This window comes from Granulicella rosea (assembly GCF_900188085.1).
Lineage (GTDB): Bacteria > Acidobacteriota > Terriglobia > Terriglobales > Acidobacteriaceae > Edaphobacter > Edaphobacter rosea.
Genome location: NZ_FZOU01000001.1, coordinates 967076 through 1024746, shown reverse-complemented (window position 1 = coordinate 1024746; position 57671 = coordinate 967076). Strand labels below are relative to the sequence as shown.

General features: G+C 58.0%; 27 protein-coding genes and 1 pseudogene (1 of these 28 cut by a window edge). 16 read left to right on the top strand and 12 right to left on the bottom strand.

Annotated features, from left to right (window positions below; translation table 11 throughout):
* A protein-coding gene (locus CHB87_RS04455; RefSeq protein WP_176441581.1) for an amidohydrolase crosses the window boundary here: on the bottom strand, positions 1 to 1515 show its 5' portion. 96 nt of this gene lie to the left of the window's left edge; the window shows 1515 of its 1611 coding nt (coding positions 1-1515); the start codon lies at positions 1513 to 1515; the stop codon falls past the left edge of the window.
* A 149-nt stretch (positions 1516 to 1664) separates the two neighbouring features.
* Here CHB87_RS04455 and CHB87_RS04450 point away from each other — a divergent pair, with 149 nt between their 5' ends.
* The 9 genes and pseudogenes from CHB87_RS04450 to CHB87_RS22835 all read left to right on the top strand — a co-directional run bounded on the left by CHB87_RS04450 (position 1665) and on the right by CHB87_RS22835 (position 12173).
* The gene (locus tag CHB87_RS04450) at positions 1665 to 3797 is read left to right on the top strand and encodes a winged helix-turn-helix transcriptional regulator (RefSeq protein ID WP_089407160.1); all 2133 of its coding nucleotides are present in this window, start codon (positions 1665 to 1667) and stop codon (positions 3795 to 3797) included.
* Between the two features lie 449 nt (positions 3798 to 4246).
* Entirely contained in the window at positions 4247 to 5374 is a 1128-nt protein-coding gene (locus CHB87_RS04445) for a right-handed parallel beta-helix repeat-containing protein (protein WP_089407159.1), read from the top strand.
* Positions 5371 to 8475, top strand: a complete 3105-nt coding sequence (locus CHB87_RS04440; protein ID WP_089407158.1) for a choice-of-anchor D domain-containing protein — start codon at positions 5371 to 5373, stop codon at positions 8473 to 8475. The genes CHB87_RS04445 and CHB87_RS04440 overlap by 4 nt, the downstream gene beginning before the upstream one ends.
* 155 nt (positions 8476 to 8630) lie before the next feature.
* The gene (locus tag CHB87_RS04435) at positions 8631 to 9449 is read left to right on the top strand and encodes a hypothetical protein (protein WP_089407157.1); all 819 of its coding nucleotides are present in this window, start codon (positions 8631 to 8633) and stop codon (positions 9447 to 9449) included.
* Between the two features lie 63 nt (positions 9450 to 9512).
* Positions 9513 to 9962 carry an NHL repeat-containing protein gene (locus tag CHB87_RS04430; RefSeq protein WP_089407156.1) on the top strand — a complete coding sequence of 150 codons (450 nt, stop codon included), beginning with the start codon at positions 9513 to 9515 and terminating at the stop codon, positions 9960 to 9962.
* Positions 9963 to 10565: 603 nt separating this feature from the next.
* Positions 10566 to 10739, top strand: coding sequence for a hypothetical protein (locus tag CHB87_RS22150; protein ID WP_176441580.1), 174 nt, complete (start codon positions 10566 to 10568; stop codon positions 10737 to 10739).
* Positions 10736 to 11086, top strand: coding sequence for an IS66 family insertion sequence element accessory protein TnpB (gene tnpB / locus CHB87_RS04420; RefSeq protein ID WP_089407154.1), 351 nt, complete (start codon positions 10736 to 10738; stop codon positions 11084 to 11086). Before CHB87_RS22150 ends, tnpB begins: the two co-directional genes overlap by 4 nt.
* Positions 11087 to 11143: 57 nt before the next feature.
* Positions 11144 to 11936 (top strand): annotated as a pseudogene (tnpC, locus tag CHB87_RS22530) (IS66 family transposase); the annotation flags it as partial.
* A complete protein-coding gene (locus CHB87_RS22835; RefSeq protein WP_176441578.1) occupies positions 11937 to 12173 on the top strand; it encodes a transposase domain-containing protein in 237 nt (78 codons plus the stop codon).
* Between the two features lie 337 nt (positions 12174 to 12510).
* Here CHB87_RS22835 and CHB87_RS04400 read toward each other — a convergent pair whose 3' ends face one another.
* The 4 genes from CHB87_RS04400 to CHB87_RS04385 form a co-directional block, all read right to left on the bottom strand.
* Positions 12511 to 17868 (bottom strand): beta strand repeat-containing protein, encoded by a 5358-nt coding sequence (locus CHB87_RS04400; RefSeq protein WP_142988213.1) that lies wholly within the window; start codon positions 17866 to 17868, stop codon positions 12511 to 12513.
* Between the two features lie 230 nt (positions 17869 to 18098).
* Positions 18099 to 20630, bottom strand: a complete 2532-nt coding sequence (locus CHB87_RS04395) for a beta-glucosidase (protein ID WP_089407149.1) — start codon at positions 20628 to 20630, stop codon at positions 18099 to 18101.
* A gap of 184 nt (positions 20631 to 20814) precedes the next feature.
* On the bottom strand, positions 20815 to 24291 hold the full coding sequence (locus CHB87_RS04390) for a chitobiase/beta-hexosaminidase C-terminal domain-containing protein (RefSeq protein ID WP_089407148.1): 3477 nt from the start codon (positions 24289 to 24291) through the stop codon (positions 20815 to 20817).
* A 54-nt stretch (positions 24292 to 24345) separates the two neighbouring features.
* Complete coding sequence (locus CHB87_RS04385; protein WP_142988212.1) at positions 24346 to 28347, bottom strand: outer membrane beta-barrel protein; 4002 nt, start codon at positions 28345 to 28347, stop codon at positions 24346 to 24348.
* Positions 28348 to 28993: 646 nt separating this feature from the next.
* Here CHB87_RS04385 and CHB87_RS04380 point away from each other — a divergent pair.
* The 6 genes from CHB87_RS04380 (at position 28994) to CHB87_RS04355 (ending at position 41594) form a co-directional block, all read left to right on the top strand.
* A complete protein-coding gene (locus CHB87_RS04380) occupies positions 28994 to 30430 on the top strand; it encodes a hypothetical protein (RefSeq protein ID WP_089407146.1) in 1437 nt (478 codons plus the stop codon).
* Positions 30431 to 31010: 580 nt separating this feature from the next.
* Positions 31011 to 32699: a glycoside hydrolase family 28 protein gene (locus CHB87_RS04375; protein ID WP_089407145.1), complete on the top strand. Its 1689-nt coding sequence runs from the start codon at positions 31011 to 31013 to the stop codon at positions 32697 to 32699.
* 125 nt (positions 32700 to 32824) lie between these two features.
* A complete protein-coding gene (locus CHB87_RS04370) occupies positions 32825 to 35161 on the top strand; it encodes a GH92 family glycosyl hydrolase (protein ID WP_176441577.1) in 2337 nt (778 codons plus the stop codon).
* Positions 35162 to 35315: 154 nt separating this feature from the next.
* A complete protein-coding gene (locus tag CHB87_RS04365) occupies positions 35316 to 36521 on the top strand; it encodes an SGNH/GDSL hydrolase family protein (protein WP_089407143.1) in 1206 nt (401 codons plus the stop codon).
* A gap of 110 nt (positions 36522 to 36631) precedes the next feature.
* Positions 36632 to 37984 (top strand): alpha/beta hydrolase, encoded by a 1353-nt coding sequence (locus tag CHB87_RS04360; RefSeq protein WP_142988210.1) that lies wholly within the window; start codon positions 36632 to 36634, stop codon positions 37982 to 37984.
* Positions 37985 to 38114: 130 nt separating this feature from the next.
* Positions 38115 to 41594, top strand: coding sequence for a glycoside hydrolase family 2 protein (locus tag CHB87_RS04355; RefSeq protein ID WP_176441575.1), 3480 nt, complete (start codon positions 38115 to 38117; stop codon positions 41592 to 41594).
* Between the two features lie 980 nt (positions 41595 to 42574).
* Here the strand turns inward: CHB87_RS04355 and CHB87_RS04345 are convergent.
* The 7 genes from CHB87_RS04345 to CHB87_RS04315 form a co-directional block, all read right to left on the bottom strand.
* A complete protein-coding gene (locus tag CHB87_RS04345; RefSeq protein ID WP_176441574.1) occupies positions 42575 to 43558 on the bottom strand; it encodes a LysR family transcriptional regulator in 984 nt (327 codons plus the stop codon).
* Between the two features lie 508 nt (positions 43559 to 44066).
* The gene (locus CHB87_RS04340; RefSeq protein ID WP_089407138.1) at positions 44067 to 44801 is read right to left on the bottom strand and encodes a hypothetical protein; all 735 of its coding nucleotides are present in this window, start codon (positions 44799 to 44801) and stop codon (positions 44067 to 44069) included.
* A gap of 229 nt (positions 44802 to 45030) precedes the next feature.
* Positions 45031 to 45249 carry a hypothetical protein gene (locus CHB87_RS04335; RefSeq protein WP_089407137.1) on the bottom strand — a complete coding sequence of 73 codons (219 nt, stop codon included), beginning with the start codon at positions 45247 to 45249 and terminating at the stop codon, positions 45031 to 45033.
* Between the two features lie 657 nt (positions 45250 to 45906).
* Positions 45907 to 47505 (bottom strand): hypothetical protein, encoded by a 1599-nt coding sequence (locus tag CHB87_RS04330; protein ID WP_089407136.1) that lies wholly within the window; start codon positions 47503 to 47505, stop codon positions 45907 to 45909.
* Positions 47506 to 47551: 46 nt separating this feature from the next.
* On the bottom strand, positions 47552 to 50695 hold the full coding sequence (locus tag CHB87_RS04325) for a TonB-dependent receptor (RefSeq protein WP_089407135.1): 3144 nt from the start codon (positions 50693 to 50695) through the stop codon (positions 47552 to 47554).
* A gap of 302 nt (positions 50696 to 50997) precedes the next feature.
* Positions 50998 to 51327 (bottom strand): helix-turn-helix domain-containing protein, encoded by a 330-nt coding sequence (locus tag CHB87_RS04320; RefSeq protein ID WP_089407134.1) that lies wholly within the window; start codon positions 51325 to 51327, stop codon positions 50998 to 51000.
* Positions 51328 to 51543: 216 nt separating this feature from the next.
* Entirely contained in the window at positions 51544 to 54501 is a 2958-nt protein-coding gene (locus tag CHB87_RS04315) for a chitobiase/beta-hexosaminidase C-terminal domain-containing protein (RefSeq protein WP_089407133.1), read from the bottom strand.
* A gap of 1051 nt (positions 54502 to 55552) precedes the next feature.
* On the opposite strand from CHB87_RS04315, the gene CHB87_RS04310 reads away from it, so the two are divergent.
* The gene (locus tag CHB87_RS04310; protein ID WP_089407132.1) at positions 55553 to 56998 is read left to right on the top strand and encodes a hypothetical protein; all 1446 of its coding nucleotides are present in this window, start codon (positions 55553 to 55555) and stop codon (positions 56996 to 56998) included.
* Positions 56999 to 57671 lie beyond the last annotated feature (673 nt).

The following is a 57671-nucleotide window of genomic DNA, read 5'->3' as shown; positions in this document are numbered from 1 at the left end:
CGCATCCTGCGACAGAACAGCGATGTCGGCCAGCATCCCGGGCGCGAGCACTCCTTTTTCGCCCTCCTGAAACTCGGCGAAGGCCGACCCTCTGGTAAGAATTGAAAGCGCCTCCAGTCGTGTGATCGCTTGAGGATTTCCCGGCTGCGTCATGATCCCAAGCATGAAAAACGGGCCCATACCACCGTCGGATCCATAGGCAAGCGGAACTCCCGCATCCACCAGTGCGCGGAACGGGCGCCCGGGTCGCGGCTGCGCAATCACGATTCCCAGACGATGCGCGCGCGCCATCCGCTCCGGCGTCGTAAAGCCGTTGCCATGCTCGAACCGCACCCGCAGCGGACGCCAACGCTCCGCCAGAGCGAGTTTCTCCATCTCGTCCATCACCTCGTCCGTCATGGCGTCTCCGACGATGTGCAGCATCAACTGGTCCTTGCCCAGCAGCGCGTTCCGAAGTTGAGCGTCGATAAAATCGACAGTGAAGTTCGGCCTGCCACGCCACCCAGGACGCCCCGGATAGTCCTTCGTCATGAAAGCAAGCTGCTGGTCTCCGGGCGTGCCGTCAAGCACCCATTTGATGCCCGCAACGCGGATGCGCGGCATCAAAATCTCTTCGCCCGCACCGGTGTGGTCGCCGTTCAGAGAGTCTTCGGCGGGGATAGGAAAGCGCATGATGCGCAGGCGAAGCGGCGTATCCGCCTGCACGAAGGTCATCTCCAGGTGGCTGAGACGCTGGTTGGTCGCCATCACCTGCACCGTCGTAACCCCGTCGGCAAGCCGGCGCCCGGCGTAACCCTGAAACTGTTGGACAGCTGCGGGAATGCCCGCCTCATCGGCAAGCCGCATCCAGATCGCGTCTGCTGCGTACTCCTCCAGCAGCCCGGTCAGGTGTCCATCGGAGTCATGATCATAGTGGCCGCCGGGCGGGTCCGGGGTGGCGTCGTCGACGCCGATCTTCGCTAGCCCCAGTGTGTTCAGAATCGCACCGTGTCCCACGTAGGACTGCAGAATTACCGGATGGTCGCCGCCTGCGTCGTCGATCGCCATTCTGGTCAGCTTCGGGTTGGTGATGACGGTCCGACCGATCGACCCGTGAATCCACTCGCCAGGTGCGGCCTGAGCGGCAGCGGTGCGCACGGCCTCCGCAAGCTCGGCGATGCTGGGATTCTCCTGCGGCGGATGCTTCGTGGCCGCTTCAACCCCGTAGGTCGCGCTGCCGGTGTGGTCATGCGCATCATTGATGCCCGGCATCGCCATGCGCCCGTGCAGGTCGATCACTTGTGTACGTTTGCCCGCCGTAGGCTCAATGAGAGCGTCGCTGCCGGTGGCGAGGATCTTCTCGCCTTGAATCGACACTGCCTCCACCCACGGCTTTGCCGGGTCGCCAGTGAAGATGTGGCCGTGGCGAAGGATCAGGTCCGGGCTCGCCTGTGGCGACTGAGCAAAAGCGTGGCTGAAGCACAGCAGGGTTGCGGCAAAGCGGACCGCCGCAAGTCCCGCATTTGTTGAGTTCATAGGAATCTCCATGTCGAGTCTTAGCCGTTCCCTTCCACGGCCGCACGAACAAGAGCTACATTAGAGAAACGCACGGCTAAAGTTCTCAAGTTCGCTCTCAATCTTTCTCAAATCTTTATCAAAGGGCCCACGCCTTGCAAACGCAGCGCTTGTACCGATTCGGCCAATACGAACTCGACGCAGAGCGGATGATCCTGCGCGGCGCGAATGGCATCGCCGGACTTCCGCCCAAGGCGCTGGCGACGCTTGTGGCGCTCGTGGAACGGCAGGGCGAGGTTGTCTCGAAGCAGCAGCTCATGGAGATCGTCTGGCCGGACAGCTTCGTCGAAGAGGGCAACCTGACGCAGAGCATCTTTCTGCTCCGTCGCGAGCTGGGCAAGACCGCCGATGGAGATGACTACATTCAGACGTTGCCCAAGCGTGGCTACCGCTTCAACGTTCCGGTGGGGTTAGCCTTCGACGAGCCTGTGTCGGAGACTCTGCTCGAAGAGGCAGCAGCGCCCGTTGCGCCTGGCGGCGGCGTCTCACTGCGACTATGGCTGGGCCTCGTCGCAGCCATCCTGATCGTCGCCGCCATGGCGATCCTCTGGCGCCGGGAGACATCGCGTCCACAGGTGTCCGGCTACACCCAGCTCACGCACGACCGGGCTCTGAAGCGGGGCCGCCTGCTCACCGCCGGCGGCCCGGACGCGGCGCTCTTCACCGACGGCTCGCGGGTTTTCTTCACCGAAGGCTCCATCGACTTCCTGACGCTGGCGCAGGTCTCGGCTGCGGGCGGCGAAACCGCGCGAATCGAGGTGCCCTTCGCCGGTCCGCAGCTTCTGGATGTCTCGCAAAGCCACTCAGAACTGCTGGTCGCGGGCCAGGCCCAATCCGTCGCTGCCGCCACGCTATGGGCGATACCGGTACCCGCAGGCTCGCCGCGCGCGATTCCAGGCATCGACGCCTGGGATGCTTCGTGGTCGCCAGACGGACGATCAATCGCCTACGTCAACAGCAGCAGCCTCTTCCTCGCAAAGTCCGATGGAACCGGCGCCCGCAAGCTGGAGAGCTTTCCCGGTCTGGCGTGGATGCCGCGCTGGTCGCCGGACGGTAGCCGTCTGCGCCTGACCGCATTGAACGTCCAGGGCGAAAGCAACTCACTGTGGGAGGTCCCGGTGGGCGGCGGCGAACCTCGCCCACTCCTGAAGGGGTGGGCCGCGCGCGGCGAGCCCGCGGCGCTCTGCTGCGGCAGTTGGACGCCGGATGGCCGCGAGTTCGTCTTTCAGGCGACACGCAGTGGCCGGTCCGAGATCTGGTCCGTGCCGGACAGGACTGGACCGCTATCCTGGATGACGCGTTCGGTCGAGCCGGTGCAGCTCACCGGCGGCCAGCTCAGCTCGCTGGCACCAGTGGTCAGCCCGGATGGAAAGAAGCTCTTCGTCATCGGCCAGCAACTGCGCGGAGAGCTGGAGCGCTACGACCGCGGCACCGGCGAGTTCGTCTCTTATCTTGGCGGCGAGTCGATGGACTTCGCAAATCTCTCGCGCGACGGCCAGTGGATCACCTACGTCGCCTTCCCCGAGGGCACGCTTTGGCGCAGCCGCGTGGATGGTAGCGAGCGTCTGCAACTCACCTTTCCGCCGATGTCGGTCATGTTCCCCCGCTGGTCGCCGGATGGCTCGCAGATCGTCTTCTACGGCGGAGGAGGCGGCCCGCATCGGCGAGCCGCATATCTGGTCCCGGCAACGGGCGGCGTACCGCAACCGCTGAGACAAGGCGACGGCAAAATTAAGGAGATGATGCCAAACTGGTCGCCGGACGGCAGCTCTATCCTCTATAGCGAGTTCCCCTTCTTCTCCGCTTCGCCCGCGAAAATTTTCGTCCATCTGCTGGACCTGAAGACCCACCGCGAGCAGACGCTGCCCGGGTCGGGGGGACACTTCGCTGCGCAGTGGTCTCCTGACGGCCTGTACATCGCGGCGATCTCCGTCCGCTCCCAGCAGATCGAGATCTTCGATCTTCAAACAAAGACCTGGAGCGCGGGCCCGAAGGGCTCGGGATTTTTGAACTGGTCGCGCGACAGCCAGTACCTCTACTTCCTGCGCGAAGGCCAGGCGCCGGCCGTCGTTCGTCTAAGAGTGAGCGACCGTAAGTTGGAGGAGGTCGTCAGCCTGAAAGGCATGCGAGGTGCCGGCCGCCTCGCCGGGCTGGAGTTCGGCCTGACGCCCGAGGACGACCCATTCCTCCTGCGCGATGTTGGCACGCAGGAGATCTACTCGCTCGACTGGTATCAGCGATAGCCCTGAATGATCTTTTGGGTGCCGTTAGACGCGCTCCGTCTCCCGCCGCCGCCGACTTCCGGGTGTGGGGGAGACAAAGGACGAGCTTGCTACGCCTCGTGCCAACCGGCACGGATGCGCAACTCCTTCATTCCAAAGCCTCGAAAAGCTCTTGAGAAATCGTGAGAACTCTTTGATCTCGATTGAAGACTTTTTGCGGTCGCATTTGTCACAGTGTCTCAAGGTCTGCATCGTTCTTTTCCTTGCAGACACCGAAGAGGCTCGATGTTCATTCGCCGCCGCAAAATCCGAATCGAATTGAAGCAGACGACGCTTGGTCTCAAGATGCGACTCTCCGTCGGGCCGGCGTCTTCGCCTGCTCCCGCGATGGCCTCGCCGTTCCTCCCTCATGCTCTCCCCCGGAAAACTGAAACTACGTCCACACCTACCTCCATCAAGGGAGACCTCCTGTGAACGCCTCTGCCGTGCTCCGCGCGATCGGACTCATACTGCTTACCTTTGCCCTCTCCTGCATCGCCACCTTCGGCCAGACGACGGCGATCAAATTCAATGTCAACAGCACCGCCGACAAGCTCGACGCCACCCCCGGCGACGGCATCTGCTCGACCGGCGCTTACATCGACAGCGTAACTCCGGAGTGCACCCTTCGCGCCGCCATCAACGAGGCAAGCGCCCTTGCGAAAACCTCCCCGGCCCAGTCCTTTACCATCACAGTGCAGCCTGGCGTTTATAACCTCACGGCATCGGACGCTTCGTGTCTCTACACCGGTATTCCGCTTTGCCCTGCTGGAAATGTAAACATCGTCGGCGCAGACCCCGCTACCACCATCGTGGACGGCGGCGGCAACGACCGTGTCTTTCTTATCGACTCGGGCGCGACGATCGCCATCAGCAACCTCACCATTCAAGGTGGCAGCGGCCCGGGCGGATACTCCAGGGCAGGCGGCGGCGGGGTCTTTACCTACAGCAATCTCACCCTGACGAACGATATCTTCACCAAGAACATCTCCTCGGTCAACCAGGGAAGCGCCGTCGAAAACGCTGGCGGTAACACGGTGATCAAGGGCTGCACCTTCATCTTCAATACCGGAAACGCGATCTTTGCAAGCCAGGGGGCGAGCAACACCTCCATCGACCAGTCGTACTTCACGCAGAACACGGCGGACGGCTCAACAGCCATCGACAGCTTTTACGCAGTCGGTATGCAGATCAGCAATAGCACCTTCACCTACAACCACGCCAACGGAAACACGATTATCGGGGGTGCCGGGACTCCGACCAGCGTCGTCAACTCCACCATTAGCTACAACACCGTGGGCAACTCCGGCGTCCTCAACATCGACAACCTCGTGATGAACAACGACACGCTCTACGGAAATACCGCGGGCAACAGTAATAGCGGGATCGGCTCCAGCAACCTGAAGATGGCGAACACCATCATCGCCGGCGACCCGGCCTTCGCGACCAACCGCAACGAAGGCGACCTTTGCTCGGGCACTTACGCCGACCTCGGCCACAATATCTCCAGCAGGGCAATGGCTGCAACCACGGCGCGGCCCCCGATGCAACCACCTTGATCGGGGTCGATCCCATGCTCGGCTCGCTCGCGCTCAACGGCGGTACGATCCCCACCATGTCGCCGCTACCCGGCAGTCCGGCCATCGGCGGCGGTAGCAGCGCCTCGAACAGCACAGCCTTCGACGGCAGTTGCAGCGCCCTCGATGAGCGGCTCTTCGTCCGTGGAGGAAGCGGACCCTGTACGATCGGCGCCATCGAGCCTCTCGGCGTCTTCGCGACCTCCTATCTCATCCCTGCCGCCGGTGGCGCAGGAGGTACGGTTACACCCGTCATCCACGGCGCAGCGTTCCTGCCCGGTTCGACGGTAGTCCTGCGCCAGTCCGGCCAGGCGGACGTGGTTCCCACGTCTACCACCGTTGCACCTGACACCCACTCCATTGCCGTCGGCCTGGACCTCACCAATGCAGCCGCCGGCCCCTACGATGTGATCGTAACCCCGCCGACAGGCGCACCGTCGACTCTCACGGCAGGCTTTACGGTTCAGTCTGCGGCCGTGCCGGTCATCAACACCGATATCATCGGCAACAGCGGCATACGCCCCGGCCGCACCGCCATTTTCTCCCTCATCTATGGCAACAGCGGCAACGCCGATGCCTATCTCGTCCCGGTCGTCCTCTCGCTTCCCGGCACCATGAGCTACACCCTCAACGGCAAAGTTCTTCCACCGCCGCCGACCACCGGCCAAGCTATCAAGGACTTCTCCACCGTACCGATGCTAATCACACCCTTGCCCACCGCGACAAGCGGAGTCAACAATGTCTCCATCCTTATCCCGGTCATTCCTGCCGGCAGCAGCGCGGAACTACAGTTTTCACTCTATCTGGCCCCCAACTCCAGTCATGGCGATACCTTTTCGTTAATTGCAAACCCCGGCTCACCCTACGCGACCGGCGCAAACGGCACGATCGATCCGGTGGCGCTTTCAAACCTCGTTGCCGCTGCTAGGTCCTATGCCGAAACCAACCTCGGCGTCGCCATCTCCGCGCAGACGCTGGCGAAGATGACCACCTACGCCGGCACACAGTTCGCACAGGAGATCGCCCTGGGCAAGCAGGCCCTCGGCGCAACCGCCCTCGGACAACCCGTCTTCTTCAGCGACGCTCAACTCCAGATCGACGTCGCCGCATACGGAGCGAAGCTGCAGAGCACGGCGTCTGCGACTGTTCCCCCTCTGCGGCCGCAACCCAACCCGGAGCTCCTCACCTCCGTCGATCTGGAGCGCGGACTCATGAAATTTACTGGCTACAAGCACGGATTCGGACCTCATCCTCCTTCGTGGGAAGGATACGCATACTTCGGTCAGGGCGGAGGCACCAGCAACAACTCCTGGACAGTGTCGGAATGCCGGGAGGCTGCGGGCTACTCCGTCAGCGGCAACGAGTGTGTTCCCGACGGCCGAACTTGCACATACGGGGATTGCAAGGTTCATCCCATCAGCTTCCCGGTCTCAATCGACCCCAACGAGAAGGATGGCCCCAGCGGCGTAGGTTCCGCCAACTACACGCTCGCCACCACCACCTTTCCTTACCAGGTGGAGTTTGAAAACGAGGCCACCGCCACCGGCGCGGCCCAGACCGTCACCGTCACCGACCCGATCGACACCTCGAAGTTCGATCTCTCCACCTTCTCTCTCGGCGCGATCACCTTCGGGGCCTACTCGCTGAACCCGCCCGTCGGGCTGACCAGCTATGCCGGCGCGGTCGACCTGCGCCCAACGCAGAACGTCCTCGTTGCAGTCACCGCAAACCTCGACAAGAGCTCCGGCATCGCTACCTGGACCTTCACCTCGCTCGACCCTAACACCATGCAGCTCACTGGCGATCCCAACGCCGGCTTCCTGCCGCCCGACACCAATCCACCCGTCGGCATCGGACGCGTCGCCTTCAACGTCAAGCCGCTTGCCGCTGCACCCGACGGCCAGATCTGCAACACCGCCAACATCGTCTTCGACCTCAACGCCGCAATCGCCACCAAGCCCTATTGCAACAACAAGGACACTACACCGCCCAACAGCCAGGTCGCCGCGCTTTCCGCCACCCAGCCAAGCCCAACCTTCACCGTCTTCTGGTCTGGCACGGACACAGGCTCTGGCGTCGCCCGGTACACCATCTACGTTGCCCAGGACGGCGGCCCCTTCACTGCATGGATGACCGCCACCACTGCAACCAGCGGCGCCTACACCGGCATCTCCGGACACAGCTACAGCTTCTACTCCATCGCCACCGACCTGCTGGGCAACATCGAGGCAGCCAAGACCCACGCCGAAGCCACCACCCTGATCGCCACGCCGGTCGCTACCCTCTCGCCATCCAGCGTGGCCTTCGGCTCGGTCGCGCCGGGCTCGCATGCCAGCGCAACCGTCACCCTCACCTCCACCGGGCTCGCGCCACTGATTGTCTCAGGCTTCGTCCTCTCCGACACCGCCAACTTTACCCTGTCCAGCGCCTGCCCCGCAGCCCTCAACCAAGGACAAAGCTGCGCCGCCACCGTAACCTTTGCACCGTCCGCCAGCGCCTCGCTGACCACGGCCACGACCGCAACCCTGTCGCTCGCAAGCAACGCAGGAAACGCGCCCGCCCCCGTCTTGTTCAGCGGCTTCGCAGGCACGCAGAGCGCTGCGAACGTCTGGGTCGTCAACGGTAACCAGACCCTCTCGCAACTCGCAGGATCGACCCTCAACACCTTCAGCGGAGGCGGATCCGGTATCGCCATCGACCACGCGGGCAACGTCTGGTCCGGCAACCTCGGCGGCTCCGCCGTCACCGAGTTCAGCAGCACCGGAACCGTTTTGGGCAGCTTCATCGGAGGCGGCATCTCCTCGCCCGTCGCAATCGCCATCGACGGCCTGGGCGTGGTCTGGATCGCCAACGCCAACGGCACGGTCTCCACCTTGACCAACACCGGAGCACCCGCCAACGCCACGCCGGTCGCGACAGCAGGCAACCTCGCCCCGGCCAGCCTCACCATCGACGCGGCCGGCAGCCTCTGGATCGCGAACACCGCCAACAACACCGTCACCGAGGTCGTCGGAGAGGCCGCCCCCATCGTCGCACCTACTGTCACCGCAGTAACGAACAACACCCTCGGCACCGAGCCCTAGCGAGCTGCCGCTCAGAGCGTACTACCTATTGGCCTCCAGCACTGGCTCGAAATGCTTGTCATCCCGAGCATGGCGAAATACCTGCTTCTTGCTTTCGCAGTTGCTTGTTCTTGATCGGCAGCCGCCGTAATACGCTTCAACCCGGAGAATAAAGAATGCACACACGTTTTGTCAGGACAATCTCGATTGTAGGCGCGCCCTCCCTGGCGCTCCTCCTCGCCGGCTGCGCGGGCATCACCTCCATATTGAAGGTAAGCCCCGTTCCGGTTGCCGGCGCCGCGGTTCATGGCGCGGTCCACGGCGGCCAGCAGCCCATCTCCGGTGCAACGATCCAGCTCTTTATCGCCGGAACCGGTGGCTATGCGCAGACCAACAAGAATATCCTCACCTCCGTCGTCACCACCGGACTCGACGGCTCCTTCACCCTCAGCGGCAACTACCCCTGCACACCAGGCCAGCGGATGTACCTCGTAGCCACAGGAGGCTACCCAGCCCAGCCCGCCAGCCAAGGCGGCGCGCCCAATCCCAACGCCGCCGTCATGGCCGCGCTCGGCGACTGCGGTAGCCTGACCACCAGCACCTTCATCAATATGAACGAAGTCACCACCGTAGGCAGCGTCTTCGCCCTTGCGCCCTTCATGTCCGGCTACACGAACCTGGGCGCGAACTCCGGCAATGTCGCAGGCCTCAACCGCGCCTTCGCGTCGGTCAACAAGCTGGTCGACATCGGCGCGGGCAGTTCCACCGGTTCCGCTCTGCCCGCCGGAGCCACCGGTCCATCCAGCGAGATCAACACCCTCGCCGATGCCATGGCCGTCTGCATCAACTCCGCCGGTGGCACGGCAGGCGACTCTACCGGGTGCGGCATGTTCTTCTCCTACGCCACCCCACCCGGCGGCGCCGCGCCGACCGACACCATCGCGGCTCTGCTCAACCTCGCCCACAATCCCTTCCTGCACCCCGCTGACCTGTAGGCCATACCCACCGCAACCAGCCCCTTCCAACCCACGCTCCGCAAGGCCCCCACCGACTGGACCATGTCCGTCGTCTACAGCGGAGCCGGCCTGAACCAGCCCGTGACGACCACAATCGACGCCAACGGCCAAGTCTGGGTCGCCAACTCCGGCAACAGCTCGGTGACCATTCTGGCCCAGACCGGAACTCCCGCCCCGATCTCCCCCCTCACGGGAAACGGTCTGAGCGCACCGTCCTCCATCGCGATCGACACCAGCGGCAATGCGTGGGTGACCAACAAAGCTGGTAACTCGCTCTCGGCATTTTCGGGCAGTGGCGCAGCACTCTCCGGCTCACCCTTCTCCGGCGGCGGTCTCAATAGTCCGTCGGCCTTGGCGATCGACCCGGCCGGCAACCTATGGATCACCAATCCAAGCAACAGCAGCCTCTCGGAGTTCAATCGATCGGGCGCTTCGCTAGGACAGACGAGCGGACTCGCCGGCCCCGCGTCAATAGCCATCCATCCCAACTAGCGCGGAGACACAATCACTCGTCCATCCGATCAACAATCGAGTTGTCAGGTTTAGTCCCGACATTGATCGATCGGCTTGAGAGTAAATCGATCTGCCATTGGATCTGGGTCTGCAGGGGTTCTGGGTATCGCCGAATTTGTACGTAGTCTATCTCGGCAAAGTACAGGTCGCGCGTACCCATGGGGTTGCGGATGGCTCGGTCGTGAGCAAGCAATCCTGTCATCGGCGATCAGGAGAATCGTTTTTGGGGCTGCTCCGTTCACGGCGACGCTCCAGCAATACTGATGCTCCAACCCCTCTGACACCCGCTGCCAGCTTTCGCCGTCGTTGATGCTTTCGAAGTAGCCGTCGGCTGCAGCCGAGTGCAGCCTGGAAGGTTGGCCGTTGAGGATGTTGTACGTCTGAGGCGAGGTTGATGTCTGAGGTGGTCTTGCGTCGTCGTCGGAGTTCCGAAGAGCGTCGTCGGATTGTAGAGGAGACGCTGGAAGCTGGTTCTTCGGTTGCGGCAGTGGCGCGGCGTTATATGGGATCAACGCGAACCAGCTCTTTCAGTGGCATCGGCTGTATCGCGATGGGCATCTGAGTGGACAGCCGCAGCGTGAGATGAAGTTGCTTTCCGTTACGGTCACCGAAGATCAAGTATCCGCGAAGGTGGGAGATCTTATACTGGGATCGGGGTTGATCCAGATCGATCTTGTTGGAGGAGTGTCGATCCGGCTGGAAGCCAAGGTCGATCCAGTAGCGCTCCGCGCGGTGGTCGAGGCGTTGCGACCGTGATCGATCTCCTCACTGGCACACGGATCTGGATCGCAGTTGGCGTGACCGATATGGGCCGTGGCTTCCAGGGACTCAGCGCCCAGGTCCAGACGGTGCTGGAGCAACAGCCGTTCTCCGGCCATGTCTTCGTCTTCCGAGGCCGTCGCGGCGATATCGTGAAGCTGCTCTGGTTCGACGGCGATGGGTTGCGTCTGCTCTTCAAGCGGCCGGAGCGTGGCCGCTTCGTCTGGCCGCATGCGACGAGCGGTATGGTCTGCCTCAGCCGTGCTCAGTTATCGATGCTTCTTGAGGGCATCGACTGGCGCGCCCCGATCCGAACGGCGGATCGAACGATGTTGAGCGTGTAGGCCTTTTCTCCAGCGTTTTTGCTATTAATCGGTCTCCTCGAATGGCATACTTCGCTCATGCTCGCCGCGTTGCTGCCGGATCTTGAGAGCCTCGATCTTGCAGCGATGTGCGCAGATCATCAGCCCCTCTACCGGCAGTCCGAGATTTATGCGCGTGAGGGCGTCGACCTGGATCGTTCCACGCTGGCCGGATGGGTCGGCGCGACCAGTGAAGTGTTGGCACCCCTGGTGGGTGCCGTACGCGGTCATGTCCTCGCGACCAGCAAGCTGCCCGCCGAGGCCGCCCCGGTTCCCGTGCTTGCACCCGGCAAGGGCAGGACCAAGACCGGACGGCTCTGGACTTACGTCAGGGACGACCGATCCCCCAGCGATCTAACAGGTCCAGCGGTGTAGTAGCGTACTCGCCCGACGTCAAGGGCGAGCAACGGAGGCAACCTGAAGCGCTATAAGGGCGCACTCCAGGCCGATGCCTATGCTGGCTTCCACCATCTCTACGGAGATGGCACGAGCTACGAAATCGCCTGTTGGGATCATGCGCGGCGCAAGTTCTACGAGATCCACCTCGCACATCCATCGCCCACGACGACCGAGGCGATCAAACGCATCGCCGCTCTGTATGCCATCGAAAAAGAGATACGAGGCAGCACGTCGAAGATCCGTGGATCGGTGAGGCAAGCCCGGGCAAAGCCTCTGTTGGACGGCATGCATGCCTGGCTCGAAGTCGCGCTCAAGACGCTCTCGTCGAAGTCCGACACCGCTGCCGCGATCCGCTCCCGCGCGGTAGAACGCTCTGACGCGCTATGCCGACGAGGGTACGCTTGAAATTGACAACAACGCCGCCGAACGCGCGTTGCGTGCCGTAGCGCTGGGCCGCCAGAACTATCTCTTCGCCGGCTCAGACGCGGGTGGATGCCGTGCCGCAGCGATCTACTCGCTGCTCGGATCAGCCAAGCTCAACGGGATCGGCTCCGAACTCTATCTCCATCATGTCCTCGAACGCATCGCAGCCCACCCCATCAACAATATTGAAGACCTGTTCCCTTGGAGGGTAACACTCACACTAACCCGCGCACCCACTCCAAAATAAGTGTCCACATAAAACACGTGGACACTTAGCCCAAATACCCTCGACAACTCAAACCAACATAGTCCACGGTACACGCTACTCGCTTATGCTCCACGACTACAATTTCCATAGGCCGCACGCCAGCCTAGGACAAACATCCCAGCTTCCAGAGCTAGACTGAATCGGAACAACCTCTTGAGCGCACACATCTAACCGCAACCCCAGCACGTCCAGAAAGCGGTCGAAGGTTTCGTCGCGTTCACAGCGGCGGAACCGGTCATGGACCGACCGCCAGGGACCATATCGGCTTATCCTGTTAGAGACAAATTTGCCCTCCCCCCGCCCATCAGTATGTTCGCTACGGCCCTTCCGAAAGTTTGGTAACGATAAAGCCGGATTCTGTATTTGCGTAGGTGGCAGTTCGGCTAATGGCAGGATAAGGAGGATAAGAAGAGTTGGTCGTGTTGCCGGCGCCTGCCACGCAATTGGTGCCGGTACCGTTATTATCCAAGGCGAAATAAAAAGGATAGCTCGAGGTCTCTACGGTCTTGCCGTTGGACGGGGTGACTTCTTCGATGAAGGAAGCTTCGAGCCTCGCTCCCGGAGCGAGGAGAAATGTGGGAGATGTGGCGGTGGTAGAACTCTTCAAGATCGAGGGTTCTTCGGTGCAGGTTGTGCCTGGAACGGTCGGAGGCCGGCTTGGTGTCGAGGGGTAAAAGAACCCGCCGATAATTTCATTCGTCGCAAAAGGCGGCGTCGTGTTAGTGCTATTCAAGAGAAGCGCCGTGCCTTCTGTCTTGTAGCCGAGGATCCAGAGGGGAGCACCCTGATTGGTGATGAAAGGAGGAAAGCCGACGCCTCCTTCCGTATTGTATTGGCGAGACATAACCCAGTTGGGACCGTTGATCGTGATGGGGTTTCCGGAGTTCTCCAGATAGACCTCGCCCGCATTCCACTGCTGGTTGAGCACTTGGAAGTGGCCGTTGACGTCCCGGAGTACAACGGTTTCCGGAGATGCGCCCATGGGTGGAGCATCGGCCTGCACGACCGAACCTACCGACGGAGCCCCATAATTGTCCGGACTAATACGTTCGATCGTCAGGGTATTTGCAGAATATTCGCAGGGGCTATCGGTAGGAAGGATGGTGCTGAGCACTTCGAATATTGGACCTCCCGAAGAGAACGTACTTACGTTCATGACCCGGATCGTCGAATCCATGCCCACGATTCGATCGATATAGGAAGGAATTTTTATCGTCGAATCGATGTAATAGACTCCGTGCGGAAAATAAAGCGTCGATGTACCCGTATTGCAGTAGGCATGCGCCGCCGCGATTGCGGCATTGATACTGGCGGTTGCATCGACAGTAGAGGTGGCGACCGCGCCGCTCTGGGTGAATACTTGCTCTGTATTTTGCGGATTGATCCATACTCCCGTCATGCCGGAGACCGATTGCCATTGGTGGACCGTATCCGTATCGTAAGCCGGGGTCGGTGTATCGTAGAGGAGCGGGAGCATGAAGTTCTTGCCGACCGTCCAAGGCTGAGCTGAGTTCGACACGAGTGTGCCGCTGACCACTCCCGACAAACTTCCAAGGTTGGTCTGCGACGAGGCAAAGCTCGTGTTGACGATAGAAACTGCCCCGCCCGTGTTGGCGATGAGGGCCGACCCCGTCGAGCCGAATCCTGTGTTTCCGATGCTGCTGTTCGCGAGAACAACATAGCCATCGCCGGTGGCTCCCGCCGTTGTGGTTGTGGTGGCATTGGTCACCGCGACTGCGCCGGCCTGGCCGCTCGGTATCGAGATGGAACTAGCTGTGATGAGGTTGTCGGTATTGAAGATGGCACTGCCGATCTGATTCTGCAGGGTGACGTGTTCGACGGTGATACCCACCCCGGTATTGGCGACATCCATACCGCGATTGAAGCCTGAGATGAGGACATTCTCGATCAGAGCTGGGCCGATCTCCTGCCTGGTCATGTCGATGCCAACCCCGAAGGAGCCAGCAGTGTCTCCGTTGACGGTTACATTGCGAACAGCACCGAAGTTATTCGCAAGATAGCTGATGCCGATCGATCCAGGATTTCCGGTAAGATTGAAGGTCATATTTTCAATCGTGTTGTGATAAGCCTCGTTGCCGTTTTGCACATTGACGCCGTTGGAACTCGTAAGAGTCGACTGTGTACGAACGATGGGCGTGAGGGCAACGAACGAAGCGTTGCTGATGGTTGTGCTTGCATTGCCGGCGAGCGTGATCGTTCCATTGCTTCCGCTCGTGCTCGGTTTTATGGCGGCGATGGTTGTGTCTGGGCCCAAATACGCTCCCAGAGCCGTTCCGCTGTATAGCTTGACTTGCTGGTTCACCCGCAAACCTAAACCTGTGGTGTTCACGCCAGTAATGGTATTGCTGCTTCGAGTGACATTTCCCGTGAACTTGATGGCGGGCAGGGTTCCCTGCGCAACCTGGAATATCACGTCGCCCTGATTCTCTCCGAGAAGGACCATGCCGTCCGCCGGAGTGTTGTCGCTGAAGTTTTTCGTGAGGGGGAGGCAGCCTGCATCGGAGAGCAGGTAGGTTCCGGTTGGAAAGTAGAAGATCGGATCCTGCCAGGGAGCGGCGTTCTCGTTTGGAATAGGATCGACGTTCTGGCCCACATACAGGCTGGTGCTATTGAGCAACGCCTGGATCGCACAGGCCTGGTCCCCATGCAGGCCATCGGCGTAAATGCCCTGAGTGACGACATTGATGACCCCAGGATCCGCCAGGCTGGAGTAATTCGCGAAGTTCGGGAACTCTTCGGGGTAGGTCACCTGTCCGGGGACGCTGGCTACGTCCGATGCGGTGGGGATGTTAACGGTCGCGGAGGCAAGAGCGCTCGTGCTATAGCCGGACTCTGCGGCGATGGCGTTGACGACGGTTGTCGACGTCACGGCAATGGGCGATCCTGCCGGGTTGTAGATCGAAGAAGACGTGGTGGGTATCGCTCCCGTGGTGGTGTAATAGATTGTCGCGCCCGGCGTGGTATCGCTGATGGTGACCGAGGCAGAGGTGCTGCTCCCGCCGACCGTGATGACCGGGGTGGCCGCTTGCGGCAGGGTTGGTGCTGTGCTTATGGGTTCAGTGGCTAGCGTGCCGTTCGCCGCTGCAACGGAGAGAGGCGCGACCGTTGGAACTGCCGCTCCGACGATCTCGGTGATGCTGGTGCCTCCGCCGGGATTCCCGCCCACGATGCCGGTATTCATGACCCAGACGTTGCCCGATGAATCGATCTTGATATCCATGGCAAAACCGCCGAGATCGGCCTTTTGGAAACCGCCGCCACCGGGACAGCCCACCGTCGAGTTGCAGGTCGACGGCGCCGATCCGGACGGCGACAAGGCGGTGAAGGCAGCGACGCTTCCCCCGTCGGAGGTGTAGGCTTCGCCGACGCTCCAGGTGCCCGTGTACTTGTTCGTCCCTCTTGACGGAACCCCATTCGAAAACCACACATTGTCTGCCCCGTCCAGCGCAACGGCTTTGGCTCCGTTGTTGCCGCCGAGGAACGATGAGCTGAAGTTGTACAACGTACCGGTGTTGCCATTGCCGAGGGCAACGCCGGCCGGGCTGATCGTGGCCTGCAACAGTTCATCAAAGGGAGGGCTGCTGCTACCGTAAAACGTGCTGGCATAGAGGGAGTTATTGTTGTCGATGGCGGCCCCGTAGAGGCTGGTCGTAAATTCGTTGACGATCGTCGAGTACGAGGCTGGTCCCGAGGGGACAACGACGGCAATCCCCTCATCCGTCACACCTGAGGTCGCCGCCACGGTCGTACTTGCCGAGAAGCCGGAGGACGAGACCGCCGTCACCGTCAACTGTTTGCGGTCCATCAGCAGGCCTGCAGGCGACTCAAGACCTGAGATTAGAACTGACTGTCCCACCGTGAAGGCGGGGCTATTGGTCGTCGTGAAGGTGATCGTGCTCCCACTGACCGAATATCCGCTAATGCCGGCCGAGGGAGGTGTCGCCTCCACCGTCTCTCCGGCATTGGAACTCGTCACAAAGTAGACGCGGCCCACGGAATCGGCCGCCACTGAAAAAACAGGGATACTGGAGGTGGTGATGGTGTTGGTCGCCGCGCCAACCTGGTAGGAGGCCATCGTGCTCGAACTTGTCGTTCCGGAGGGGATCTCGTACACGCTTGCTCCCGTGCTGTTCACGGCTGCATAAAAGACGTTCCCATAGCCGTCCGCTACGATGCCGAGGGGCGCCGCCGAACCCGACCCAAGCTGCCCGCTGGTAAACGAATTCATCGTCGTTGCGGCAGGAACCGCGCCCGGTGCCGGGATCTCATAGATCTCCCCCGAAGTTCCCGTGGAATCGTTCGAGACCCAGATATTGCCTGCCGTATCGATCGTGATTCCGTTGAAGTAAGGCGATGCCCCGGACGCCAACGGTGCGCAAAACAAAGGCACACCGATTGAACTAAGGGCAGACACGTTGAGCGAACTGGCATAACCACCAACCGACCAGACGTTCCCATACGCGTCGACGGCCGAGCGAAATGGAGCCAAGATAAATTTGCCGCCACTGGCGCACGTCGACGTAGACGTGGTGCCGTAGGAGACGCCGATCGTCCAGTCCGTAGGCTGCGCGGTCAGGCCGGTCTGGAAAGGGGCAGAGGGCGTAGGAAGGCCAAACAAGCAGCCGATAGTGGTCGTCGCGCTGCTGGTGCCACAGCCAGGGCTGGCATAGGTGGCCGGGGCGACCGCATTCGTCGGATTGACAGCCATGTAATACGCTGCCTGGATGGTGTCTTGTGCGGCACCAAAGGACGCCGACGGCTGGCTCGTCACTGAAGCGGCAGGCGGCGGAGGCGCGTTATCAAACAGATCCCTACATTGCGTGCTGCTGGAAGATGGAGTGTTGATGCACGCCGCGAGAATGTTGGCAATCGTGATCAGCTTGGCCGTCTCCGGGGTTGCCGTTACGGTAACTTTTGTCGTGTTTGCGTTAGCCCCGGTGTAACTATTGGAAGCGACTGCGCTGCCTGTCGAGATACTTGCAAGGTTGGAGATGCCGGCGATCGCATTCTTCAGCCCCAACGCCCCCAGCGGGGTGCTGGACGAGGTATTCGCGCCACTGGTTCCGATCGCCTCCGTGCCCGGACTTGTGCCTGGATTCATATATTGAGCCAGCGCGAAGACCGTCGCAACCGTCGTGACCTCATTGAGTGAGACAGGTGTGGAAGAGTTGAGGCTGCTGCAGGGGCCGATAGCCGCAATAAGAGCAGCCGCCGTATTGTTGGTCGTCGTCACCCCGGTGCCTTGGGTATTACCCCCCACGGCGGTGATATAGATCTGAGGATCGGGATTCGGGTCGGACGCCGGACAGGACCAGCTTGCGCCACTGTTCGTCGAGCCATTGGCCAGTTTGGTGAACTGAAACTTACCACTCGCATTGGTGATCGTCGTGGCCAGTAGTGTCGAGCCGTTGCCGTAGCCAGTTGTGCCGGCGGCATATAAATTCACCGTGGCGTTATAAACGGGAAACTGCCCGCCGTGAACCGTGCCCGACATCGTTCCGACAGACAGCGGGCCTGGAGTGGGAGCTGAAACCACGGACGATGTGGAGGAGCCGGATATCCCGCAACCGCTGAGTGTGAATAAGCCGAGGGCAGTGAACAGAACAGTGGCAACAAGCGGTTTGATCAAGCGGAAATCGTTCAGATTTTTCAAGGTCCATCCTTTATCCGGTAGCGGCTAAGTGCAGCATTCGATTTGTCTGGGCGAAATTCAAAGGGAATGCAAGAACCGCCTCTGCAGTTTGGGCTACCTCGGATACGCAGACGTACTCTTTCAACCGTGCTATTCCAATCGCCAGGCTTTTATTGCGAGGAGCGGCCTTTCCTTCGTGCAGCGTGGTCTGACCTAAGCTGTATATTCTTAATAAGTGAGCCGAGATGGAATTACTTCCGAACCTCAAACGTTGCCGCTAAGGGGAGATTCTCCGACGACTCGCCTACCTTCACCACGAACTTTCCCGGATCGATCTTCCATGCCTTCGCCGCGACATCGTAGAACGACATCGCTCGGGCATTGAGTGTCACGCTTATGTCTCTCGATTCGCCCGGTGCCAGAACCATGCGCGCAAAGTCCTTCAACTCTCGGATAGGCCGCTTTACCTTCGCCGAGGGATCTTCCACATAGACCTGCGCGATTGCGGTCCCCGCGCGTGTGCCCGTATTGGTCACGCGGAACTTAGCCGTCACCGGCTCGCCGGACTGCACGTTTCCGCTGCTCAGCTTCAAGTCCGAGAACGTAAACGCGGTGTAGGAAAGCCCGAATCCGAAGGGAAATAACGGCTGCTTTCCGGCCGAGGTGTAGTAACGGTAGCCGTTGAACAAGCCTTCCCGGTAGACGACGCGCTTGTCTTTGTCCGCATAGTAACTATCGTGAACGGGGCTTTCTTCCCAGCTTCTTTCGAAGGTGAACGGAAGCCGACCGCTGAAGTTAGCATCGCCGAAGAGCAGCTTGGCAAGCGCCTCTCCTCCCTCCTGGCCCGGATAAAAATCGTCGATAAGGCCACGCACCTGGTTCAACCATGGCTGCGCATCCGCCGCACCGCCCGCGTTCAGCACCACCACGGTGCGTGGGTTCGCAGCCGCCATCGTGCGGATCAGCTCGGCCTGGCCGAACGGCAGCTCGAAGGGACGATCCATCCCTTCGTGCTCGGTCCTCTGGTCGAACCCTACCGCAACGACCACTGCATCGGCTTTGGCCGCAAGTAACTTCGCCCGCTCGCTGGGCAACGACTCCACCGGCGCGAGACCTACCGAGACCGTCGCGGTCAAGCCGACCGACTCGCCCTTGTCCATTTGGTAGATGTGGGACTCCGTATACTCGACCCGCACCGACGCCGGCTTACTGGCGGTAAGCTCCACATAGGAGTCCTTGGGGGCCTGGTACTCGCGCGGCTCGGTTGCTATGGTCTCGTGGCCGTCCACCGTTACTCGATAGCTGTCCGTGCCCAGTGCAGCCGTGAGCAGAAGATACTTGCCCGAGGCCTTAGGTGTGTAAATGGCGCTGTAGCAGACGCTCTTCGCCTGCCTGGGTACGGTCTGCTTCGCGGTTGCCGCGTCCAGGTTTGCAATCACATTTTTTTCGAGCAAAGTCCCCTTGCAACCCAGCTCCGCAAACGCCTCGCTGGTTACTCCAGTCTTGCCTTCGGGAGTCGTCCATTTAGTCTCGTGGAAGACCGCTGAGGCTTCGGGCAAGCCGCGGTCGTAGAGCATCTCGACCGCGTTGCCGCCGCGCGCGACAAGCCCCTCGAGCAACGACTTAGCCGAGAATGGAATCGCCATTGCGCTTCCTCCGCCGGTGACATACGGATACGCGTTCGGCCCGATCACCGCGATGCGCTTCACGCCGGGACCGAAGGGCAGCGCGCCTTCCTCATTCTTCAAGAGCACTGGAGCTTCGAGCGCTCCACGCTGGGCCACCGCAAGCGATGCAACGCTGTCACTACCGATCGAGAGGTCGGTCTGATCGCGCCCGGTGAATTGAAAGCGCATCTCGAGCCGTAAGATGCGCCGTACCTTCTCGTCGATCTCGGCCAGGGTGACGGTGCCGATCTTCACGGCAGGCATGAGCACGGCGCGGGTCATGGCCTTGGCGTAGGGCATCTCCACATCGAGACAGCCCTTCGCGGCTGCCACGCCATCGTAGGTCGCCTCCCAATCCGACATGACGATGCCATCGAAACCCCATTCGTGCTTGGCTATTTCGCAGTTCAAGTGCCTGCTCTGGGTGGTGTGTTCGCCGTTCAGCAGGTTGTACGAGTCCATGATGGCCCCCACTTTGCCGTCCTTCACGGCCATCTCGAATGCGGGCAGATATAACTCACGCAGTGTGCGTTCATCGACTACCGAATCAACATCGTGGCGGTCGTACTCTTCGTTATTGGCGGCGAAATGTTTGATGGTCGCCACCACGCCTTGCGACTGCACTCCGCGAATGTAACCCACGGCCAGCCTGCCCGCGAGGATCGGATCTTCGCCCGCGTACTCGAAGCTTCGGCCGGCCATGGGCGCGCGATACATGTTCACGCCAGGCGCCAGAAGGATGTGCACGCCGCGCGACCGTGCATCGCGGCCCAGTGCGATGCCCACCTGCTCGGCGAGGTCGGTGTCCCACGTGGCGGCCAAGGCGACGCCGTTGGTGTAGGCGGTCGTGGGGCCGGCTCCCCTCACGCCCATGGGGCCGTCGCTCATGCGGATTCTCGGCGCGCCAGCCTCCGGCACCGCAAGGAGATAGAAGCCGTCCGAGCCGCCGAGCAGGTCGATCTTCGACTCGAGGCTCATCTTCGAGATCGCCTCATTCAGCTTTTGCTCGATGGCCGCAGAGTCGGGCACAGGAGCTTGAGCCACGCAGGTACGCGGTGCCGCGATGCATATTGCTATCGCGGCGATCGCGTGGGTGTAGTGGCTAAGACGCGTCATCGTTGACTCCTTTGTGTCAGTGAGACCTTGTTGTCGCATTCATTTCCTTGAACCGAGATGTGGAAGAAATTGGGCAAGGTCTTGAGAAGTACAACGTCTGCCGGATGGGCCAGCGAACATACCGTCTTGCCGTCGCGGCTGATTGATAAATACTCTCCACAGGCAAGCTTCGTGCATGCCGACTCTACGGGAGAGCGGCCAGCGTTCCCTTCTGGATGGCATAGCCGAGTGGCTGGACCGTCGGCACTGCTGCGCCAAGGATCACCGTCAGGGTGCCCGGCACTGAAGCGCTTGCATATCCGCCCGAATTGGCCACCCACACATTGCCGGATAAGTCGATCGCGATGCTGCTGATGCCAGGACTGTTGTAGCTGTGAGCAAAGCCGACGGAAGGCGAGAGCGCCGTAATCACCCCGCTGATCGAGGCCAACTCGCTAACCGTCTGGCTTGCAACCCATACGTTGCTCGCACCATCGATGGCTACTGCCGTAGGGGCATTGATTCCCCCATCGCCTGCGATGGTATCTGCATTGATCTTCCCTCCGGCCGTTATTTCGGCGATATAGCCAGTCGAGGGTGTCCCCCCGGCAGAGTTGATCACCCACGCATTGTTGGCGTGGTCGATGGCGATACCGGTAGGTGCGTAGAGGCCAGTCGTGTATGCCGTGGGAGTCGCTCCGGCGGTAATGGCTTGGGAATTGGCAGCAGGCATGGAGTAAACCGAATTGCCCCCAGGTGCGGTCACCCAAACCTTGGACACCTGATCGACCTTCACGTCCGTCGCGGCGGTGAAACCGGTGATGGCACTGCCGTTGTTGAGGGCCGTCAGAACGGTCACAGCGGAAGGGGAGGCGATGTAAGGAGACTTTGCCGTCGCCGATCCAGAAGTTTGAAATGCATTCGGTACGCCATAAACGTATCCGTTGCCGGAGACAGGAAAATAAATGCTTGTGGCGTCGGCTGCGTATTGGGTTCCGTTAAGAGGAACCGTTTGGGCGTTCGTGTCGACGAAATAGGCACCAATGCCGCCTCCGAGCGCAAACGTTCCACCACCATTGACTTCGTAGTTTTCTCTGCCCTTATTACCGGTACCTGTATCTTTGCCGGTATAAAACTTGTAGAACACAGAGTAACCCGCCTGGGATGTGCCATTTCCCGAATCGAAGGTCAGTCCCGCCAGCGGTCCGATCGTAGAGTAACGCGAAACGCCTTCGCCCCCATATGGCATCAGGCCGGTGACCGCCTGGGTGGTGGTGCTATTGCTCAGGAAATAGACATCGCCTTCACCGTTGAGGGTCAGGAAGTTAGGCGCGCTAATCGCAAAGACGGCACAAGCGGCATCGTTGCATGGAGCGGTGCTGCCAAGAGTGAGGGCGACAGTCCAATCCGTCGGCTGCACAGTCGTGCCGGAACCAGCGGGAGCCAGGCCGAAGAGATTAGCCATATTGTTCGTATTGGGCACGCCTGCGTTCGTGGCATTGATCGGGTTCACTGCCATGTAGTAGGCGGCCTGGAGGGTGTCCGTCGCAGTGGGGTAAACAAAAGCTGAGCCCAATGTGGTGGCTCCGGGGGTAGGTGGCGGAGCCGCCGAAGTGAAGAGCGTAGCGCAGTTCGCGGATTTGGGACCGGTGCTCTCGACGCAGGATGCAAGAATGCCGGCGATCAGGTAGATCTTCTGTTGCTCGGGCGTCGCCGTAACGTTGTAGTTGGTTGTCGCAGCTGCATAGTTATATCCGTAGGGCGTGTAGGTAGCGTTTACCAGGCCTGAAGGGATATTCATCATATAGGCAACCGTGTTGAAAGCGTTGAGCAGGCCGGTGGGGTTCGTGGAACTCGAACCGATGGATTCTGTCGTTGGATTGAAGAACTGCGCAAGACCGTAGATTGCCGCCACACTCGAGATTTCATTGATGTTGACTGACAGAGTTTCCGTTTTCACACTCGCGCAGAGATCGTTTTCAACGATCGGGTTGGCTGCAGTCGGACCGGCAATCAAAGCCATCAGTTTGATGGCAGAGTTCGCCGTTCCGCCGCTCGCACCGGGATTGCCTCCTGCGGCAGTCAGATAGGCGTACGTGCCAGTACAGGTGTAGGTGCTTGGGAATGAAAAGTTGCCAGCCGAATCGGTCGTGGTACTCGCGATGCGTTGCGCAGCAGAACCATAGCCGGTAGCTCCCACAGTCCATAGCGTGACAGTGGCGCCACTGATTAGCTGAGGTCCGCCATTGGAGAACGGAGGGATGCCGCTTGAAACCGTACCCTTGAAGCCCGTGGTGGGCGCGGAGATCAGATACGAATCGGTGACAGCAGGACTAGCGTTGTAACCAAGCTCCGTAGCCACAGCACTGATCTTCGTGGTGGAGGACACAGAAATCCCCGCGCTACCCGCCGTGTACTGCGGCGAGCCCAGCGTGGCTGTCGTGCCGTCCGTGGTGTAGTGGATGACCGATCCGGCGAGCGAATCCGTGAGCACGACTGTCTGCGCCGTGGTGAAAATATTGCCGGGGGGCGAGAAGCTGACTGCAGGAGCCACAGGTAGATTCAACGTGTACAACGCCGAGGCAACAGGACTGAAACTGAAGTGCGGTGCGATTGCGCTGGCCGCAAGCGTCTCGGTTTGAACAACCGAAATGGGTGAAGTGTAGAGAGCCGACGACGTCGTTGGCGTGCTTCCGTCCAGGGTGTAATAGATTGAGGCACCTGGAGTAGTGTCTGCGATCGAAACGGTCTGAATCGAATTGAATGTGCCTGCGGCAAGCGAGATCGTGGGAGTAGCGGCCGGAGGATAAATGAAGTACACGGCTGAAGCCACTGGGCTATTCGCATCACCTGGCACGACGGCGATCGCCTGCAGGGTTTCGCTCTGCGCGACAGAGATCGGACCGCTGTATACGGGCGAGGAGAGAGTCGGGGAGCTGCCGTCCGTGGTGTAATAGATCGCAGCCCCGGGGGTAGCGTCCGTGATAGTCACGTTTTGCGTTGTGCCGTATGTGCCGGCAGCGGGAGAGATCACCGGCACTGCCGGCTGGATCACGTAGGAAGCTGAGGCCACTGCGCTTAAGCTGGATCCCGACACGTAGGCGATGGCCTTGACCGTGGTATTAGCGCTGACCGAAATAGGGGCTGCGTACTTTGCCGAAAACTGGTTGGGAATACTCCCGTCGAGGGTGTAGTAGATCGACACAGTTCCAGTGGCCGAATCGGCGATCGACACAGTCGCGGGTGAAACATAGGTGCCGGCTATGGGCGTAATCGTCGGGGTTGGCGTCGGCGGCAGGTTCAGGACATAGCTCGCAGAGGTAACCGGGCTTGCACCCTCGTTTGCAGTGACAGCGATCGCATTCACCGTTCCGCTTTGCAGTATCTGGAAAGGGCCTTGAACACGGAGGCCCGCACCCGTCGTCGCACCCCCAAAGATCAGTGAAGAGGTTGTCGGCGTGCTCCCGTCGAGAGTGAAGTAGATCGTCACTCCAAACCCTTCAAGAGCGTCCGAAAGCGCCACCGTCGGTGGGGTGGTGAATGTGCCACCGGCGGGGGAGATGGCAGGAGCCGGAGTCAAGTCGATGGCGTTGGATCCACACCCGACCAAAAAGCAGGCCCCTAACGCCAAGGCACAGACCTCAGCCGCAATAACACTACGTATTCCAAACATCAGCCGCATGGTACAGCCTCCAGAAATCACAATCGAAAAATGTATCGCCAGTTGATGACGGCTTCAGAAGATGAATTCAGTTCCGACCCGGATAATTCTCGAGGCAGTGCTGTAGCCGATCTGACCGAAGGTTGTCGACGCAGCGTTCGTATAGACGGTGCCGGCCTGCACTGGAGCCCCCGAACCATCTGTGCAACCGAGACTTGTCGTACAAGCTGTCGTCGCAGTCTGGAGGGTATGATTGGCATTGAAGTAGGCCGGGTGATTGAAGGCATTGCTAAATGTTCCCGTAATATTCAGCCGATACCGCCCCGACAATACGAAGCCCTTCGATACTCGCGCATCGAAAAACGTTTCGCGTGGAGTGCGCGCATCCGGCAGTGTTCGCCGCAAATTGCCGAGACGAGGATTACCCGACGACCCGGGAGTCGCGAATGCCGCCGGATTCAGGTATGGCACGAAGCCCGGGCTGAACACGCCTCCGCCACCCCGCTTCCAATTCTTATTGATCAGCGGAACCCCCGGAACGCGATTTGGACGCAGTGTATCTCCACTAGGAAATGCAGCCGACGCGCAGTAAATCACAGGCGCGGTCGGAGCGCAGCCACCCTGGTGCGCCGGAGTCAGCGACGTGAAATACCCAGTGCTGCCAAGGGTCACAAAATTGGGGTATCCGGACTGAACAGTGTAGATGCCCGCGGTGCTGAGGTTCCCGATGAGATTGTCAATGATCTTGTTTCGAGTATTGAATCGCTGGCCCGTACCGATCGGAAGGATATACGTATAACCAACCCGAAACCGGCTCGGTTGATCGTTGATCGACACCGACCATTCGCTCTTCAGGTTCTGTGGATCTTGTGGAATTGGGCTTGAACCCGAAGCTGCAAAGGTTCCCCCTGTCGTATTGGCTACATCGTCCAGGGATTTGCTCCACGCATAGTTGGCGAGCAAGGATAGATTTTTGCCTTGGCGGTGCGTGACACTCAGTAGCAAACCGTTGTATTCGGATGTGCCGTTGCGTTCAAGGTCATCCGGTATGGGGAAATTGTAGAAATTTTGAAACGGGTTCAGTTGCTGCAGTTCAGTCTCGTTGCTCAGGGTGGTGCTTGTACCCGACGTCACGCCAAACGGATTGCCGCATCCCGGGCTTGCCGTGGTGGCACAATTCGTCACAATTTGACTTAGATTGGCACCGTCTTTTACCGCAGCGATCAGTGTGGGGAACGAAGGGACATTGATGTCTCCGTTTTGCGACGTCGCGTTGAAGGGAGCGATCAGATGTGTCCCATGGGCTCCCTGATAGGTTATCTGGACCAGCGTTTGCGCTCCGGGCTGATACTGCACAGTAAAATTCCATGCTTGAAGAGTGGGAACTTTGTCCGACTGATTGACGAAAATCGGACTGATGCCCGCCGTCGTCTCGATCGGCCCACCACGTGCCGCGTTCAGGGAGGTGTAGAAGGAGGAGGGTGCACTGGCGGGATTCGAGACCGAGTTCACGATCCCAGGGTTAGTGCCTCCCGTACTGCTCGAAACCGAGCCGCCACTGCTCAGGTCCGGCAGCGGTTGATTGAAGTAGCCGGTAAGCGGGAGGTGCATGATGGTGTAGGCCGCCCTGATGGTGGTGCGCGGTGTGGGGGCTACGGAGATGCCGATGCGCGGTTCGAACTCCTTCCAATTGATTGCCCATAAATACTTGCTTACCCCGCAGGTCCCCGGGAAGCATAAGGCCGCTGGACTCGACACTCCGCTCGCACTGTAGTTCTGATTCAGCACGATTACCGGCTGATTGTTGTATTTCTCCATGCGCGGAGTTTCCAGGTTGTAACGCAAGCCGAGATTGAGAGTGACGTTGGGAAGCACACGCCAGTCATCCTGGATATAGCCAGCGTCATAGCGCCACCGATAATATCCGGGTATAGAGAGGGGAGAGGCGATATAAGACGACACAATCCCGAGGTCAAAGGTAGCGAGGGGTGCACCTCCGCTGGACCCGTTGTTGGTATTGGCCTGCGCGAACGTGTAGGCTCCTCCGGTTGTATAGCTGTTGTCGTACTGATTGGACTGGATCCAGCGCAGATCGACCCCGAACTGGAACAGATGGCGTCCGCGTTGCCAGGTAACGTCGTCGCCGAAGATGAAGTTCTGGTCGACTTGATTGCCGATACCCGACCCGCCTGGGGTCACTCCACCTGAAAGTGCATAACTGACGCCGGTGGCGTTGAATCCGCCGAGGGACGGAAAGCCGTAGCCCAATGCCGCTGGCGTGAGACCGTATTTTGCCCCAAAATCCTGCGTCATGGCGCCGGGCGGCAGAGTCCTGTTATCGACCGCACGCAGGTAGGAGTAGTGGGCGTTATTCACGATCGCATTGGAAAACACATGAGTGTATCCGATCGCCACATCGTGGTTGATCGATGAATCAGCTGGGGTCTGGGTAAGGGGGTTGTCCTGGGAGACCGCAAAAAAACGAGGCGCGGTAATCGGAATGACCGTATAGCGGACAAAGATCTGGTCTCTGCTCCCCAGTTGTTCGTCGATGCGGAAAGAGTAGCGATTGTCGACGTCGCTCACACCGCGGCGATAACTCGCATTCTGTCCGGCGGTGTCATACGTCCCGTTGGGATTGTCGAAGGTGACATAGGGGCCGGGGTTCGATGGAGTCGGCATGAGGGACATCACAAACTGAGCGAATGGGTTAGCCGCAAGGGCGTTCGACACGTCGTTGACTGCGGGAGCTCCGTTGGCAGGAGTGATAGGCAGATACAATCCAGTGTTCCCATATTGAGCGCCGCATGGAATTGCAGAGGGGACATTCTGACAATACGCATAGGGCGAAGGAGCAGCGTACGGCGAGTTAGCGCCACCTAAGGGGGCTTGATAGTACAAACTACCGATTCGAGGCGCAGCCACAGCCGCTGCGTACCCCTGGTTCTTCAATACCGTTAGATTGAGTAGCGGGAGCGTGTTATTCAGATGTCCTGCAAGGTCGTCGGGGGTAAGGAACGTTCCACGCACATTAATCGTGTTGTTGAGCCGGGCTGGCTCAACCCCAACATAGAAGAAAGTCTTCGAGCGCCCATCGTACAGTTTGGGGATCCGAACAGGTCCACCCACATAAAAGCCGTAGAAGTTCTCGTGCAGTTGAGGTGGAATTGGGGCAGCGCTGACCTGCTTAGCCTGAAAGAATGGGTCCGAATGACGCCAGGTGATGGCTCCGTGATACTCGTTGGTTCCCGCCCGGCTCGCCTGGACGATCATTCCACCACCGGTACGGCCGTATTTCGCGGAGATTCCCCCCGTGATCACCGTCGTCTCCTGCACCATGTTTCCAGACAGATTGACGCCGGCCCGCGAATAGCTCGCCTGGGTGACATCCGATCCATCGACCATAATCGAACTGGAACCCGCTGGCGCACCGGCTATGCTGATGTTCGACCCCGGGGTCACTGCTCCGGCGGTGATGCCCGGATTTTCGGAGTCGATTCCTCCGGCTGCAACTGGATCCCCCACAACTCCCGGTACTAACAGCGCCGCCTCGAGCGAGCTGCGCTCCGGGTAAGGGAGGGACTCTACCAGCGAGTGATCCACCGTCGTGGTGACATCCGAAGTGTTCTTCGAAAGCAGCGCCTCCTCCGCTGTCACCGTAATGGAGACGTCGTTGCTTCCAATCTTGAGAGTCACATCGATGGAAACCGAAGCCGCGGCTCCTACCGTAATGCTTTCCACCGTCGATCTCTGAAATCCATCCGCCGTCACGGTTACCGTATAGGGACCGGGATTCAAGGAACCTATCGAATAAAATCCCTGGGCGTTCGTCTTGGTCGTGACCGAAACCTTCGTGTCGAAGTTGGTGATCTCCACCACCGCCTTTTGAACCAGAGCGCCCTTGCCATCGATGACTCGGCCGGTGATCGCGCCCTGTCCGGATTGTCCGAGCGAGCTCAACGTGACTCCAAATAAAAGGAGCATACAGACCAGTAAAGTGCGTATCAGGGCAAAAACCGTCGATCCTTCGAATGTGTATGACTGTGTAATGCGGGCTTCAAACGGCGTTTGATTCAACACATGGACTCCTATTGGGTTGCTTTGTAAAGGCTAGCTGCCGCATTCGGCCGGCATGCAAATATGGTCCATGACCGGTCTGTATCTCAGGGGTTCGGACTATTGGGCCCCACCACCGAGGGCGCTCGAATCGGGGCCCGGGCCGGCGAAGAAACAATAAGCGGCGAGACCGCCCGACCGGCAAACGATGCTTGGTGCAACAGGACAACCGGAGATGAACCATCTCATTCGTGTGGGCTCTTGGAACGATTTCGGCATCAGGATCGAACTCTTGGTCAAATTTGCACCCGGACTTTCAACGCCACACAACCCTAATACCCATACTCCACGGCTGACAACGTTAGAAGCGAGCCCTAACGTGAGTTCAAATCATTGATTCGTATAGGCTTACAGAGTAGAAAAATGTCTAACAGCGGACGCATTCTTGTTCCGTAGAGTCGTGGAATGCGGTGCACAACCGAATCGCACACGTGGTGGTATCATTGGTCCGCTGGAACACGAACAGACAGTCCTTCCGATAACGGTTCCACTTTTCGCACTGTACTACCCGCGTGCCTCACGAAAGCCATGAGGTCTCGGATATCGAACAACGATAGATTCGCCGGTTGAATCGCGCGTATTTGTCTCTTTTGAGGCGGTATTCTTCATGCAGGCCCAAAGCAAAACTGACGAGCGCAAAGCCCAAGTCACTCAAATCTCGCAGTCCGATATAGACCTGCACGAACTCCGCCAGCATCTCCAGGAGATGGTCTCTGGTCCAGCCTTCAAGAGCAGTCATCGCAGTGCGCAATTTCTCACCTACATCATGGAGCAAGCAATTGCGAGAAACTTCGACTCCCTTAAAGAGCGAGTGATTGGAGTGGAACTCTTCGGGCGTTCTCCCTCGTACAACACGGGAGAGGATTCCATTGTCAGGACCACCGCCAGCGACGTTCGCAAGCGCCTGTTACAGCACTACGGAAGCAACGGAACTTCCAGCAAGTTTCGGTTGAGTCTCCCGCTCGGCTCCTACATCCTTGAAATCGCGCATTCCAGTCTCGACAAGTCAGATCTGATAGAAGAACCCGCGAGCGCCTCACCCGCCAACTCGCTTATTACCACAGTTGTGGAAGAGCATCTGACCACCGTATCGCGCTCGGATATCCTGGAATCAGATCGGGATGCGGCCTCCGTTCAGGGCGCAACTGTGGTCAAGACGCAGGACAGCTTCCGTTGGGTGTTCCTCAGCCTACTGTTCGTTGCTGTTATCGCCGTTTGCGTGGCGGGTACGACTTGGTACCGCTTTTCCCGCCCAATATCAGCTGCTGCCCGCGCCCCTTTGTGGTCCGCGCTTTTCGACTCTGCTCATCCCACGCATCTGGTCACCAGCGATTACGCGCTCGTTGGCCTGCGCGAAATCACCGGAAAGTCTGTGTCGCTGGCCGATTATGCGAATCGCAAGTATCTTCCCGAATCGAATCAAGCGACACCGGAAGAGCTTCGATATTTCACTGCTCTTCTCGCAGGCAGTTCGACCTCTGATGTCGATGCTCCCATCATCGCCAGAGTCTCCGCCCTGGCTCAGCAAAATCAGAAGGCCATCGATACACGCGCATCCCGCCACATCACCATCTCCGACCTGCGAACCGACGATAACTTCATCTTCCTGGGCAGTCCGTCTTCCAATCCGTGGTCGTCGCTCTTCAGCAACGAACTGGATTTTCAGTTTGTGATCGACAAAGCCACCCAACGGGAGATTATCCAGAACGTGCGGCCTGGCCCTCACGAACCGCCAGCGTATGTGCCAACCGCCCTCGGGGGAGGGACCGGCGAATCGTACGCAATCGTTGCCCTGGTCCAGAATCTTGATCAAAACGGGCAAGTTCTGATTGTCGGCGGAGCGAACGGCGAAGGCACAGACGCCGCGGGTCGGCTAATCACCGATCCCCTCCATCTTTGGTCCGCCTTGAAGTCCTGCGGCATGGAACAACGCAGCCCGCTCCGACACTTCGAGCTTGTGCTCCGCCTCAGCACGCTCGCAGGTTCCCCAACACATCTGGATGTCGTTGCCTGCCACCTGCTACCAGGTACTGCGTCACGCTGAGGCTATTTCTGTTCTTGGTTGAACAGCATATCGGCCAGCAGATGTGTGTTTGAGTGTAGCTTATCCTTAGTTTCTTCTCGTGAGCGTTCACAGCTTATCGCACTTAGCCTCGTGCCTGGCACTCAACCGGGATGTTGAAGTGTTGGGTACCTGACGTTCCCGGGCGTTTCGAATCCTGCGAAGCAAGCCCAGGCCTAAACAAATATGAGCTTTTACTTCACGGGTCATCTGTCGGTGCCAAACAAGCAACTTTGATCTTAGCGTTGTCGCCACATGGTAACCGCATACGAGCTAACAGTGTTTTCTAGATAACACCTCGGCTATCGTTGCCAGTCAGGTCGTTCATAAATCAACATAGGTTCGCTACTGAGTTTGGCAAGATCGGTTTGCGGATCCGACCTCGGTTTCCTTGAGTAGGAGATGCCCACGGGATCAGCAAGATTGTGGTCTCACGGAGCCACCTCTTATCTGTAACGTTGCGAACTTGGTACTGAAGAGTGACGACTGGGAACGCCTTTGCTGAAGCGAAGCAACCATCGCCGCGCCGCTCTGCGATCTTAGAAGGAGCTATAAGGTGGAAATGAATCGGCGTACGTTGTTGGCGAAAGCCGGAAGTGCCTCTCTGTTGGCCGCATTTGCACCAGGTGGAGATATCTCCGCGCTGACCGCGAGCGGGAAAACTGGTCTTCTTATAGCGGATCCCCGCTCCCGCGGTGCGCGCGGCGACGCAAAAAGCAATGACCGGAATGCGATTCAGGAGAGCATCGACGAATGCGCTGCGGCAGGTGGCGGAATCGTCTATATAGCTCCAGGAATCTATCTGAGCGGAATGTTGCTGCTAAAAAGCAACGTAACTTTATATCTCGACGCCGGCGCGACCATCTTAGGCAGCAAGAATATTGACGACTATCCCCCGCAATCAGGCCCAGACGCGCACGCCGACGCGGGCGTCCGTCACCTGATCGCCGCCCGCAAGGCCGATAATATCGCCATTTGCGGTCATGGCACGATTGATGGGCAAGGGCCATCCTTCTGGAAACAGAACGGAACGCCTGCGCCTACAGAGGACAATCTATGGAGGTCGGTGATCACCTGGGAATGGGAGGCTCTGCCTCGACCTTCTCCAATGATTGAACTCATCGAATGTACCAACGTTCGTATCGAGGGAATCACCCTAAAGGATGCGCCCGGCTGGACCCTGCGACCGATCGCCTGCAACTCCGTCTTCATTCGAGGTATTCGCATTCGCAATCACATCAACGGTGTCAACACTGACGGCATTGACGTCACCTGTTCACAGAATGTCCTGATCTCGGATTGCGACATCTCTAGCGCCGACGATGCTATCTGCATTAAAAGCGAAAATCCATATGGTCCCCTGGAACTCACACGGAATATCACGGTGACCAACTGCATCCTCACCGGCTGCTGCAATGGCTTCAAGATCGGGACCGCCACGAGAGGCGGAATTGAAAACATCACCTTCTCCAACTCCATCATCGAGAACCGCGACGTCCCCTACAATCAGCGACTCGAAGGCGGCATCGTCATCGAGATGGTGGACGGAGGGTGGCTGGAAGGAATCACCATCACGGGCATCCGGATGCAGCGCGCACGTGTGCCTATCTTTATCCGACGAGGCAATCGTACGCCGCGACCGGATGGAACGCCAGGCTACCTTCGTGGAGTCATGATCGACGGTGTCCATGCCAGCGGTGCGATCGTTACCAGTTCGATCACTGGAATCCCTGGATTCCCTGTCGAAGACGTCACGCTTTCCAACATTCGGATAGACAGTGAAGAGCATGGCAAAGAAGCATGGGCGCGGGCGGAAGTTCCAGAGAGAGAACAGGAGTATCCGAAGTCGCTCATGTTCGGCAGGCTCCCAGCGGCCGGACTTTATTGTCGTCATGTGGCCGACTTGCGGCTGCACGGCATTGACCTTCGTCTCACCGCAAGCGAGGAACGGCCCGCGCTTATCTGTGACGATGCAGGGCACATCGATGTATCCGGGTTCCGCTCCACAAGCATCTCTGGCAAGCAGCCCGTTGTCCTGTTGAACGCGAGCCGAAATGTGTGGCTGCGTGATGGGCGGGCGCCTGAACAAACAGATTGCTATCTCGAAGTTCGCGGGAAACAGTCGGCCGGCATCGTACTCAGCCACTCGGATCTGATCAATGTGCGACAGACCACCGTTACTACGGGCGGAGCCGCCGAGAACGCTGTTACACAGTCATTCAATATCCTACGGGCAGCCTCCGCAGGATAGCTATCGCAAGCCATGCGGCATAGACCGAAGAAAGCAAGCTCGGCACTGAATGCGGCTAGCCACGGCCTATCATCTGTCAGCCTTATCTCTGGAGTAGCTACCTAGCGTGGAAGGAGCGCACGATCTTGCAACTATTTGAAAAATGGACGTACTTGGACTCGGCGACATGGTTGATCGTCATCGTCATATGCACGCCATTCTTGCATGCCGCCTCCGCCCATTCGGCCCCCAAAAAAGATCTAGTTGAATATGTGTCTCCCAATATCGGGGGCATCGGCCAACTGCTCACTGCGACCATTCCTTATGTGCAACTTCCCCATGGCATGGCGCGGCTCGCTCCGATTACAATGCCCAATATCTCAGATCGCTATCTTGCCGATAAAATCAGCGGCTTCCCCGCTGGCCCGGCGCTCTTGATGGCCTCTATTGGAGATGGCGGAACGAATCCGGATGCATACGCCTCCGGATTCGACCATGATTTTGAGACATCAACTCCCTACTACTACGCGGTCGACCTTGATACATGGGGAATAAAAGCCGAACTGACAGTTGGACAGGACAGCGCATATTACCGGTTCACATTTCCAAAGACGCCACGCGGACATCTGATGTTGAGTCTCGGAACGGATGCTGAATTGCAGGTTGTTAGCGATAGGACTCTTCAAGGCAGCCAGGAGATCCATGTTGAATTTACCCCTATCGTCGCAAAGGCCAGCGCCCCAAGAGAGTATTTCTACATTGAATTTTCCCGGCCGTTCGGTCAATGGCAAACATGGTTCGACAAGAAGCTCACACAGGAGGCCAATCTCACTGGAGATAAGATCGGCTTCGTATCGGATCTTGCTTTTGCTGCCGGACAGCAGGTCGAAGCGCACGTCGGGATCTCCTACATCAGCGTCGAGCAGGCAAAGAAAAATCTTCTTCGCGATAGCCGTGGCCTGAGCTTCGATCAGGTCCAGCAGTCAACTCGGTCCGCCTGGAATAAGGCTCTGGGCGCGGTTAGCACCACGGGTGGCACGGAGAAACAGCGCACCATCTTTTACACCGCCCTTTACCGCTCGCTCGGCCGTATGACCGACATTACGGAGGATGGTCGCTACTACAGTGCATTCGACCACTCCGTACACGATTCAGGTGGGCATAATTTCTATGTGGACGACGGCATCTGGGACACGTATCGCTCACTGCATCCCCTCCAATTGCTCTTAGATCCGCGACGTCAACAAGACATGATTCGTTCCTACCTCCGCATGTACGAGCAAAGCGGGTGGCTTCCTTCGTTCCCGTCTATCGCCGGTGAACAGTCTCCGATGATCGGCCACCATGCCGCTGCGTTGATCCTCGACGCCTATGCAAAAGGCTATCGGGACTTCGATGTCGAAGAGGCTTATGAAGCGATCCGCAAGAATGAAACCGAGGCCACCTTGCTGCCTTGGCGGCGCGGTCCGCTGACCGCCCTTGATCGTGTCTACTTCGACAAGGGATTCTTCCCGGCGCTCTCCTACGGAGAAAAGGAATTTGCGCCGGAAGTCGACCATGGGGAACGACGCCAGGCCGTCTCCGTAACGATCGAAAACAGCTTCGACGATTGGTGCCTCGCTCAATTAGCGAAAGCAATGGGTAAGAACAAAGATGCTGACTACTTCAGCCGTCTGGCTCACAACTATCAAAATGTTTTCAATCCGACCATCGGATTCATGGCGCCAAGAAGCGCCGAGGGAAAATGGGTCGAGCATTTCGACCCAAAGCTCGGCGGGGGCCAAGGCGGAAGAGAATACTTCACGGAAGTCAACTCCTGGATTTATACCTTCGGCGTCCAGCACGACGTGGCTGGCCTGATGCAACTGATGGGTGGCCGCGATCAATTCAATGCCAAACTCGATAAGCTCTTTCAAGAGCAATATAGCGAGTACAAGTTCCAGTTTCTGAGTCAATTTCCTGACGCTACCGGTCTGGTCGGACTTTATGCCCAAGGCAACGAGCCAAGCCTCCACATACCATACCTTTACGATTTCTCCGGTCAGCCCTGGAAGACACAGCGCCGAGTACGCGAACTCATGGATGTCTGGTATGGCGATGGCCCGCTCGGCATTCCCGGCGACGACGACGGCGGAGAGACATCCTCGTGGTATGTCATGAGCGCAATGGGCTTCTATCCGGTATGCCCCGGAAGCCCGGTTTACGAGATTGGCAGTCCAATATTTGCGAAGACAGTTATCCGCATCGGCGGAGCGGGCGAGTTCACCGTCATCGCCGACGGCGTCTCTAAACAAAACAAATATATCCAATCGGCTACCCTGAATGGCCGACCTCTCGAGAAGGCGTGGTTCCGCCATGCCGACATCGCTCAAGGCGGAACACTCATCCTCAAGATGGGAGACAAGCCCAATCGAGCTTGGGGGAGCTCTCGGCAAGATGCCCCGCCCTCAATGTCGAACGAAGAAGCGAATGCAACAAAATGAAGATAGTTTTGCAAGGTGCTGGCGCATTAATCCACTGGCTAGTGGCCAATCCCTGGAGTCAAGTGCAGCTTCGCTATCTTACTAAATCAAGATGAGCACAAGAGGAATCGACCTTGGCTTGAATGCCAAATTGCTGGTAAGAGGCATATTGAATATGAAGAAAGCACTTTCCGCACTTATAGCGCTAGCACTTCTGTCACCCCTTCCAAGCTTAGCTCAGAATTGGGTGGGAACCTGGGCCGCCGCTCCCCTAAATTGGTCATCGGTTGTTACGCCCAACCTTTCCATCGGATCTGAGGCTCTCACAGTTCGACAGGTTGTTCACGTGTCTCTAGGAGGACGGAAAGTACGTCTGGCCCTCAGTAACGAATTTGGCCACTCCCCTCTTCTCATCTCGGATGTTCACTTTCAAGAGCACGATTCGAAGGACTCCATCATTCCAGAATCCGATCACAAAGTAACGTTCAGCGGCAAAGCCGCCATAACGATCCCTGAGGGCGAGTTCGTCACAAGCGATCCGGTTGATTTTGCACTCGAGAACTCCTCAGATGTCGATATCAGCTTCTTCGTCCCGAAGCGGCCTGTAACGTCGATGACGATGCATCCGCTCTCAAGGGAAACCACTTACATCAGTTCAGGTAACGAGGTGACGTCAATCTCGCTTACATCGCCTACGACAATTCAACACTGGTATTTCCTCAAGAATGTTCAGGTTGAAGCCCCCAAAGAGTCTTTCGCGATAGTTGCTGTAGGCGACTCCATCACAGATGGATTCGCCTCTACGGCAGACAAGAATCGACGTTGGACAGACGATCTGGCGACCCGACTGCTCGCAAGCCCCGAGACACGGCATATCGCTGTGCTGAATGAGGGAATTAGCGGCAACCGGCTTCTGAAACCAGATACCGGCCCCGCACTCCTTGACCGCTTGCATCGTGACACCTTGAGCGCTCCAGGTGTCAAGTACATCGTTCTTCTTATTGGCATCAATGACATCGGCCGAACCGCCAAGCCCCACAACCCGAACGATCCTGTCACTATTGCGGAGCTTCTTGAGGGGTATTCGCAAGTCATCCACCGTGCTCACGCAGACGGGATCAAGGTGATTGGCGCTACGCTTACGCCTTATACCCACGCAAATTATGCGTCACATGAGGGGGAACGGATGCGGCAAGCACTTAACACCTTTATTCGCCAGCCCGACAACTTTGATGGAGTGATCGACTTCGATAAGGTTGTGCGCGATCCGAATCATCTCGATGAAATTCTTCCTGCGTATAACGATGGGGATCATCTGCATCCGAACGATGCTGGTTATCAAGCTATGGCTGATGCTGTCGATCTCTCTTTGTTTCGCTGAATGGCTCGTCGTCAGCACTGCCCGGCCAGCGCCGCTTTTTCAGCGGAGCGTGCGCTCACCTTCAGCGTCATTTCTTGGTTCTTTTCGCTCAACAAGCCGGGAACTTGTTCATGGAAGGTAATGTAATGAAACGCCTATTGCTTTCAATAATTGTTATGCTTTTTTCATCACCCGTGTTTGCCGCCGACAAGCTCAAATGCGAGCAAATGATCGCTCTTGCAGCTTCTGGTGAGTCTGGGCTTAAGGAGGCAATTCGAGGAAGTTTTGCTGATACCGCTCTTAAATCTGGCACAGCATTTCTTTTTCATGGAGGAGATTTCTTTTTCGCGTTTGAGAGTAATGATCAGCCGACGCTGGTTGTCGATGACGGCACTTCGCGCGTCATGAAACAACTCACAGGCACCTCCATCTGGTATGTCGCCGTAATCGGGCTTCGCGTGAGCTACGATCATCGCTTTCATTACATCGTGAATGGGAAAAGCATTGGTGGCGCTGCCGACCTTCCAGCGCTCGGTCCCCTCTCTTATCTGCAGCCTGGTATCCCCTCGGGAACCCTCAGCGATTCAATATCTGTCGTCAGCAAAGTTTATCCAGGCATGGTGAGCGCTTATAGAGTCTATATTCCGGCGCAGTACGACCCCAACGTCTCTGCGGCGCTCATGGTTTTTCAAGATGGCGCGGGATACCTGGATCGAGAGGGTATGTACCCAGCTTTGAATGTAATCGACAACCTTGTTGCGATGAAGAACGTTCCTGTCATGATAGGTGTCTTCGTGAATCCGGGCGACATCGCGGACGCTCCAAAGTCACCCGACTTCGCATTCGTGCAACGGTATATGAAGGAAAACGGTGGAACCTTAAAAAGCGATTTCCGCAGCGAGGAATACGACACGGTGACCGACCGCTATAACCGTTATCTTCGCGATGAAGTCCTGGCCAAGGTCGAGACGAAATACAACATCCGCAAAGACGCTTACAGCCGCGCCACAACTGGTTTTTCCTCAGGTGGAATCTGCGCTTTCAATACGGCCTGGTTTCGTTCGGATGAATTCAGCAGAGTCATTTCTTGGTCAGGGAGCTTCAGCGCGCACCAATGGAAGGAGATTCCGGGGGATCTGGATGGCGGGCAGGATTATCCTGAAAAGATTTTGCGTGAGCCACATCGCAACATTCGCGTCTGGCTGGCTGATGGCTCGAGAGATCTGGAACTGCGCGACGGAAGCTGGCCGCTCGATAATATCCGCATGGCTAACGCCCTGAAGATGGCTGGCTACGACTTTCACTTTTCCTTTGGAATGGGAGCACACAGTCCCGCTTATGGCGGTACTCAACTACCGGAAGAGATGATCTGGCTGTGGAGGGACTACGACCCGGCAAAGACCTCGCAAGTGTATGAAATGGAGCCGAGCGAGAAAACCAAACCCCTCTTCCGCGTGTCTATCACTAACCGCGATGCAAACTGACGAAAGGCCGAACCGATTCGTTATGGCGGGAACTGGTTGCTCTAAGAACAAGACCCTAACACTTTGTTGTCTTTGCGAAGCACTCATCGAGGAAAGCTGCTAAGGAGCGTATATGTTGAGACACCGTTACTTGGCGACCATCGTCGCGTTCGTCACGCCATTCGCACAGGTCACATACGCTCAGACGCAAACTCCCCCTCCCCAAGTGGGGCCATACCTTGCTCACATCCTCCCCGGCGGACCTGCACTCTCAAAGCAGATGCCTGTAGACATCGTTCAGCCTAAAGGCTGGACCGAGTGGGCTTGGGTGCAGCTCGAACCACTTGCGCCTCTACAGACCGCGACGATCGCAGGCATCGGAAAGCCCGCGAACGGTTTTGTGGCCCCTCTTCTCTTGACAGCAGGACATGCGGCCGTTCGGGCCACATCCGGAAAGATCTGTGAAGATCCCTCTGTTCTCACGCCGTCTGCATGGCATCTGATTGCGAGTGTCTATCATGATGAGAAGTTAGACTTACTTGTCGACGGTGAACCGGCATGTTCGATGTCGATGGAGTTCGGTCAAGATTCCAACGAACTCACTCTTGGGCCGACACCTGTTTCCGTGCAGGAGACGAGGTTTGACGGAAAGATTGCTTTCGGTGCGATAGCGGGCGCACTCGGAACGGACGAGATACGTACGCTTTATCGGCACGGCCCTCAACTTGGCGCAGGTGTCTTCGAAGAAAATGCCAAATCCTGGCATCTTCAGACGAAGCAGCAACTGGGCTACATCGCGCCTCAGCCACCCGAGATGATGCCTCATGGTTCCCTGCACTTGGCGCCAGTCGAGCGCCCTGTCCCGATAGCGAAGTCCTCACTGCTGGCCGAACCCGACGGCTCCTGGCAGATCGCCGCAAACTGGAAGTTGTTGTACGACGTAGCGGTTCCTGCAAATTCTCTCTCAGGCCTAGTCGTTTCGAAACCTGGCTTCGATGACCGTACCTGGCTTCGAGCAACCGAACCTGGAACGGTCCTTACCACCCTCGTTGATCGAGGCATCTTCCCAGACCCCACCTTCGGGCTGAATAATCTTTCTATCCCCGAGTCTCTCAACAAACAACAATATTGGTATCGTGTGGAGTTTGAAAGCCCGTCCCGCTCAACTGCGCGTCGGCAACTGGTTTTCGCAGGGATCAACTACGAGGCGGAGATCTGGCTTAACGGACAGAGGCTTGGCTCGATTCGTGGCGCCTTCAATCGGGGAGTCTTCGACGTATCCGGCAAGCTAAAAGCAGGCCACAACGCTCTCGCTGTGCTCGTATCGCCGCCACCGCATCCTGGCATTCCGCAGGAGGCCTCGCTGTTGGCCGGCCCGGGTGAAAACGGCGGCATAATGGCGATCGATGGCCCGACTTTCATTTGCTCCGAAGGTTGGGATTGGCTGCCAGCTATTCGGGACAGAGAGACGGGAATTTGGCAACCTGTCATACTTCGTAACTCCGGCGAGATCCAGCTCGGCGATCCACAGGTGACGACCACTCTCCCGCTACCGGACATCAGCACTGCCGACGTAAGCATCCGTGTACCGGCACGCAATATCGCAGACACAACGCAGAACGTCTCGCTCGTCGCTGAATTCGAAGGCGTCAGTCTTCGTCTGCCCATCAGCATCAAACCGGGCACCAAAGAGATCGTGCTGGATAAGGAACGCTTCCCACAGCTTCATCTGCTGCATCCTCGTTTGTGGTGGCCTAACGGCTACGGCAGCCCGGACTTGTATCATCTCAAGCTTCATATCGAATCCGCCGGAATCGTGGAAGATAGCCGGACAGTCACCTTCGGTATACGCGAAGTAAGCTACGAGCTCAGTCTCTTCGATGCTGCAGGCCGTTTGGATCGAGTAGAAGCTTTGCCCCAGAGAACCATGGCGAAGAAGTTCAACCCCGTTCTCGTCAATCATGAAGCTTTACGGCAAACCGAGGGCGGCTGGGCCGCCACCATCGATCCTCGCGCCGAAGCCACAGACTCAATCTTGCCGGTGAAGAACGAGCCTGGAATGACCGACCTTGTCATTAAGGTTAACGGCGTCAGAATAGCGGCTCGCGGCGGCAACTGGGGATTGGACGACGCGATGAAGCGCGTCACTCGCGACCGGCTTGAGCCATACTTTCGTCTGCATCGAGAGGCCAATCTCAACATCATTCGAAATTGGGTGGGTCAAAATACGGAAGAGGTCTTCTACCAGCTTGCCGACGAGTACGGCCTGATGGTATGGAATGATTTCTGGGAATCGACACAAAACTACAACGCGGAAGCCGACGATACCAAACTCTTTCTCGACAACGCGCGCGATACTGTGCAGCGATTTCGCAATCACCCCTCGATCGTTCTCTGGTGCGGCCGCAACGAGGGCGTGCCACAACCGGTTCTTAACCGTGGCTTGATTGATATCTTCGCTCAGGAAGATGGAGCTCGCCTGTATCTGCCCAGCTCCATTGCAATCAACTTGCGTCCAAGCGGTCCCTACAGCTGGACCGACCCGCAGTTATATTTCACCCGTTCGAATCGTGGATTTTCAGTCGAACTCGGCATCTCTTCGTTTCCGACCCGCGAGGCTTTCATGTCAAGCATGCCCACCGCCGACCAATGGCCAATCAGTGACAACTGGGCCTATCACGACTGGCATCAACAGGCTGGAGGAGACACTCACGAACTGATGAAGGAAATGGAGAGGCAGTTTGGCCCTTCAACTTCTCTCAACGAGTTCGAGCGCAGAATCCAGATGTTCAACCTCGTCGATCACCAGGCAATCTTCGAGGGGTTCTATCAACATCTATGGCGGCCAAACAGTGGCCGCATGATCTGGATGACTCACCCTTCGTGGCCGAGCGTCATGTGGCAGATGTACAGCTCTGACTACGACACCCAAGCTTCCTTCTACGCGATTCGGCGCGCCAATGCTCCTTTGCATGTGCAGATGGATCCTTCTGACGGCACAATCGCGATCGTGAACACAACCCGAACGGAGGAGAACGGCCTCCACGTTCTGGCAGCGGCCTATTCGTTGTCCAACCAGCGCCTAGCGCAGCTCAGCAAAGTACTGCATGCAGACAGCGATGCAACCACAGAGGCAGGCCAACTCGATCTGCCGGCGATCTTCAAAAATGCGGACGTTGCGCTTATTCGGCTTGAACTGCGCGACGCGAACGAAGCTCTTCTTGCAGATAACTTCTACTGGCTTGGTCCGAAGAGCGCCTCCTATCGAAAGCTTCTCGATCTTCCAGAAAATACATTGGCCGTCCAAACGCGCGAGTTAGCAGCTGAAACTCATGAGACCGCCAAAGAGCGGGTCATCACCGTGACTCTCTCCAATCATCAGAGCACAGCGGCGCTTGCCATCAAGGCCACGCTGGAACGCGGCGACGGGAGTCGAGTTCTCCCCGCCTATTACTCGGACAATTACGTCTCGCTCCTTCCGGGCGAATCGAGGACGGTATCCATACATTTTTCGAATGTGCCTCCTGATAGCACCGGCTTGAAGATCGGAGTCCGCGGGTGGAACGTTAGGGAGTCGACGGTGGCAGTTACTTCGACAGTTCAGTTGAATAGCAAGGCAGGGGCTCGCTAAGCCGCAGCAAGTGTGCCGCAATTTGGCGCGGATGGAGCCAATGAGCGGTCTTTAGTTCACGCTCTGGCGAAAGGAAAAGACGGAATGATCTGACTTTAGCGGGAGGTAAGAACCCTCATCGATCAGGAATGCGTGGAGTATGCTCCCGCAACAATGTGATCATCGATAATGTCTGCCAGAACGGAGTCATCGATGCCTTCCCGTGGACGGGGGTGCCGAACAGCGGCTTGGTCGATGACCCAATCGCGAACAACACTGTCGTGAACGGTTGGCTGAGGATCGGAGGATCGGTTCCGATTATCAACTCAAACACCCGGTCAATAAATAACCTGTTTGTTTTCGACGGCTCCATTGCTTCCGTCTCCGTGTGCGAGGGAGTCGAATTTTCGCATAATCTATGGTCCACAAAACCTGCAGATGCGGTCATGGGAACGGGGAGCATCATTGCGAATCCCTTGATTTCGCAGCCCGATATTGATGGCCTTAGCAACGTAAGGATCAGCGACCTTACCCCGCTGTCAAGATCACCGGCGCGGGGAGCGGGTCTAGATGTGAAAAGAATGGTTCCCACCGATGCCCTAGGCCGCGCACGCGGACCCCATCCCAGCATCGGAGCGATTGAAATCGCTCCTTAGCAGAAAGGTTTTTCTGTCCGTCGGACGTTTAGCTCATGGGACTGGCAATTCTTGTCATCGTGCTCCGATTGCCTCGCCCCCGACGACAATGCCTACCGATAGAACCGAGACAGTCGCTGTGACTGCTATGGGCCCGCCGAGTTCTACTCACATGCGGCGCGGATCTGTTTCCACAACTATTGAAAGAGGTGCACGTGGCAATGCAATTTAGGAGCGTTCACTTGTGCGCACAGTGCGGACACTCGATTCCCCTTGAAGAAATCGATGGCAAAGCTGTCGCACTGGGCATCATTGCCTGTCCAAGCTGTAGCTCCACCGGAGCCGTCAATCTCCAGATCGTCGAGTTCATCGAGCAGGATATTTTTCCTGCGCCGGAATGACGCCCACAACCGGCGAGGTCGCGCACAGCAACAGGGACATCGAAGTAAACTGCACGGTCTCCAATTTGCGAATAAGTGCTCGAACGACGCTGCTCACGAGTTTGGAATGATTGTCGGATCGCGACGCCAAGTAGGTCTTGATGCAAAGCGCAGCCTCTTCAAGAGGACGCACGGCCACACCGGTGCGCGCAATAGTCAAAGCGTCGGCTTTGGTCAGCAACACAACACTCTCGTTCTCCTCCAAAAGTGCGTAGGCTTCTTCAACCGCCATGAAATGATGTACGCCTCTTGGCGCTGCGTTTTGTTCTATGGCAAGAGTCAACAATCGTTCGTAGAGCATGGGATGAGTCTGGCGTTCGAAGAGCACCCACTGTCTTTGCGCCAGTTGTTTCATACGGAGAGCGGGATAGGCCACTAGTCGGTCAGTACCCAAGATCGCAATATAGAACGGCGCCTCCGCCACTTTGATCTTCGTCAAGAGCGGAGCTTCCGGAGGCTCGGTTAGAAAAGCCAGATCGAGAACTCCGGTCTCAACGTCACGCACCAGCTCATGGACCAGCCGGGTATGCAGTTCTATCCGAAGTTTCGGATACTTTGTCATTCGCATCTCGAGTAGCGTAGATACAAGAAATGGATCCATATGAGGGGACCGACCGACGTTCAGTACCGCCTCGACATCTTCTTTCGCGGTGCGAACTGCCTGGAGGGCCCGATCCGCGTGAAGCACCGAGAGACGCGCTTCCTTGAGGAATGCCTGTCCTATTTCGCTGAGTATCACGGTCCGATGATTGCGAGCGAAGAGAATCGCACCCAGTCTACTTTCCAATTCCGCGATCTGCTTGGTCAGGGTAGGTTGAGTAATTCCCAGACGATAGGCCGCTCGAGCGAAACTCAACTCTTCGCCGAGAGCGATAGCCGCCTCCATCAATTTGATCTCGCTTCTTGCCATTGCGTGTCCCGAGCAGCTCTGAAGGGCGCGTGGAGATTTCAGTGCCGGACATTCGCAACATGCGGAAATCTCCGACCTCAGTAAAGAACCTGGACCAGCCATGCTCTCAGTATGGTAAATCCACCAAATTCAGTTGGGCCGCAAATGTCGAGATAATCGACGATAGCTTGCCCGCGATGAGGAGCATCTTGAATTCGTGCGCTAAACGCGCGCGCCCAATCCCCTATCAGAGGTTGCATGCAGCCTTTCGCCGATGCAACCTTCTCGAGTCCAATCGTCAAGGGCGCGTGTGTCCGCAGGGAGCATTGACAGACTTCAGCCTCTGATCGAGGCGTGAAAAATGAAGTGGGCCACGATCCAAGCCGCTTGTCTTGGAATCCAAGTCTCCGCCCCCTTCCAGAACAACACACAGAATAAGACGAAGAAGCCAGCTCCAAATGAATCTCTCACGATGCCCCAAACCGACGAAATCTCGCGATGGACGACCGCGCCGCAACACGGACAGAGCTCAGTCGTCCGATGATGCCTCTCGCGCCCTGCGATCTGCTTCGGCAACTTGGCGGCTTTCTGCTTGAAGATCGTCATCTTCTACCTCCTCATCGTCTTCTCCGCCGTCTGAGGAGCTATCGGCGTTCTGACTTGCCAGGTAAGCTGTCCGCTCGCGTTTATCACGGCGGACCTCCAGCAACTGCTGTCCCACGGTATGCTTGGGCGAATAACAGTACTGTACGTAGGCCTCGAAGAGAGCTTGATTTCGCATTCCGCGGCGCAAGAGATCCTGTTGATGATGCTTGTAGAGATGCATCAGCCCCTCTGGCGTGATTGTGTAGAAGTGCCGCTTACCTCGTTGCGTCACCTCGGCTGGAAGCCAACTCTTTTCGATCCATGCGACAACTTCAGACTTTCGAACATGGAGTGCGGTCGCCAAGCTCTCCAGAGAAAAGAGGTCGCAGCGAATCTCGCGAACGCTAAGGTGATTCCGCATCAGCATATTGCGAATGGCCTTTGGGCTGCGATTCAACTTCCGCGCGACCTCTTCGACCGGGTGCTTTACGAGCTCTTCGCGAACAGTTTCGAACTCCGACTCGGTCCATCGTCGGTGTTCTGCGCGACCCTTGAGACCGTATTGAATGACGAAGCGCCAGCACGCTTCTTTGGACCTTCCCGTGTACCGTTGCAGCCGGACCACCAACTGTTCGAGCTTATTGCCGGAGAGTACCTTCGCCTGCACCACCATCGCCATGGCTTCCGGACTCCAGGGAGGGGAGGGTTTCCTTGGAAGAAGCATTACCATGTTCACCTCGGGGCCCGATGCGATACAGCCTTGCGATCAATCGCGGTTGATAATTTGATCGGGCTCTACGAGATAGCATTCCTTGCGGAGTTTATATTGTCCAATTCCATTCCGGGATTCGGTCATTTCCAAATGGAATGACTCTCAGGCCGGCGAGCCCGCAGTCCACTTCCGAACACTAACGCGCCGTTGCGGGCGTGGAGTAATCACGGAGGACACACGGCTCTCCCCCTTCGTCGCTCATGAACTTTGCCTCGATCGAAAGTTGACTTCTCAGGCATGCTGAGAACGTCGTTCCATCGGTAAATTCGACAAAGATTTCAGGCCCGTAGGCACCATCTTCGTACAACTCGAAGCGGCGCACGACTTTGTTGGTGAGTTCCTTGCACTCGATCATGCTTTTTCCAATGAAAGGGATGACAACAGAGAACTTCCCTGCCGGGTGCAGCTAAATCGGTCAGATTCTAGCGAAACCAACTAGCGATGTCACCCACATTCTATCCTCGACGACGCCGTGCAAGGACTATTCCTTACGGTCAAACTCATCCACGCGAAATCGTTTTCCCAAGCAGCGGGTATCGCGGGCTTGCTATGGGCATCTTGTCGAAGTAAGCACTCGACTCGACCGCTCTCCTAACGCAAAAAGATAGCTGCAGATCGACGAGGCGCAAGATAAGTCAGTTGCATGAAGGCCAACAGAATCTACCCATCATGGCTGCAGTGCTCGTTCTAACCGACACGCGACCCTATCCGCTCTTTCAGAGCAAAGGCCAACTGATGGGTAACGATCGTTCCGCTCACCTCGAAGTGCAGTTCGGGCTCTTGAAGACGCAATCTGTCTCTTTCGACCCAAGACACCCTTACTGAGCGATTATTCGGTGCTTGCCACAACTCCCGTTGGATTGAGTTGAGTCTCATCCGACGGTCACGCTTTCTCGGTAGAGTCTTCATGGACTACTGCCATTCGCAGAGTCTGTGGCGCGCAGCCCGCTCGGCAGACTAAAGTGCGCTGCTTCAGGTACGAGCAGAAGCGCCTTCGCTGAAGCCCCTCCGATCAATTGCAATGAGTAGAGCCAACCCAAGCAATGCGACGTCGCACGCGATGTTTGCCCTGCCACGCGCGATCTTGGCCGCCAGTCCACCGATAGAGCTCAGGACTGCCAAGTGCGACGCTGCGCAACAGAGGATTGGGATCGAGGACAGTGCGTGTCCTTCCGTTCTTCGGATCCTTTGCCACCAGCACCGGAGGAGTCCAGATATCGCCTCGGATCGTGAGATTGGGCAACCTCATCCGCTCGTCGTCTTCCGAAGCGATCGCAGGAGCGATCATCCAATGTCCCTGCGCGATCCGGGCGTAACGAGTTTGTCTTTCTCCTCCATGCTCATGGTCGGCGGAACCGGTCACGATCTGATCGCTATGTCCCGAAGCAAAGGAGACCCGGTCGATGCGTTCATATCCTGGAGCAGCGCCTTTTGCGAGTTCTCCATGGAGGGGGCGGACACATTCGGATGTATGGTGCTGCATCCGAGCGACCACGATACAGGGTTGACCGGCAGTCGTCTCCTCATGCGAGAGAAATGTTCCAGGTAGGAGGACGCTCTCACTATCGTCCGACCACGAGGGCAAAGCCACACTTTCCTGCCAGCCCGCTCGCAAGGCTGCTGGCGCCTGAACAAGTGAGGTGACGGTGCTTGATCGCAGATCGATGGCGACATACTCCGATAGGTACGACCAGCCGAATGGTGCCGACAGATCCTGCGGGCCGGGCCGTACGCGATAGGTATCGTTTGGAAACGGCGGCGGATAGAGATTCTCCCACTCCAGCGGTACATTCGAGATGGGGCGGAGCGTCACGACGGCCTTGCCATTGGGAGAAAGTGTGAGTTCGCGAGTACCGTCTTCGTAAAGAACGACCGGAGATCCGGTCGTTCCGTCTTTCACGATCGCGGGCCTACTCCCGTTTACACTCCACAACTCCGCTCTCTGGATATTCGCCGATGCTTGACCGGGAAACATCAACGAACTGAACGACTCGCCGGTTCCCACGCGGAACGGTGCCGCGATATCCTGCTGCAAACTTCTGCGCGACACCGCGCTGGGCACGGTGAAGACATAGTGCGCCTCATCCTGCACGGAGAATGAGAGCATCTGGCGAAACTCGGGACTGAGACGTGTGACTTGCCGTTTGCCGATCAGCGCGAGGGAGAGACGGGTCTCATCGGCACCCGTACGAACCAGGAAGGCAATGCCCTTGTCATCACGCAGCCATCGAATCTGGCTGATGAGCGGAGCATCGGCAAAGGCAGTCTTCGAGGTCTCGTCGACCGTCCACGCCGGGCGGAGTTCAGAAGGAACCGCCGGGTTCTCCAGCCATCTTCCGACCTCCGGCACCTCGTAGAAGAGGAGAGAGTCACGGATCTCCCCTCTTTCCAGCGAGGTGGAAACGGTGTGGGCGACGCACCACCGACCGCTCGGCGAAAAGACCAGGTCTTCTCGTGGACTTCGGTAGACGTCGCCGAATTGCGTGATGGCGAAATCGTCTTTCACATTGAACGGATGGGGAGGGCTGATCGATCTTTGTGCGATTCCCTGACTGAGCGCGCCCAGTACGCACGCCGCCAGAATAGGGCTTTGATTCCGCAGTTTGGACATGGTTCCTCGAACGGTCGAGACGACCGCAGTGCGGGTTGGAGGCTGCTTAGAACAGGAGTTTGAGAGCGAGTTGCAACGAGCGTGGCCCGCCCACCTGGTAGAGGGAGTTGAGGTTGCCGGGCGCCGTGTTCAAGGTCGTGTAAGCCTGTCCGAATTGCAAGGGGCCATAGGCAAGGTAGTTGTAGATCGATCCGAAGCTGGGATGATTGGCGATATTGAAGGCCTCGGCGCGGAACTGGAGCCGGAACTGATCGGTCAAGGGAAACTCGCGCCGCAACGCGGGATCGAGTTCCACGGTACCGAAGCCGCGCGCGATGTTTCTGGGAGAGTTTCCCTGAACGCCCGCTGCCGCATAGGCAAAGGCGTTGTAATTGATCACTCGCCCACCCGGATAAGCTGCACCGTAGAGATACAAGGGTTGGCCGGCAACACGGTTAGGTTGGTACTGCGTCACGACGCCGGAGATCGAATCGGTGGTTTGGGTTCCAATGACATCGACAGGGAGCGCAGTACGAGCCTGCAGTCGTAGATCGAAGGCCCAATGATTGGCCAGCTTCCCCGCCCAGCTATTGAGCGGCCAAGCATCCGGCTGATAGGTGACGGCGGCCTGGAGGTTATGCCGGATGTCGTAGTCCGACGGCGCTCGAAGGAGATGGTAGATGATGAAGTTGCTCGAGGCGTTATCGATGGAGTGCGACCAGGTGTAGGAGACGAGCCCCTGCAAACCCTTCGACATGTTCCGTTGATATTTGACCTGCATGGAGTTGTAGTTCGACGAAGCTCGGCCCTGCGCGATCTGTAGCACATCCCCCACAGCGAAGTTGGCGTTCCCCAGACTCTGCGGATAGGTGATGAAGTTGGTGAGGAGCCGATGGGCTCCCGAACCGACATAACTCACGGATAGGCTCTCCCGCGGAGACAGGCTCTGTTCGATCGCAAGGCTGTAATGCAGGGCGTACGGAAGCTTCAGATGAGGATCAAAGGCGAAGACGGGGGCGGTGTACGGCGCTTGCAGCGACGGCGCAGGAATGACCAGTTGCTGAGAGGTCAAGGGGAAGCTGGCTCCCGGCAACGAGCTCTGGCTGAGGAAACCGATACCGGAATAACCGTTTCCGGCAAGCGCCGTGCCGAGGTCGTAGAACAGCCCAAAGCCCGCGCGCGCCACGGTCGTCAAACGAGCCTGCGGGTTCACAACGTATGCCGCACCGATTCGGGGGGCGTGACCGATCCAGTCGGTTCCCCAGAGCGGAGTACCCTGCGGAGCGACTTTGGTCGTGGAGAGATTATCGACCTGAGTGACGGTGTAGGGCCTCGGACCTCGCGCATCGCCGGGAGCGGGATTGATATCCCAACGCCATCCCAAAGAGAGGGAAAGCTTCGGAGAGATCCGCCACTCATCCTGAAGAAAAGTCGAGAAGTTGAGGTATACCGGCTCGATCGTATGCGGGGCATCCCCTTTCACCAGTACGGAGGCCGGCTTGTTTGTCTGGACCTGGGTATACGCGGTGAAGGCTATCTGTTCGGACGGGTTGACCGGTTCCACCACCGTTGCAAGTCGTCTCCAATCGACGCCAGCCTTCAGGCTATGCCGTCCCAACAACCAGCTATGGGTATCGGTGATGTTGATCTGCTTCTGGTCGGAGGGCGCGGTCCTGATATCCAACTTCGTGAAGGATGCGAAGGTAAAGGTCACAATCAAGCGGCTCGCGTCAGTGGGAAACGACCCGGTCGGTCCTGGCAGTGTGCTGAGCACGAGTGGCGTTGCACCACCGACATCGGTTGACCGCGAAGAAAAGGTTCCGCCGTTCTGGGTGAAGTTGAATCGCAGGTCGTTCGACTGCTGTGAGCTGAGAACCAGCGTTGCGCCTAGCGTTGCGGTGCGGTTGTAAAGGCTCGATGTCTGTTCAATCGCCGCCGCGTAGGTTGTGGTCGAGGAAGGGCTGTCGGCAAAGCGGCCAAAGAGCGAAACCTTCGATCCCAGGGTTCTGTCGAGACGCACATTCCAGTTGTCCAACTGCGCTGGATAGGAGACGGATTGCAAGAAGAAGCCGAAGCCGTTGTTCAGACCGGAATCGCCGTCGTTCTCCCTGGGAAATGCATTGAGAGCAGGCTGCAACGCTGCAGGAGCCTGGGCGCGCAGCGCATCGGTGGGCACCGGCACCGGTATGGCGGGCTGAGGGCTCCGCAGGCGCAGTCCTTCGTACGAGGTGAAGAAGTGTGTACTCGGGGTCGAGGCATGATGGCCGAAGACGATGGGCCCGCCAAAAGTGCCTCCGAAGTCATTCTGCCGCTCCCGCGTCTTCGGTAGACCGTGGAAGTCGTTGAACCAGTTGTTGGCATCGAGCGCGTCGTTGCGGAAGTAGTCGTAGAGGCTTCCGCGAAATGCGTTGGTCCCCGTCCGCGTGCTGAAGGAGAAGTTGCCGCCGGGAGTACGCCCATACTCAGCCGAGTAGGTCGAGGTGCTGCTGCGAAACTCCTGGAGCGAATCCACGGAGACGAGACTTTGCGTGCTTCCTACCGCAGTCAGACCGGGCGTGCTGCCGGAGGTGCCCGCTCCCGCCCCGAAGAGCCCGGGCTGGCTCCCCGTATTCGCACTGACGCCGTCGACCGTATAGTAGTTCGATTCGGTTCGCTGGCCGTTGACCACGATATCTCCGCTCGACCCCACACTGTTCCCGCTCGCGAAGGCCCCGACCTGCGAGACGCCGGGAGCAAGTGTCAGGAGCGTTTGGAAAGAGCGCCCGTTCAACGGCATGTTTTCAACGAAGGTTCGATCGATGATGGTGCTCACGGCCCCATCGACCGTGTTGACGAGCGAGGCACCGCTTTCTACGGTAACGGTCTCCGATACGGCGCCGACTGGAAGCGTAAAGTTCAACGAGAGAGCGCTCTGTACGTTCAGGACGATACCGGGCTTGATCAGGGTCTTGAATCCGCCTTTTGAAACCTGCACGATGTATTGGCCTGGAGGCAAGATCGACAACGAGTAGATGCCCTCACCGTTGGTTTTGCTGGTGTACCGGCTCCCGTTCGCGGTATTCGCAACCTCTATCAGCGCGTCCGAGAGGACTTTGCCAGCCGGATCCCTCACTAGACCGCTCATGGTCGCATTGGTCGATTGAGCGAGCAGACACATCGCGGGATAGAGAACTGGCGCGAGCGACAAGAGGAGAATGAAGTTCTTCTTCAAGGGATGTGTCCTTTTGCAGATGGAATGAAATTGGTTCACTCTATCTACGAAAGTTCCCGATCACTCTGTTACAGCCTTTCAAAGGAAATCGTTAGCTAGCTGTGTGGCGACGAAGGCGGCGTAGTTCCGTGCTCCTCGCTTCTGCTTATCCACTCATTTTAACGTTCGAAGCGGACTACCAAGAAGTTCGTGATGATCTGATCGTCAGTCTCCCAGTGTTGACTCTGGTTGCAGTGCGGTGCCACTCTATCAAGCGAGTTTCGGGCGGAGTGGACGACGGCAGCATGACGATTGCCCCTCCATTAGAATGTGGCGATACAGTCAGTCTTGAACTGCCTTGAGTTGAATGCGCTAGCCACCGAACCTTTTCCGGCAGACACTCTTATCGTCAGCAACTGTTGGATTGATACCAAATCGCCGATGCACTCACCGGGTGATACGATGATTTCAGACAGACGAGTCTCGTATCTGCCAGCCGGAGCTGTCTGGGTCGGGAGATGGTGTGGCCGGGAGCTTCGATCCGTCAGCCCTTCCAGACCCAGTTCGCGATAGCGCTTGACCCACTTGCCCGCGCTCTGGCGGCTAATCTTGAACTCGGCTGCCGCCTTGTTCAAGCTCAGCCGCCCCTCCACGACGGACTTCGCAAGCTACTCTCTCAGTAAACCGTAATAGGTGCCAGAGAGTGATACTTCATCCAAGTCCCTCCTTGTAATGACAATAACCTGATGAAGCTTCACAGTGAGGTTTTGACCTTCACCATGGTGCTGCGCAGGATCGCTGTGAACCGCAACCTCGCTGCGATTGGCCAAGAAAGATAGGACGATCGACCGCATTTGCGCTTGATGCACCTATGGTTTGACAAGCAATTCGGGCACGATAAAGCCTGCCTCTGTTCCGTTTGCCGGTGTCGTCGGTCGCTGGATCACATCGATTCCGTCGATGACGTATGGATTGCTGGGAGACCACGGATAATACCCTGCTCCGGCGTTGGGGCAGTTTCCTGCATTGTTGACGTAAAACGGGTAGGTCTGCGACTTCACCGTCTGGCCGCTGGTGGCAATCGGGTTGGCATCTTCAATGAAATTCGCTTCCACCACAGGCCCGGCACCGACGATGAACACCGCCGCCGTTTGGCTCGACGTGCTGACTGGGTTTCCCGCTTGCGTGCAGTTCGTGGCCGGCGCGGTCGCATCACTCGTGCCGGGAGCGGTATTCAGAAATTCGCTAAGAAGCTCCGTGATGGCATACGGCGCAGTCGTCATTGGACTGTAGATCACATTGCTTGGCCCCTCCGTCTTCATGCCGAAGATCCATGCCGGAGCGCCGTTGTTCGTCACCCGGGGATTGCACGAGCCGCTGTTGCACAGGGACTCTGCCTCGGAATTGTACTGACGAGCCATGAAGTAGTTCGTTCCATCCACCCGGTACGGGCTCGTGGCGATGTCTTCCGCAAACAGCTCGCCAGCCCCGGAGACGCGATACACCCCAGTGTTATTGGACACATCGCGGATCACCACAGTACGTGCAGATACCCCACTTGCCGGGGCATCCATTCGAACACTATAGGAGACGTTGCTTCCCGCGTTGTCGAAGGCCAGACGCTCGATGACGAGAGTGTTTGCAAATGGGCAGCTTCCCGATGAGTTACTGGTTACATCGAAGATCGGTGAACCGGCGGGAAAGTTGGACGAAGACAGCGCACGGATCGTCGAGTCCATGCCAACAATGCGATCGACCCAGGACGGTATCTGAATGGGAGAGCTGACGTACCAGACACCGTGCGGAAGATAAAGCGTGGACGTGGTACCGCGGCAAGCAAGCGCCGCATTGATCGGAGCGGTGGCATCCACCGGAGTGCCCACCTCATCCGTCCACGCCGCGCTCATCCCGGAGGCCGGCGCCACCCACTGTGACGAGGCATCGTAAGGGAGAACTGGCGTATCGATGGTCAGCGGCAGGAACAGACCGTTGTCCGCGGTCCATGTCGAGCCTACCAACACACCGTTCACATTCGTCGCAACGGAGTTGAAGCTGCTCTGTCCCGTGGCGAAGTTCGTGCCGTGGATCGAAACTGCTCCGCCAGCAAGATTCAACACGAGCGAAGCACCGGGCTGATCGAAGCGGCTATTCGCGATCGTAATCATGCCGTCGGTCGAAACATTCGTGATGGCCGACGCTGCCTGTCCGGATTTGACCCAGATCGCGTTGGCGCCAACAAGATTGTTGTCGTTGCGAAGGGCGCCTGAAATCTGGTTGTCGAACGTGACATGCTCCATCGTGAGCCCCGTGGTGGTATTGCCCACGTCCATACCCCAATTGAAGCCGGTGATGGAGACATTCTCGATCAGCCCCGGCCCGATCAGGGGTCGCGTCATGTCGATCCCGGTTCCCTGCATGGCCGAGTCGCTGTCGCCCAGGATCGTGACGTTGCGCACCGCTCCCTTGTTGCTCACGACGTAGCTGATGCCGACGGCGCCATCGTTGCCGGCCGCGCTCGCATCGATGGTGAAGTTCTCCATCACATTATTGAAGCCCTGGTTGCCGTACTCGACGCCAGCGTCGGTGGCGGACTGCGTAAGGATGAGAGGTGTCAATGCCTGGATCGGTGTCGACGTGACCGTGCTCGTTGGGCTGCCGGTCAGCGTGATGGAGTTTGAACCGATCGAAGCGATCGAAACTCCTTCCCGCATTCCGGCGCCTTTCAAGAGCTGATTCACATACAACCCTTTGGTGCTGGATACGGTAAGCAAACGGTTTCCGGGCGTTCCGCTGCCGGTGAAGTTCACGACCGGGACCGTGTTGGCGCTCAGCTTGAAGACAGTGCCTGACTGGCTCTGCCCGAGAAACACCATGCCGTATGCCGGCGTTCCGTCGCTATAGTTCTTCACCAGCGGCAAACAACTCGGATTGCTCAATAGATACGTCCCGGTGGGAAAGTAGATAATCACGTCTTCCATGGGCGTTGCCGTTCCGAACTGGTGGTCGTTACGAGTCAGCGCTGAGTTCTTCAGCAGCGCTTGAATCGCGCAGGCGGCATCGGCACCTCCGGTGTTGTCTACACCTCCTTGAGTTACCACATTGATCATGCCGGCGCCGGAGAGCGACACATCGGCGAGAGGAACGGTCTCTGTATACGCAATCTGGCCTGGAACCGTCGGCGTATCCCACGGAGCGGCAACGATCGTCACCGCCGTGCTTGCCGCAGTGCTCGTCTTATAAGCAGCCCCGCCCGCAATCGCCTTGATCGTTTCGGTTGCGCGCACAATGACAGGGGTCGCATAGACGGCGGAGCTAGTGGTAGGCGTCGACCCGTCCACGGTGTAATAAATCGTCGCTCCGGTACTTGTGTTCGTCATGGTTACCGTCTGCTCAGAGCTGTTCGCACCTCCTGCAACCCAGATCGACGGAGTCGCTGCCACAGGGAGGTTCGTGAACGTGTAGCTGGCTGTCGCCACTGCGCTGGCCGTATAACCGATCTCGGCGGCGTATGCTTCGATCATTTCCGCCGCTGCAACGGTGATGGGACCCGAATAAGTAGGAGATGCACTCGTCGGCGTTGAGCCATCCGTGGTGTAGTGAATGGTCACGCCGGGCGATGTATCCGTAATCGCCACCATCTGGGACGTGCTATACGTTCCGCCGGCAGGCGAAAAACTCGGCAAAGCAGCGACCGGCAACGAGGCAGGAGCGGTTGCGCCTTTCCCACAACCCACGGCGGCACAAAGAGCCGATAGCACGGCGACATGCAAGCCTCTCGCGGCGAGGCAACACTTACTCGGAAAAAGACAAATCGACGTCCACTTCATTTCAAATTCCTCAAGATTGGCTTTGGCGTACGGCGCTGTAAGTGTCCCATCGGACGCTACAAGATCTATGCTCCGGGGCCTGGGCAAGAAGACATGCAGTGACTCTGTAACCGCACCATGTCCACAATGTGCCCACTTACGGTTCCGGTGTTCTGGGCCTGCCCAAACGCACACCGAGACGAAACACACAGCATCAGGAAGAGCGCCATGAATGGAAATAGCGACCTTCTCCAAAAGCAGTCAAGCGAAATGGTAGGCATTGGCTCAGAACACCGAAAGTCAGAATTTGAGAACGTGGAATTTCTAATCGCTCATTCCGGCGGTTCGCAAGGGTTTTCTAGATAACGCACGCAGGCTCACGCCCGCCCCTCTCGACAGGCGTGGCCTGCAAGACTTCCGCCCTCCCAGCGTTTGCCCTCGGGTTCAGCAGCCCCTTATCTCATCGTTATCTAGAAAACCCTTGAAGGCCCCGTGGCCACCCCATTACTGTCGGGTCGCCTTCAAATCTCATTCCCCTCGTCCCAGACGCCCGCCGTTCCCATCTCCGGGAGAGTTCACGGCGGACAACAGCCGGTAAGCGGCGCCACGATACGCTTTGGACAGTCGGCGGCCATACTAGATGGCAGTGAATCCGATCAATGCAACCACCCCAAGCGTGACAAATGGCCGCTCTTCCGCAGGCCGACATCAACGTCGAAAACGACCGGGACAAGGCTTCGGCTTTGTCTTGGGTTTGGAGATGGTCGCGGTGGTCTCTTCGCTGAACCGTCAGGCAGTGGACGAGCGGTCAGCGGTGCTCCGCAAAGCGGTATCACCGCAAACGAAACGCCCTGCATCGTGGAAATCGTCGATGCTGCCGTCCCACTCGTCACTCCCCTTTCCCGCTGAGACGCCAAACGGTGCACTCGCCACAAAGCTCTACTTCGGGCGAGAGACGGACCCGCTCGAAAGCGATGCTGGCCCCGCAACGGCAACAGCCCTTCGCGGCACAGATGACAAGGGCTTGCCCTATCGTCTATCATCCGTTTGACATCGAGAGGCTGTACCAAGGATGGTGGCGAAGAAAACACGCAAAATTTGGGTGCCAAAGACAGAAGACGAGAAATTGACCGTTCAAAGGCAGTTGGATCGTCTCCTGCTCGACGATGGCTTCGCCAAAAGCGAGCGATGCGGCGATTTTTTGCGCTTTATCGTCCAGCGTACGCTCGCCGATGAGGCCGACTCTCTCAAAGAACGGGTTCTTGGCATCGAAGTCTTCGGTCGCAATCCCAGTTATGACACCATCAACGATCCCATAGTCCGCGTGACTGCCTCAAAGATTCGTAAACGCATTTCCAAATACTATGAGGATCCGCAGCATCAGGACGAATTGCGGGTTTCGTGCCCTGCAGGTTCATATGTCCCCGTCTTCGAGCTTCTTGAGGACGAAACTCCCGAGCCATCCAACAGCGACTCGATATCCGAGCATACCAACAGGGCCTCGGTAAAGGCATCTGCTCCCGCTGCGGAGCTTCCTGAAGTCGATACAGCTCCAGACCCGTTGAGTTTGTCCAAGTCCGGTCTGGAATCATCGGTCATTCCCCATCAAGCCTCATCGGTGGACGATAGGCGCGGGAGACTCCGGTGGGTGATCCTCGGCTCTTTGCTCGGTACTATCGTTGCCGGTTTCTTGGCAGGTCTTGCATGGTACCGGTCATCTCGCGCGACAACATCCGCTGCGCGAATCCCTCCGTGGTCCGCGCTTTTCAACTCTTCTCATCCCACGCATCTGATCACAAGCGACTACGCCCTCGTTGTGCTTCGTGGAATCTCGGGAAATTCTGTTCCACTGGCCGATTATGCAAATCGCAAATATATCGCTGAGCCGAACAAGCTAACGCCGGAAGAGCTTCGTTATTTCGATACTGTATTTTCCAAAGGCAGCTCAACCTCCGACGTCGACGCTCCCATCATCGCGAGAATCTCGGCTCTGGCTCAGGAAAATCACAGGGTGATCGATGCACGCGCGTCCCGGCATATCACTATCTCCGACCTCCGGACCGACGATAACTTCATCTTCGTGGGCAGTCCGTCGTCCAACCCGTGGTCGTCCCTATTCAGCAATGAACTGGATTTTCAGTTTGTGATCGACAAGGACAGCCAACAGGAGATTGTCCGGAATGTGCGGCCGAGCCCTCACGAATTGCCTGTATATGTGCCAACCGCTCTGGGTGGGGCAACAGGCGAATCGTACGCCATCATTGCCCTGGTGCCCAATCTCGACCAGAACGGACAAGTTTTGCTTGTGGGCGGAGCGAACGGCGAAGGCACGGACGCCGCTGGACGATTAATCACCGATCCCACACGTCTTTCAACCGCATTGAGCTCCTGTGGCATTGGACCAGGAAGCGCACTCCGTTACTTCGAGCTGTTGCTCCGCCTCAGTACCCTCGCCGGTTCTCCGACCCATCTCGATGTGGCTGCCTGCCACCTACTACCCGGTACGCCACCGCGTTAGATCTGTCGATTTTTTTCTCCGCTCGTCTTCAGGGACGACAACAGAATCGGCCAGAAGATGCGCGGTCGAGTCGAGTTGCCTCGCACCGGCTCCGTGACGTTCGCTTCTCGCCGCGGCGTTGATTCATCCTCTCATGGTGAGTTCGACAAGAGCTTGACGCTCATCTCCGCCACGGTTCGTCTCACCTTCGTCGGCAATCCGATGTCCAACATCTTCTGGATCGCATCCTTCTGGAAGCCGAGCTGAGCGGATCGATATATCCGGGTTCCGCTCCACGCATGTCTGGCAAGCAACTCGTTGTCCGCATGACAGCGAGCCGCACGGTGTGGCTCCGCGACGCACGAGCGCCCGAACATTCAGACAGCTATCTCGAGGTTCGAGGAAAAGAGTCGAGCGGCGTCGTACTCAGCCACTCGGACCGGACGAATGCACGGCAAGCCACCGCGATCACAGACGGAGCTTCCAAGGATGCCGTTACACAGTTCTTCAATCTCCTGCGCCAGTCCTCCGGCGAATGACTATCGCGGGCAGTACCGCGTCGCCTCATTGGCCGATGTGAAAATAAACAGGAACAGGGCTCGAAACACCGGGCAAATCTCAAGTTGCCCGCCCACAAGCGCCATGCTGGTAGGCGGGTTATCGGCATCGCTTGATAGATGCTCGAAGAACAGTC

What these genes read in the sequence shown, in the direction of transcription:
- CHB87_RS04395 (WP_089407149.1), bottom strand. Translation starts at nt 20,630, where the DNA reads ATGACGCGTCTTAGCCACTACACCCACGCGATCGCCGCGATAGCAATA.
- CHB87_RS04365 (WP_089407143.1), top strand. Translation starts at nt 35,316, where the DNA reads ATGAAGAAAGCACTTTCCGCACTTATAGCGCTAGCACTTCTGTCACCC.
- CHB87_RS04435 (WP_089407157.1), top strand. Translation starts at nt 8,631, where the DNA reads ATGCACACACGTTTTGTCAGGACAATCTCGATTGTAGGCGCGCCCTCC.
- CHB87_RS04315 (WP_089407133.1), bottom strand. Translation starts at nt 54,501, where the DNA reads ATGAAGTGGACGTCGATTTGTCTTTTTCCGAGTAAGTGTTGCCTCGCC.
- CHB87_RS04345 (WP_176441574.1), bottom strand. Translation starts at nt 43,558, where the DNA reads ATGGCAAGAAGCGAGATCAAATTGATGGAGGCGGCTATCGCTCTCGGC.
- CHB87_RS04390 (WP_089407148.1), bottom strand. Translation starts at nt 24,291, where the DNA reads ATGCGGCTGATGTTTGGAATACGTAGTGTTATTGCGGCTGAGGTCTGT.
- CHB87_RS04430 (WP_089407156.1), top strand. Translation starts at nt 9,513, where the DNA reads ATGTCCGTCGTCTACAGCGGAGCCGGCCTGAACCAGCCCGTGACGACC.
- CHB87_RS04335 (WP_089407137.1), bottom strand. Translation starts at nt 45,249, where the DNA reads ATGATCGAGTGCAAGGAACTCACCAACAAAGTCGTGCGCCGCTTCGAG.
- CHB87_RS04330 (WP_089407136.1), bottom strand. Translation starts at nt 47,505, where the DNA reads ATGTCCAAACTGCGGAATCAAAGCCCTATTCTGGCGGCGTGCGTACTG.
- CHB87_RS04310 (WP_089407132.1), top strand. Translation starts at nt 55,553, where the DNA reads ATGGTGGCGAAGAAAACACGCAAAATTTGGGTGCCAAAGACAGAAGAC.
- CHB87_RS04340 (WP_089407138.1), bottom strand. Translation starts at nt 44,801, where the DNA reads ATGGCGATGGTGGTGCAGGCGAAGGTACTCTCCGGCAATAAGCTCGAA.
- CHB87_RS04375 (WP_089407145.1), top strand. Translation starts at nt 31,011, where the DNA reads ATGAATCGGCGTACGTTGTTGGCGAAAGCCGGAAGTGCCTCTCTGTTG.
- CHB87_RS04380 (WP_089407146.1), top strand. Translation starts at nt 28,994, where the DNA reads ATGCAGGCCCAAAGCAAAACTGACGAGCGCAAAGCCCAAGTCACTCAA.
- CHB87_RS04360 (WP_142988210.1), top strand. Translation starts at nt 36,632, where the DNA reads ATGGAAGGTAATGTAATGAAACGCCTATTGCTTTCAATAATTGTTATG.
- CHB87_RS22150 (WP_176441580.1), top strand. Translation starts at nt 10,566, where the DNA reads ATGAAGTTGCTTTCCGTTACGGTCACCGAAGATCAAGTATCCGCGAAG.